Source organism: Variovorax sucrosi (assembly GCF_051216635.1).
Taxonomy (GTDB): Bacteria; Pseudomonadota; Gammaproteobacteria; order Burkholderiales; family Burkholderiaceae_C; genus Variovorax.
On sequence record NZ_JBPJZU010000006.1, the window covers coordinates 1 to 55233 of the forward strand.

General features: G+C 67.8%; 56 protein-coding genes, 2 tRNA genes and 1 pseudogene (1 of these 59 only partly in view). 30 read left to right on the forward strand and 29 right to left on the reverse strand.

The genetic code is table 11. The features are described 5' to 3' along the window. From ACSFBE_RS12630 to fliF, 14 genes and pseudogenes are all read right to left on the reverse strand, one after another. A pseudogene (locus tag ACSFBE_RS12630) lies at positions 1-793 on the reverse strand (hypothetical protein); the annotation flags it as partial. Positions 794-1184: 391 nt separating this feature from the next. Beyond that, positions 1185-1979 carry a flagellar biosynthetic protein FliR gene (fliR, locus tag ACSFBE_RS12635; protein WP_435490745.1) on the reverse strand — a complete coding sequence of 265 codons (795 nt, stop codon included), beginning with the start codon at positions 1977-1979 and terminating at the stop codon, positions 1185-1187. Continuing rightward, positions 1979-2248 carry a flagellar biosynthesis protein FliQ gene (gene fliQ / locus ACSFBE_RS12640; protein WP_435490746.1) on the reverse strand — a complete coding sequence of 90 codons (270 nt, stop codon included), beginning with the start codon at positions 2246-2248 and terminating at the stop codon, positions 1979-1981. The genes fliR and fliQ overlap by 1 nt, the downstream gene beginning before the upstream one ends. A 22-nt stretch (positions 2249-2270) precedes the next feature. Next, entirely contained in the window at positions 2271-3029 is a 759-nt protein-coding gene (gene fliP, locus ACSFBE_RS12645) for a flagellar type III secretion system pore protein FliP (protein ID WP_435490747.1), read from the reverse strand. After that, the gene (fliO, locus tag ACSFBE_RS12650; protein WP_435490748.1) at positions 3026-3535 is read right to left on the reverse strand and encodes a flagellar biosynthetic protein FliO; all 510 of its coding nucleotides are present in this window, start codon (positions 3533-3535) and stop codon (positions 3026-3028) included. Before fliO ends, fliP begins: the two co-directional genes overlap by 4 nt. Further along, the gene (fliN, locus tag ACSFBE_RS12655; protein WP_435490749.1) at positions 3532-3969 is read right to left on the reverse strand and encodes a flagellar motor switch protein FliN; all 438 of its coding nucleotides are present in this window, start codon (positions 3967-3969) and stop codon (positions 3532-3534) included. Before fliN ends, fliO begins: the two co-directional genes overlap by 4 nt. Beyond that, positions 3962-4966, reverse strand: a complete 1005-nt coding sequence (gene fliM, locus ACSFBE_RS12660) for a flagellar motor switch protein FliM (protein WP_435490750.1) — start codon at positions 4964-4966, stop codon at positions 3962-3964. Before fliM ends, fliN begins: the two co-directional genes overlap by 8 nt. A gap of 21 nt (positions 4967-4987) precedes the next feature. Further along, positions 4988-5473, reverse strand: a complete 486-nt coding sequence (gene fliL / locus ACSFBE_RS12665; RefSeq protein ID WP_435490751.1) for a flagellar basal body-associated protein FliL — start codon at positions 5471-5473, stop codon at positions 4988-4990. 113 nt (positions 5474-5586) lie between these two features. Then, entirely contained in the window at positions 5587-7002 is a 1416-nt protein-coding gene (locus ACSFBE_RS12670) for a flagellar hook-length control protein FliK (RefSeq protein WP_435490752.1), read from the reverse strand. Between the two features lie 14 nt (positions 7003-7016). Continuing rightward, entirely contained in the window at positions 7017-7475 is a 459-nt protein-coding gene (gene fliJ, locus ACSFBE_RS12675; protein ID WP_435490753.1) for a flagellar export protein FliJ, read from the reverse strand. 29 nt (positions 7476-7504) lie between these two features. Then, on the reverse strand, positions 7505-8920 hold the full coding sequence (gene fliI, locus ACSFBE_RS12680; protein ID WP_435490754.1) for a flagellar protein export ATPase FliI: 1416 nt from the start codon (positions 8918-8920) through the stop codon (positions 7505-7507). 5 nt (positions 8921-8925) lie between these two features. Beyond that, positions 8926-9738 (reverse strand): flagellar assembly protein FliH, encoded by an 813-nt coding sequence (gene fliH / locus ACSFBE_RS12685; protein WP_435490755.1) that lies wholly within the window; start codon positions 9736-9738, stop codon positions 8926-8928. Then, positions 9725-10723, reverse strand: a complete 999-nt coding sequence (gene fliG / locus ACSFBE_RS12690; RefSeq protein WP_435490756.1) for a flagellar motor switch protein FliG — start codon at positions 10721-10723, stop codon at positions 9725-9727. The genes fliH and fliG overlap by 14 nt, the downstream gene beginning before the upstream one ends. Next, positions 10713-12473, reverse strand: coding sequence for a flagellar basal-body MS-ring/collar protein FliF (gene fliF, locus ACSFBE_RS12695; protein ID WP_435490757.1), 1761 nt, complete (start codon positions 12471-12473; stop codon positions 10713-10715). The genes fliG and fliF overlap by 11 nt, the downstream gene beginning before the upstream one ends. A 292-nt stretch (positions 12474-12765) precedes the next feature. Between fliF and fliE the strand changes: the two genes are divergently transcribed. From fliE to ACSFBE_RS12815, 24 genes are all read left to right on the forward strand, one after another. Then, positions 12766-13083, forward strand: coding sequence for a flagellar hook-basal body complex protein FliE (gene fliE, locus ACSFBE_RS12700; protein ID WP_435490758.1), 318 nt, complete (start codon positions 12766-12768; stop codon positions 13081-13083). A gap of 159 nt (positions 13084-13242) precedes the next feature. Then, positions 13243-14904 (forward strand): FliC/FljB family flagellin, encoded by a 1662-nt coding sequence (locus ACSFBE_RS12705; RefSeq protein ID WP_435490759.1) that lies wholly within the window; start codon positions 13243-13245, stop codon positions 14902-14904. A 166-nt stretch (positions 14905-15070) separates the two neighbouring features. Further along, entirely contained in the window at positions 15071-15418 is a 348-nt protein-coding gene (locus ACSFBE_RS12710) for a flagellar protein FlaG (RefSeq protein ID WP_435490760.1), read from the forward strand. 40 nt (positions 15419-15458) lie between these two features. Beyond that, on the forward strand, positions 15459-16916 hold the full coding sequence (fliD, locus tag ACSFBE_RS12715) for a flagellar filament capping protein FliD (protein WP_435490761.1): 1458 nt from the start codon (positions 15459-15461) through the stop codon (positions 16914-16916). 23 nt (positions 16917-16939) lie between these two features. After that, positions 16940-17362 carry a flagellar export chaperone FliS gene (gene fliS / locus ACSFBE_RS12720; protein WP_435490762.1) on the forward strand — a complete coding sequence of 141 codons (423 nt, stop codon included), beginning with the start codon at positions 16940-16942 and terminating at the stop codon, positions 17360-17362. Between the two features lie 10 nt (positions 17363-17372). Beyond that, positions 17373-17726: a flagellar protein FliT gene (locus tag ACSFBE_RS12725; protein WP_435490763.1), complete on the forward strand. Its 354-nt coding sequence runs from the start codon at positions 17373-17375 to the stop codon at positions 17724-17726. A gap of 19 nt (positions 17727-17745) precedes the next feature. After that, positions 17746-19107, forward strand: a complete 1362-nt coding sequence (gene fliK, locus ACSFBE_RS12730) for a flagellar hook-length control protein FliK (RefSeq protein ID WP_435490764.1) — start codon at positions 17746-17748, stop codon at positions 19105-19107. Further along, a complete protein-coding gene (locus ACSFBE_RS12735) occupies positions 19104-19391 on the forward strand; it encodes an EscU/YscU/HrcU family type III secretion system export apparatus switch protein (protein WP_435490765.1) in 288 nt (95 codons plus the stop codon). The genes fliK and ACSFBE_RS12735 overlap by 4 nt, the downstream gene beginning before the upstream one ends. A gap of 322 nt (positions 19392-19713) precedes the next feature. Beyond that, positions 19714-20064 (forward strand): flagellar transcriptional regulator FlhD, encoded by a 351-nt coding sequence (flhD, locus tag ACSFBE_RS12740; protein ID WP_435491063.1) that lies wholly within the window; start codon positions 19714-19716, stop codon positions 20062-20064. Continuing rightward, the gene (gene flhC, locus ACSFBE_RS12745) at positions 20061-20672 is read left to right on the forward strand and encodes a flagellar transcriptional regulator FlhC (RefSeq protein ID WP_435490766.1); all 612 of its coding nucleotides are present in this window, start codon (positions 20061-20063) and stop codon (positions 20670-20672) included. The genes flhD and flhC overlap by 4 nt, the downstream gene beginning before the upstream one ends. A gap of 63 nt (positions 20673-20735) precedes the next feature. Continuing rightward, complete coding sequence (gene motA, locus ACSFBE_RS12750; protein WP_435490767.1) at positions 20736-21596, forward strand: flagellar motor stator protein MotA; 861 nt, start codon at positions 20736-20738, stop codon at positions 21594-21596. A 24-nt stretch (positions 21597-21620) separates the two neighbouring features. Continuing rightward, positions 21621-22568 (forward strand): flagellar motor protein MotB, encoded by a 948-nt coding sequence (gene motB / locus ACSFBE_RS12755; RefSeq protein ID WP_435490768.1) that lies wholly within the window; start codon positions 21621-21623, stop codon positions 22566-22568. Positions 22569-22618: 50 nt separating this feature from the next. Continuing rightward, complete coding sequence (cheA, locus tag ACSFBE_RS12760; protein WP_435490769.1) at positions 22619-24661, forward strand: chemotaxis protein CheA; 2043 nt, start codon at positions 22619-22621, stop codon at positions 24659-24661. A gap of 58 nt (positions 24662-24719) precedes the next feature. Then, complete coding sequence (locus tag ACSFBE_RS12765) at positions 24720-26054, forward strand: EAL and HDOD domain-containing protein (protein ID WP_435490770.1); 1335 nt, start codon at positions 24720-24722, stop codon at positions 26052-26054. Positions 26055-26150: 96 nt separating this feature from the next. Then, positions 26151-26987 carry a CheR family methyltransferase gene (locus tag ACSFBE_RS12770; RefSeq protein WP_435490771.1) on the forward strand — a complete coding sequence of 279 codons (837 nt, stop codon included), beginning with the start codon at positions 26151-26153 and terminating at the stop codon, positions 26985-26987. 61 nt (positions 26988-27048) lie between these two features. Next, positions 27049-27702, forward strand: coding sequence for a chemoreceptor glutamine deamidase CheD (gene cheD, locus ACSFBE_RS12775; RefSeq protein WP_435490772.1), 654 nt, complete (start codon positions 27049-27051; stop codon positions 27700-27702). Positions 27703-27758: 56 nt separating this feature from the next. Continuing rightward, positions 27759-28778: a protein-glutamate methylesterase/protein-glutamine glutaminase gene (locus tag ACSFBE_RS12780; protein WP_435491064.1), complete on the forward strand. Its 1020-nt coding sequence runs from the start codon at positions 27759-27761 to the stop codon at positions 28776-28778. 27 nt (positions 28779-28805) lie between these two features. Continuing rightward, on the forward strand, positions 28806-29201 hold the full coding sequence (cheY, locus tag ACSFBE_RS12785) for a chemotaxis response regulator CheY (RefSeq protein ID WP_435490773.1): 396 nt from the start codon (positions 28806-28808) through the stop codon (positions 29199-29201). A 2-nt stretch (positions 29202-29203) separates the two neighbouring features. Then, complete coding sequence (gene cheZ, locus ACSFBE_RS12790; RefSeq protein ID WP_435490774.1) at positions 29204-29851, forward strand: protein phosphatase CheZ; 648 nt, start codon at positions 29204-29206, stop codon at positions 29849-29851. A 132-nt stretch (positions 29852-29983) separates the two neighbouring features. Further along, positions 29984-31126 carry a flagellar biosynthesis protein FlhB gene (gene flhB / locus ACSFBE_RS12795; protein WP_435490775.1) on the forward strand — a complete coding sequence of 381 codons (1143 nt, stop codon included), beginning with the start codon at positions 29984-29986 and terminating at the stop codon, positions 31124-31126. Next, positions 31123-33225, forward strand: a complete 2103-nt coding sequence (flhA, locus tag ACSFBE_RS12800; protein ID WP_435490776.1) for a flagellar biosynthesis protein FlhA — start codon at positions 31123-31125, stop codon at positions 33223-33225. The genes flhB and flhA overlap by 4 nt, the downstream gene beginning before the upstream one ends. A 2-nt stretch (positions 33226-33227) precedes the next feature. After that, entirely contained in the window at positions 33228-35753 is a 2526-nt protein-coding gene (flhF, locus tag ACSFBE_RS12805; protein WP_435490777.1) for a flagellar biosynthesis GTPase FlhF, read from the forward strand. Between the two features lie 10 nt (positions 35754-35763). Next, complete coding sequence (locus tag ACSFBE_RS12810; protein ID WP_435490778.1) at positions 35764-36648, forward strand: MinD/ParA family ATP-binding protein; 885 nt, start codon at positions 35764-35766, stop codon at positions 36646-36648. A gap of 21 nt (positions 36649-36669) precedes the next feature. After that, positions 36670-37413, forward strand: a complete 744-nt coding sequence (locus ACSFBE_RS12815) for an RNA polymerase sigma factor FliA (protein WP_435490779.1) — start codon at positions 36670-36672, stop codon at positions 37411-37413. Positions 37414-37467: 54 nt separating this feature from the next. Here the strand turns inward: ACSFBE_RS12815 and ACSFBE_RS12820 are convergent, their stop codons facing one another. From ACSFBE_RS12820 to ACSFBE_RS12860, 9 genes are all read right to left on the reverse strand, one after another. Continuing rightward, positions 37468-38229 carry an EAL domain-containing protein gene (locus ACSFBE_RS12820; protein ID WP_435490780.1) on the reverse strand — a complete coding sequence of 254 codons (762 nt, stop codon included), beginning with the start codon at positions 38227-38229 and terminating at the stop codon, positions 37468-37470. Positions 38230-38355: 126 nt separating this feature from the next. After that, positions 38356-39192 carry a LytR/AlgR family response regulator transcription factor gene (locus tag ACSFBE_RS12825; protein WP_435490781.1) on the reverse strand — a complete coding sequence of 279 codons (837 nt, stop codon included), beginning with the start codon at positions 39190-39192 and terminating at the stop codon, positions 38356-38358. Next, complete coding sequence (locus tag ACSFBE_RS12830; RefSeq protein ID WP_435490782.1) at positions 39189-40238, reverse strand: sensor histidine kinase; 1050 nt, start codon at positions 40236-40238, stop codon at positions 39189-39191. Before ACSFBE_RS12830 ends, ACSFBE_RS12825 begins: the two co-directional genes overlap by 4 nt. 63 nt (positions 40239-40301) lie before the next feature. Continuing rightward, positions 40302-41342, reverse strand: a complete 1041-nt coding sequence (locus ACSFBE_RS12835; protein ID WP_435490783.1) for an alpha/beta hydrolase family protein — start codon at positions 41340-41342, stop codon at positions 40302-40304. Further along, positions 41336-41629 carry a 2TM domain-containing protein gene (locus ACSFBE_RS12840; RefSeq protein WP_435490784.1) on the reverse strand — a complete coding sequence of 98 codons (294 nt, stop codon included), beginning with the start codon at positions 41627-41629 and terminating at the stop codon, positions 41336-41338. The genes ACSFBE_RS12835 and ACSFBE_RS12840 overlap by 7 nt, the downstream gene beginning before the upstream one ends. A 37-nt stretch (positions 41630-41666) precedes the next feature. Beyond that, positions 41667-42191 carry a DUF6622 family protein gene (locus ACSFBE_RS12845; RefSeq protein WP_435490785.1) on the reverse strand — a complete coding sequence of 175 codons (525 nt, stop codon included), beginning with the start codon at positions 42189-42191 and terminating at the stop codon, positions 41667-41669. A 178-nt stretch (positions 42192-42369) separates the two neighbouring features. Next, positions 42370-44403, reverse strand: coding sequence for a putative bifunctional diguanylate cyclase/phosphodiesterase (locus tag ACSFBE_RS12850; RefSeq protein WP_435490786.1), 2034 nt, complete (start codon positions 44401-44403; stop codon positions 42370-42372). A gap of 123 nt (positions 44404-44526) precedes the next feature. After that, positions 44527-44763, reverse strand: coding sequence for a hypothetical protein (locus ACSFBE_RS12855; protein WP_435490787.1), 237 nt, complete (start codon positions 44761-44763; stop codon positions 44527-44529). Positions 44764-44850: 87 nt separating this feature from the next. After that, a complete protein-coding gene (locus ACSFBE_RS12860; RefSeq protein ID WP_435490788.1) occupies positions 44851-45177 on the reverse strand; it encodes a hypothetical protein in 327 nt (108 codons plus the stop codon). Between the two features lie 269 nt (positions 45178-45446). Between ACSFBE_RS12860 and ACSFBE_RS12865 the strand changes: the two genes are divergently transcribed. Further along, a complete protein-coding gene (locus ACSFBE_RS12865; protein ID WP_435490789.1) occupies positions 45447-46004 on the forward strand; it encodes a chemotaxis protein CheB in 558 nt (185 codons plus the stop codon). A 51-nt stretch (positions 46005-46055) separates the two neighbouring features. Here ACSFBE_RS12865 and ACSFBE_RS12870 read toward each other — a convergent pair whose 3' ends face one another. Continuing rightward, positions 46056-47063: a LacI family DNA-binding transcriptional regulator gene (locus ACSFBE_RS12870; RefSeq protein ID WP_435490790.1), complete on the reverse strand. Its 1008-nt coding sequence runs from the start codon at positions 47061-47063 to the stop codon at positions 46056-46058. Positions 47064-47328: 265 nt separating this feature from the next. Between ACSFBE_RS12870 and ACSFBE_RS12875 the strand changes: the two genes are divergently transcribed. The 5 genes from ACSFBE_RS12875 to ACSFBE_RS12895 all read left to right on the forward strand — a co-directional run bounded on the left by ACSFBE_RS12875 (position 47329) and on the right by ACSFBE_RS12895 (position 51506). Next, the gene (locus ACSFBE_RS12875; RefSeq protein ID WP_435490791.1) at positions 47329-48288 is read left to right on the forward strand and encodes a Bug family tripartite tricarboxylate transporter substrate binding protein; all 960 of its coding nucleotides are present in this window, start codon (positions 47329-47331) and stop codon (positions 48286-48288) included. A 54-nt stretch (positions 48289-48342) separates the two neighbouring features. Continuing rightward, a complete protein-coding gene (locus ACSFBE_RS12880) occupies positions 48343-49491 on the forward strand; it encodes an L-talarate/galactarate dehydratase (protein WP_435490792.1) in 1149 nt (382 codons plus the stop codon). Between the two features lie 130 nt (positions 49492-49621). Then, positions 49622-49864 (forward strand): hypothetical protein, encoded by a 243-nt coding sequence (locus ACSFBE_RS12885; RefSeq protein ID WP_435490793.1) that lies wholly within the window; start codon positions 49622-49624, stop codon positions 49862-49864. Between the two features lie 3 nt (positions 49865-49867). Further along, positions 49868-51262, forward strand: coding sequence for a glycosyltransferase family 87 protein (locus ACSFBE_RS12890; protein ID WP_435490794.1), 1395 nt, complete (start codon positions 49868-49870; stop codon positions 51260-51262). Positions 51263-51266: 4 nt separating this feature from the next. After that, on the forward strand, positions 51267-51506 hold the full coding sequence (locus tag ACSFBE_RS12895) for a hypothetical protein (RefSeq protein WP_435490795.1): 240 nt from the start codon (positions 51267-51269) through the stop codon (positions 51504-51506). A gap of 82 nt (positions 51507-51588) precedes the next feature. Here the strand turns inward: ACSFBE_RS12895 and ACSFBE_RS12900 are convergent, their stop codons facing one another. The 5 genes from ACSFBE_RS12900 to ACSFBE_RS12920 form a co-directional block, all read right to left on the reverse strand. Further along, a complete protein-coding gene (locus tag ACSFBE_RS12900) occupies positions 51589-52845 on the reverse strand; it encodes a CynX/NimT family MFS transporter (RefSeq protein ID WP_435490796.1) in 1257 nt (418 codons plus the stop codon). A gap of 36 nt (positions 52846-52881) precedes the next feature. Continuing rightward, positions 52882-52958, reverse strand: a tRNA-Arg gene (locus ACSFBE_RS12905). 129 nt (positions 52959-53087) lie between these two features. Continuing rightward, positions 53088-53164: transfer RNA gene (locus ACSFBE_RS12910), tRNA-Pro, on the reverse strand. 54 nt (positions 53165-53218) lie between these two features. Next, positions 53219-53923, reverse strand: a complete 705-nt coding sequence (locus tag ACSFBE_RS12915) for a glutathione binding-like protein (RefSeq protein WP_435490797.1) — start codon at positions 53921-53923, stop codon at positions 53219-53221. Between the two features lie 95 nt (positions 53924-54018). Beyond that, a protein-coding gene (locus ACSFBE_RS12920) for an FAD-dependent oxidoreductase (protein ID WP_435490798.1) crosses the window boundary here: on the reverse strand, positions 54019-55233 show its 3' portion. The gene runs 477 nt beyond the window's last position; the window shows 1215 of its 1692 coding nt (coding positions 478-1692); its start codon lies off the right edge, out of view — the gene reads right to left on this strand; it ends in the stop codon at positions 54019-54021.

Genomic DNA, 55233 nt, shown 5'->3' on the forward strand with positions numbered 1-55233 from the left:
TCGGCAGGCCGCCTTGGGTGGCGGTGCCGTATTCCGCCGAGGACGGGCCGTAGCGGTACGCAATGGCAGCGTCCGTGCCCATCTTCTGCGCCATGGCCTGGTATTCCGCATTCGACACGGCGCCGTTGACCATCACATCGCCGGAAATGCCCAGCACGTTGGAGTTGCCCGGTGCGGGTGCGGGTGCGGGTGCGGGGGCTGGAGTCGGCGCCTGAGCCGGGGCAGGGGCCGGTGCCGGGGCTGGCGCCGGCGCGGGTGCCGGCGCGCTGGGGGCGGACGCGATGGCCGTGTAGCAGGATTTGTTCATGCCCGGTGCAGGGTCGCCGAACAGCTGGTCGCCGCAGGTGTAGGTGCCTGCTGCCAACACCTTGGTCACCGTCTGGGTGCCCCGGCCGTACACGACGCTTGTCGTCGTCGCCAGCGTGAAGCTGCCGCCTTGACCGACCAGTTCCCTCATCTGCGAGGTGGAGGTGGAGGTGGTCGGGGCCGCGACCGGAGCCGGAGCCGGAGCCGGTGCCGGTGCCGGTGCCGGTGCGGTGCCACCGGCATAGCAGGACTTGGGAATGCCGGGCGCCGGATCTCCGAACAGCTGATCACCGCAGACATAGGAGCCCGCGGTCAAGGTCTTGGCGTTGAAAGCGTTGTTCGCGCCGTAACGAACCACCGTCGTGCTCGCGAGCGAGAAGGTGCCGCTTTGCCCGGTCAGATATTGGGTCTGTGCGAGAACGGCGCTGTGATGGCCGACCGTCATGGCGGCGAAGGCCCCCAGACAGGAAATGAATACTTTTGACACGATGAACTAATTACCTTGTTGGCGGGACCGTCGAAACAACGCGCATGGCAAAGCCAGGCCTCTTTCAGACCACTCCTGACAGAGCGCTGTTCGAATACCGGCGGTGGGAAAACAGGCTTGCGAGCCTCGTAAAGAGGGTGCAAACGGGCGACAGAGCTGCGACACACGTCGGGAATCTCCCGACACCTGCATGAGGCGCACTCCTACTCTTCCTTGCGGAATGGCGCGTTTTTACGTGAGGGTAAAAAGTTCCGCAATCTTTAGCACAGACAGTTGCAGCTCTCACAGTTGTGAGAACGGGCGCCTTTCAGAGGCGCAACCGCACTTTGCAGAGCGACTCGTGTGGTGCTCGCACCACGCGAAGACTGACGGAATCTGCGTGGCGTTTCGCTCAGCCGCGCAATGCCTGCGTGAACCGAAGCACCCCGGCCAGCCCCTCGGCCAGCCGCGGTTCCAGGAACGCGCCGAGGTTCGGGATCAGCAGCAGCAGCATCGCGATGCCGGCCAGCAGCGTGAGCGGGAAGCCGACGGCGAAGATGCTGAACTGCGGCGATGCGCGGTTGAGAATGCCCATCGCCAGATTCAGGATCAGCAGCGCCGTCACCAGCGGCAGCGACAGCATCAGGCCGCTGGTGAAGACCTGGGCGCCGCCCTGCGCCAGGAACAGCCAGCCGCCACCGGACCAGGGGGCATCGGCGATCGGCAGGGTCTGAAAGCTCTCGGCCAGCACGCTGATCAGCATCAGGTGCCCGTCGACGGCCAGGAAGATCAGCATGGCGAGCAGGTTGAGCAGCCGCCCCACCACCATCGTCGTGCCACCGGCCATCGGATCGAAGAAGGACGCGAAGGACAGGCCCATCTGCAGGCTGATGTACTCGCCCGCCGCCTGCACGGCCGCGAAGATCAGGCGCATGGTGAAGCCCATGGCGCCGCCGATGAGTACCTGCTGCACGATGATCCAGAGCCCGCCGGGCGAGACGATCGGCACGTTGGGCACGGCGCCGAGGGTCGGGCCGAGCACCACCGCCAGGATGGCGGCGATGCCGACCTTCACCTGGCGCGGCACCGACTTCTCGCTGAACACCGGCGCGGTGCTCATCAGCGCGAGCATGCGCACGAAGGGGTAGAAGAAGGCGGTGAGCCAGGCGGTCATCTCCGCCGAGCCGACCGAGAAAACGGCCGGCATCAGCCCACGAGCGTGGGGATGCTGCCGAACAGCTGGCGCATGTAGTCGACCATCTGGCCGAGCATCCACGGGCCGGCGATCACGATGGTCGCGAAGACCGCCAGCAGCTTCGGGATGAAGGACAGCGTCGCCTCGTTGATCTGCGTGGCGGCCTGGAAGATGCTGATCACCAGGCCGATGACGAGCGCGACCAGCAGCAACGGGGCACCGAGCAGCAGCGCCACTTTGATGGCCTGGTTGCCCATGGACATGATGGTTTCGGGGGTCATGGCTCGCGGTCCGCCGTGAAGGCTAGGTGAAGAAGCTTTGCGCCAGGGCGCCGATGAGCAGTTGCCAGCCGTCGGCCAGCACGAAGAGCATCAGCTTGAAGGGCAGCGCGATGCTTGCGGGCGGCACCATCATCATGCCCATCGACATGAGCACGCTCGCCACCACCATGTCGATGATGAGGAAGGGCACGAAGATGGTGAAGCCGATCTGGAAAGCGGTCTTCAGTTCGCTGATGACGAAGGAGGGCAGGAGGATGCGCAGCGGCACGTCCTCGGGGCCCTGCATCTCGGGCACCTTGGCCAGCTTGGCGAACAGGGCCAGGTCGTTCTCGCGTGTCTGGCGCAGCATGAAGGTCTTGAAGGGCTCGATGCCGCGCGCCAGGGCCGTCTCGACGGTGATCTTGTTCTCGGAGAAGGGCTTGTAAGCGTCGGCGTAGACCTTGTCGAACACCGGCGACATGACGAAGAAGGTGAGGAACAGCGACAGGCCGACCAGCACCTGGTTGGGCGGCGAGGACTGCGTGCCGATGGCGGTGCGCAGCAGGCCCAGCACGATCAGGATGCGGGTGAAGCTGGTCATGCTCAGCATCAGTGCCGGCAGGAAAGTCAGCGAGGTGAGCATCACCAGCGTCTGGACGCTGAGCGACCAGGTCTGGCTGCCGGCGGGGCCGGGGGTGCTGGTCACGCCTGGCAGGCCCTGGGTCCATGCGGCCAGCGGCAGCGTGGCGGCCAGCAGCGCCAGCGCGATGCGCAGGCTGCGAAGAACGGTGCGCGGGTTCATGCGGTCGGTCGGCTCTTGACGCCCAGCGATTCGCGGAGCTTCTGCGCGAACAGGTCGAGCGGGCGCTGCAGGGAGGCCGGTGCCGCAAAGCCATCGGCCGCGTGCGCCGTCGTGGGCTTGGCCGGCAGCGTGTGAAGGGTCTGGATCTGGCTGGTGGTCACGCCGAGCACCAGCCAGGTGCCGTCGACCTCGACGACGACCACGCGCTCGCGCTGGCCGAGCGACGCGCTCGAGACCACCTTGACGAGGTTGCCGCCGTGCAAGCGCTGCAGGCCGAAGCGGCGGGCCGCCCAGGCGCACAGAAAGATCAGGCCGAGCACCAGCGCCATGCCGAAGGCTGCCTGCAGCACGCCGCCGGCACCGACGGCCGAAGGCGCCGCTTCGGCAACCGGCGAGGGCACGGTCGGCAGCGCGGCGCGTGCGGACTGCACCGCCAAGGCGGCCAGACCGGCGCACGACGAGGCGGCGCGCGAGAGCCTGCGCAAGAGCCAGCGCGAGAGGCTCATGAGCGTGCGAGCTTCTGCATGCGCTCGGACGGCGTGATGATGTCCGTCAGGCGAATGCCGTACTTCTCGTTGACCACCACCACTTCGCCCTGGGCGATGAGGTAGCCGTTGATCAGCACGTCCAGCGGCTGGCCGGCCAGACCGTCGAGCTCGACCACCGAGCCCTGTGACAGCTGCAGCAGACTCTTGATGGTGATGCGGGTGCGGCCGATCTCGGCGGTGAGTTGCACCGGCACATCGAGCACGCGCGCCAGGTCGAGCCCGGCGACGCCGCTGGCCGCCGTGGGCGCGTCCATTGGCTGGAAGACCTGTGCGGTGGCGGGCGTTGCAGCGGGTGCCGGTGCCGGCGCGGGTGCCGGTGTGGCGGCGGTCTGTTCGGCCATTGCAGCCGCCCAGTCGTCCGTGTCGTCGGAAGCAGGGGTGTTGTCAGTCATGGTCGGTCTTGAGCTCGGTGTCTTGGTGGGTGATCATGTGCTGCACGCGCAGCGCGTAACGGTCGTTCGAGGTGCCGAAGGTGCAGTCCATCACCGGGATGCCGTCGACATTGGCGGTGACGGTGGTGGGCAGCTCGATCGGCAGCACGTCGCCGACTTCCAGCGCGAGCACCTTGCCGATGGTCGAGGTCATCTGCACGAAGTTGGCGACCAGTTCGACATCGGCCGACTGCATCTGGCGCGACATCTGCGTCACCCAGCGCTTGTCGACCTCGACCTCGTCCTGAATCGGGTTGGACAGCTGGTTGCGGATCGGCTCGATCATCGAGTAGGGGATGCAGATGTGCAGGAAGCCGCCCACCGGGCCGAACTCGATCTGCAGCGTGGTGTTCACCACCACCTCGTTGGCCGCCACGATGTTGGCCAGCTTGCCGTGCATCTCGGCACGCACGTAGTCGAAGTCGAGCGGGAACACCGGCTTCCAGGCGTCCCCATAGCACTGCAGCGACAGGTCGAGCAGGCGCTTGATGATGCGTTGCTCGGTGCGGGTGAAGTCGCGGCCTTCCACGCGGACGTGGTAGCGGCCATCGCTTCCGAACAGGTTGTCGACCACCAGGAAGACCAGCTTCGGGTCGAACACGAACAGCGCAGTGCCGCGCAGCGGCTTCATGTGCAGCATGTTGATGTTCGCCGGCACCGGCAGGTGGCGCACGAATTCGCCGTACTGCTGGATCTGGATCGGCCCGACCGAGATGTCCGGGCTGCGTCGCATGAAGTTCAGCAGGGCGCCGCGCAGGCCGCGTGCAAAGCGCTCGTTGATGACCTCCAGCGTGTGCATCCGGCTGCGGACCACGCGGTCGGGCGCGCCGAGGTCGTAGGTCGGCAGTCCGTCCTTCGGCTTGATCTCGGGCGTGCTGGTCTGGTCGACCGTGCCACCGGTGACACCTCGCAGCAGGTCGTCGACCTCGTCCTGCGAGAGGACTTGTTCATAGGCCATGGGTCGGTCGCCTGAAAGTAATCACTGCACCACGAAGGTGTTGAAGGAGACGCTCGACACGCGCTGCGGGGGCAGGTCGCCCGACAGCGGCGCGTTGAGCGTGGTGCGGATCTCCTCGGCCAGCTTGGACTTGTCCTCGGTGCTCAGCAGCGATTCGGGCAGCCGGTTCGACAGCAGCAGCAGCACACGGCTGCGCAGCTCGGGCATGAACTCGACCACCTGCGCCTTGGCCTTCTCGTCCTGCACCTTGAGCGCAATGCCGATGTGCAGAAAGCGGCCGCGGCCCTCCGACTGCAGGTTCACCGTCAGCGGCTCGAGGGCGATGAAGATCGGCTTCTCCGGGGGCTTCACGGCCGGCGCGGCATCGGCCTGCTTGCCGGTGGCGAGATAGAAGTAGCCGCCGCCGGCGAGCGCGCAGACGGTGACCGCGCTCAGGACGACGATCAACAGTTTCGACGAACGCGAAGAAGACGGTGCGGCAGAGGCGGGTGCGGTGCTGGTGGCCATGGATGGAACTGGTTGCGGTATGGGTCTGATTCTTGGCGAACTCGTCGCCGGAGCAACGAAGGATCAAGCGGGCAAAAGCGCGTCAGATCCCGTCATTGAGTTCGGTGCGAGGTTCAGGCGAAGGTGTCCACAGTGCCCTCGGTGCGCACGCTGCGCAGCGGGGCGGCCGGCACCGCGTCGGACGAGGCCACGGTGGCGCGGGCGCTGCCCGGGTAGCTGCTGCCGCCCTGGCCGTTCGAGCGGCCCGAGGGCTGGTCGCCGGCGAAGCCGCCCTGGCCGGCCGGCTGCCGCGTGTCGCCACCGACGGCGGTCTGGCCGAGGCTGATGCCGTGTTCGGCCAGCGTGGTGCGCAGCTGCGGCAGTGCCGATTCGACCGCCTTGCGCACCCCTTCGTGGGCCGAGACGAACATGGCTTGCGCCTGGTCGTCGCCGAGCTTGAGCGTGATCTGCAGCGGGCCCAGGTTGGCCGGGTTGAGGTTCAGGTGGGCGGTGTGCATGCCGCTCGCGCTCATGCGCAGCATCTGCTGGCCGAGTGCCGGGCCCCAGGCGTCGCTGTCGACCGGCGGCGCCAGCGAGAGCACCGGCACGCGGTTGTCGGTCGCCGCGCTGCGCTCGGTGCCGCCCGTGCTGCCGGCCTGTGCCGCCATCCAGGCTGCGGGTGCGGCATCGGGCTCGGCATCGGCCGCGCCGGCGTCGCTGCCGAAGCCGGCCTCGGCACCGGCGGCGGCGAGTGCCTGCAGCGGATCGGTCTTGGCCGCATCGGCTTGGCCGGCGGCCGCGCCGGTGGTCGTCGCGCCGGCGGCGCTGTCGCGCGTTGCGTCGGTCCGCGTGGTGCGCGCAGCGGCGGCTGGTGTGCCCGGTACGGCGGAAGCGAGTGCCGCCCCGAGCAAGGATGGGTCGACCGAGGCGGCCGGCGCTGCGGCGCTTTCGGCGCGCGCCACCGGTGCGGCCGTGGTGGCATCGGCCTGCGCGGCGGCCGAGGCGAGCGCCTTGCGCGCCGCCTGCAGGGCCCCGTCGTCCGAGGCGGCCGCCGGGCTGCTGCCGTCGGCCAGCGCCGCGGCTTGCGCTGCCTCGGCGCCGGGCGCGGAGGCGGGCAGGGTGGTGGTGGTGGCGGCGGCAGCGGTGCTGCCGTCGGCCGCTGCGCCGGCGCCTGCCAGTGCCGTCTGCGCGTCGGTGCGTTGCGTCGCCGCGGCGGCGTCGCGCACCGCGCCGGCGGTTTGGGCATGGGCACCGGCCCGCGCTGCCGCGATGGCGAGCTCAGCCGGCACGGCCGGCGTGAAGAAGGCGAGGTTCGGCATCTCGGCCGGTGCGTCGTCCTTCTGCGCCGCGGCGCCGCGGCGGGAGCCCGGGCGTGGCGCCACGCCGTCGACCTTGCTGTCGCCAGCGGCTTCGGCCTGGGCGGCGCGCGAACGGTCGAGCGTCGCATGGAAGCTGCGGCCCTGCGGCTCGTCGGCCGCGCGGCTGCGCGCGGGCGACGAGGTGGACGGGAGACCGGGCGAGACGAGCGAGGGAGAGACGAGGGCGGGCATGGGGGCTCCTGGGGTCAGAGGGTCGGGTTGGCGGCGCGGTCGAAGAACTTGCGCGTGGCGCGCTCGTCGCTTTCGCGCTGTTCGCGCTTGGCTTGCACGAGCATTTCCTGCTGGCGCACGCGCTCGGCCAGGGTGTCGAAGGAATTGAGGCGGCGCTTGTGGTGCTGCCAGTCGACGCGGCCGTGGTCGAGCCGGGTGTTGGCCTGCGCCACGATGGCGCGCTGCTGGTCGATGGCGCCGTCGAGCGTGATCAGGAAGCTCTGGTAGTTGCGCAGCTTCGCGGCGGGCATGCCGTTCTGCATCAACGCATTGAGCTGGTCCACATAATCCTGCCGGTACTGCATCAGCAGTTCGAGCTTCTGGGTGCTGGTGATGCGTGCGGTTTGCAGGGCGCCGAGTCGGATCGCAGCCTTGTCGGTCTGCGTGCGGGCGAGATCCGAGAGCATGTCGAGGGGAAGCTTGGCGTTGGCCATGAGACTCCTGGTGGTCTTTGCGAAAGGGTTCAGGCCACGCGGCCTGGCTCGAAGAGGCCACGCATGCGCGCGATGGAGGCTTCGTAGTCGGTGCGCTCGTCCATCGGCTGCTGCAGGAAGGCCTCGATCTTGGGGTACATCGCGATCGCCTGGTCGAGCTGTGCGTCGTGGCCCGGGGCGTAGGCGCCCACGCTGATCAGGTCGCGGTTGCGCTGGTAGCGAGACAGCATCTGCTTGAAGCGGCGCACGGTCTCGAACTGGGCCGGCTCGATCAGTGCCGTCATGGCGCGGCTGATCGAGGCCTCGATGTCGATGGCCGGGTAGTGGCCGGCCTCGGCCAGCGAGCGCGACAGCACGACGTGGCCGTCCAGGATGGCGCGCGCCGAGTCGGCGATCGGGTCCTGCTGGTCGTCGCCTTCGGACAGCACCGTGTAGAAGGCCGTGATGGAGCCGCCGTTGCCGTCGGCATCGCGCGCGCCGTTGCCGGCGCGTTCGACCAGCGCGGGCAGCTTGGCGAACACCGAGGGCGGGTAGCCCTTGGTGGCCGGCGGCTCGCCCACGGCCAGCGCGATCTCGCGCTGCGCCATCGCATAACGGGTGAGCGAATCCATGATCAGCAGCACGCTCTTGCCCATGTCGCGGAAGTACTCCGCCAGGCAGGTGGCATAGGCCGCGCCTTGCAGGCGCAGCAGCGGCGAGTTGTCGGCCGGGGCGGCCACCACGACCGCGCGGGCCAGGCCTTCCTCGCCGAGCGTGTTCTCGATGAAGTCCTTCACTTCGCGGCCGCGTTCGCCGATCAGGCCGACCACGATGACATCGGCGCTGGTGTAGCGGGCCATCATGCCCAGCAGCACGCTCTTGCCGACGCCCGAGCCGGCGAACAGGCCCATGCGCTGGCCGCGGCCGACGGTGAGCATGCCGTTGATGGCGCGCACACCGACGTCGAGCACCGAATCGATCGGCGCGCGCGACAGCGGGTTCACCGGCGGCGTCGAAAGCGGCACCCGCTTGGCGATGTCGAGTGGGCCCAGGCCGTCGAGCGGTCGGCCCGCAGCGTCGACCACGCGGCCGAGCATCCCTTCGCCGACCGGCAGGCGCTTGGTGTGGTTGTCGCCGCTCGCGCTGCCGCCGGCCAGGCGCGGAAAGACCCGTGCGCCGGGCAGCAGGCCCGCGACTTCGCTCTGCGGCATCAGGAAGATGCGGTCGCCGGCGAAGCCGACGACTTCGGCCTCGGCGTGGCGCATGGGGTAGCCGGGCGGCAGCTCGATCAGGCAGTCGCTGCCCACCGGCAGCTGCAGGCCGGTGGCTTCGAGCACCAGGCCCACGGCGCGGGTGAGGCGGCCCGAGGCGACGGTGGTGGTGCAGCGGGCGATGTCGCTGCGCGCCTGGGTCAGCGCATCGACCCAATGCTGGACATGGGGGTTGGGGGCGATCGTGCTGCTCATGGTGTTCAGTCCTGGGCGTCGGCGTCGCGGCGGAGCGCGGCGGTCACGCTCTTCCAGCGGGTCTCGAGCGTCGCGTCGATCTCGCCGGCGGGCGACTGCACGCGGCAGCCGCCGCGCTGGATGCTGTCGTCGGGGCGTACCTGCCAGCCGGCCTGCTGCAGTTCGTTGCCCAGGCTCTCCTTCACCAGCGCGACATCGGCCGGATTGAGCAGCAGCCGGGGTTCGCCCTGCAGCGCAGGTTCGGCATGGACCAGGTCCTGCACCAGCGGCAGCAGCCACTCGGGCTCGGCGCGGAAGGTGCGGTGCACCACCTGGCGGGCGATGTCCAGGGCCAGCGTCAGCAGCACGTCGGTGATCTCGCTTTCGGCGCCGCGCAAGGCGGCGGGCAGGGAAGTGCTCAGCGCGCGCAGCTGTTCGGCGTGCGCGGTGGCCGCGGCCAGCCCGGTGGCGAGCCCGGCGGTATGGCCTTCGGCGTGACCGGTGGCCCAGCCTTCGGCATGGCCAGTGGCCTGGCCTTCGGCGACGGCCTCCTGGCGGAGGCGACGCAGCTCGGCCTGCGCGACGCCGACGGGCACGGTCGGCGGGGGAGGTGGCGGCGGCAGGGTGGCCCGTGCGGCGGCCATCCGCCCGGCGGCGGTGGCACGGCTCGTATCGCTGCCGATGTTGCCCATCTCCCAGCGTTCCCACGCCGACAGCACCGGCCTGGCCGGCGTCGCGTCGGCTTTCGCCTCGGCGCTGGCACCGGTGCCGGTGCGCGTCGACGCGTACAGCGACGCCAGCCGCGCCGCCGTCGCGGGGGTGGGCTTAGACGAAGTCATCGGCACCCGGCGTGGAGATGATGATCTCGCCCGCTTCGGCCAACCGGCGAGCCGCCTGCAGGATGGTCTTCTGCTCGGCTTCGACCTGCGACACCCGCACCGGGCCGCGCAGCTCGATGTCTTCGCGCAGCGTTTCGGCGGCACGGTTGGACATGTTCTTGAGGAACTTGTCGCGCAGCTCGATCGGTGCACCCTTGAGGGCGATGATGAGCGAGTCGGATTCCACTTCCTTGAGCAGGCGCTGGATGCTGCGGTCTTCCAGACCCAGCAGGTTCTCGAACACGAACATCTCGTCGACGATGCGCTGGGCCAGCGTGTCGTCGATCTCCCGCACGTGGGCGATGGTCTCTTCCTCGTTGGTCGTGTTCATGAGGTTGACCATCTCGGCGGCGGTGCGCACGCCGCCCAGGCGGCTGCGCTTCAGGCCTTCGCCCGACAGCATCTCGGTCAGCACGTCGGTCAGCTCCTTGAGCGCCGCCGGCTGCACGCCGCCGAAGGTGGCCACCCGCACAACCACGTCGTGGCGCAGGCGGGTCGGCAGCTTCTCCAGCACCTCGGCGGCCTTGGCGCGGTCGAGGTGGACCAGCAGCGTCGCCAGGATCTGCGGATGCTCGTCGCGGATCAGCTCGGCGACTTCGCTGGCTTCCAGCTGGTTGAGGCGCGCAATGCCGCCGTCGGGCTCGCTCGCGTGCAGGATGTCCTCGAGCAGGTCGCTGGCGCGGTCTTCGCCCAGCGCCTTCTTGAGCACGGCGCGGATGTAGCTGCTCGAGCCCAGGTGCAGGGCCGACAGCTGCTCGGTCTCTTCGCGGAATTCGCGCAGCACCGCGGCCAGTTCGACGCGCGACACCTGGCTGAGCTTGGTCATCGCCGCGCCCAGCGACTGCACCACCGAGGTGGGCAGGATGTTCAGGGCCGCTGCGGCGCGGTCTTCACCGAGGGCCATCAACAGGATGGCGCTCTTTCGGGTTCCGGCTTCATTGCTCATCGGGAGTCATCCAGTGTTGGATCATGATCGCCACCAGCTTGGGGTCCTGGCTGGCCGCGTCGAGGGCGAAGTCGAGGTCGGCCTTGTGGCGATCGGCTTCGCGCTGGCGCAGTGCTTCGTCCTGGGTCGGGCCTTCGTCGTCGGCCTTCTTGGCGAAGACGTCGTTCTCGTCGGTCTCGGCCGCTGCCGGCGGCGCCGGCGGTGCCAGGTGCTTGCGCAGCAGCGGTCGGGCCACCGCGAACCAGGCGAACAGGGCGAGCAGAGCGATCAGCAGGTACAGGCCCAGCGTCTTGGCCAGCGGGATGTTCGCCGGGTCACGCCAGAACTCCTGTGCAGGCGCTTCCTTCTCGCGTTCGTCGGCGAAGGCGCTGTTGACCACGTTGAGCGAGTCGCCGCGGTCCTGGCTGAAGCCCATGGCTTCCTTCGCCAGGTTGCGGATCTGGTCGAGTTCCGCCGGCGTCAGGGCGCGGCTGGCACCCTTGTCGTCGCCCGTGCGGTTGTTCACCACCACCGCGACCGACAGGCGGCGGACGCCGCCGGCGCCCTGCTGCACGTGGCGGATCGAGCGATCGAGTTCGTAGTTGGTCGTCGTGTCCTTGCGGTTGCTCGACGGACCGGTGGCGGCAGCCGTGGTGGCGGTGGTCGCGGTGCCGGCACGCTGGGCGGCCTGTGTGGCTGCAATCTGCGCCGGGGTCTGCGGGGCACCCGGTGGCGCGTTCGGCGGCGTCGTGATCGGTGCGTTCGGTGCGGTGGGCGGCTGGTTCGACAGCGCGCCAGGAACGCCGCCGGGCGGGGTGCCGCCGTTCTGGTTCGATTCGCTGGACTGTTGGCTGCGCATCGCAGCGTTCGCCGGATCGGTGTTGGGACGGTACTTCTCGTCGGTGTGTTCCACCACCGAAAAGTCGATGTCGGCCGCCACCTGGGCGCGCACGTTGCCGCTGCCCAGGATCGGTTGCAGGATGGCTTCGATGCGTCGGATATAGCCTTGCTCGATCTCCTGTGTGTACTTCAATTGGCTGACATCGAGGCCGCGCGCGCCGGCATTCGCTGCCGACAGCAGGTTGCCGCGCTGGTCCACCACCGTCACGCTCTTGGGGTCGAGTTCGGGCACGCTGCTCGACACCATGTGCACGATGGCGCTCACGGCGCCTTCGTCGATGCTGCGGCCGCGGTGCAGGGTCAGAACGACCGATGCCGAAGGCTTCTTCTGTTCGCGCACGAACAGCGAAGGCTTCGGCATCGCCAGGTGCACCCGAGCCGACTCGATGGTGCCGATGGATTCGATGGAACGGGCCAGCTCGCCCTCGAGGGCGCGCTGGAAGTTCACCTGCTCGGCGAACTGGCTGGTGCCGAACTTCTGGTTGTCCATCAGTTCGAAGCCGACGCCGCCGGCCTTGGGCAGGCCTTGCGAAGCCAGCTTGAGGCGCACCTCCGGCACGCGGTCGGACGGCACCAGGATCGCGCCACCGCCCTCGGCGAACTTGTAGGGCACGTTCATCTGCTGCAGCGACGCGATGATCGCGCCGCCGTCGCGGTCCGACACATTGGTGTAGAGCACCTTGTACTCGGGCCCGCGGCTCCACAGCATGAAGGCCATGGCGACGGCCACCAGGGCGGCGCCGCCGATGATGAGCGGGAGCTTCGGCTGGGCGCGCAGCTTGTCGACCAGTGACGACGGCGCGTTGGCGGCGGAAGCGGCAGAGGCGGCGGCAGGCGTCGGCGCAGCGCCGAGGGTTGCTGCCGAACTCATGCGAAAGCCCTCATGGCGCCCGCTGGATCCAGATGGTCCATGTTCATGTTCAAGAGGATGAATCGTCGATGTTCAGTGGCCATGCCGAGCGCCGGAGACAGGGCCGGCAGGCTTGGGGTACGGCGTTCATTGTCTGGATCGGCGTCGATTTCGATTGGCCGAACAGCCGGGGGTTTCGCCATCAGTTGGCCCCATGTGAATCGGGGCTTCGCAGGTACGCTGAATAGGCGAGGAGGCACCTGGGTGCTTCTGTAGTCAACCCAAAGTTCACTTACCTGAGGAAGACGACACCATGTCGATTTCAGCCATCGAATCCGTCCTGCACCAGATGCGGGCCACCGCCGTGCAGTCCGGCATCACCGCTCCCGCCGGCCCTGCGGTGGAGCACGGCGGCTTCGCTGCCGAGCTCAAGCGCTCCATCGACAACATCAGCGGCGCCCAGAGCAAGGCCTACGGCCAGGCCGAGGACTTCGAACTGGGCAAACCGGGCGTGGCGCTCAACGACGTGATGGTCGACCTGCAGAAGGCCAACGTGGCCTTCCAGACCGGGGTACAGGTGCGAAACAAACTGGTCTCGGCCTACCAGGAAATCATGAGCATGCAGGCCTGACGCCGGGTGATGCGTTGTGAACCCGACCCACGGAAGTTTTTGGTGCATGCCCCTAAATGTTTCCGGGGGGCTGCCGATAACTACTCCAACGATGGCTTGAGTCCAGCGTTACGGCCCCCGGGTCGGAGTCCACAACCTTTAGTCAACCAGGAGTCTTAAATGGCGCAAGTCATCAATACGAACAGCCTCTCGCTGCTCACGCAAAACAACCTGAACAAGTCGCAATCGGCCCTCAACACCGCTATCGAGCGCCTGTCTTCGGGCATGCGCATCAACAGCGCCAAGGACGACGCTGCTGGTCAGGCCATCGCCAACCGCTTCACGGCCAACATCAAGGGCCTGACGCAAGCCACCCGCAACGCCAACGACGGCATCTCGATCGCTCAAACGACCGAAGGCGCGCTGACGGAAGTCAACAACAACCTGCAACGCGTCCGTGAACTGTCGGTGCAAGCCGCCAACGGCACGAACTCGGCCAGCGACCTGGACTCGATCCAGTCGGAAATCACCCAACGCCTGGACGAAATCAACCGCGTGTCGGAACAGACCCAGTTCAACGGCGTGAAGGTTCTGTCGGCTGACGCTGGCAAGCTGACCGTGCAAGTTGGCGCGAACGATGGCGAAACCATCGACATCGACCTGCAAGAAATCAGCGCCAAGACGCTCGGTCTCGACAACTTCAACGTGAACGGCAAGGGCGCCGCCAACAAGGCCGCCACCGCGACCGACCTGCTGGTTGCCGGCTTCACCGCAGGTGTGACGGCTGCTGGCGTGACGCCTTACAGCCGCACGCTGACCGCTGCTGCGAACGGTGCCAAGGCCGACGACGTCCTGGCCAAGATGCAGAACGGCGGCACGGTGGGCATCACGGGTGCTGCCACCTACACCTACAGCGCTGCGACCAAGAGCTACACCGCGACGGAAACGGGACGCAGCGCCACGAACACGCTCGCATCGCTGACCCCGCCGGCTGGCACCAGCGTGACGGCCACCGTCAAGCTCGGTACCAACTCGATGGACGTCAAGATCGACAGCAACGGTGTCATCACCGATGCAGCCGACGGCGCCTCGCTGTACCTCGACGCCAGCAACAACCTGACCAAGACCGGTTCGGGCGTCACGGTGGCTGCAACGTTGGCGAACCTCGTCGACAACACGAACGGCATGTCGGCCGCTGGCGACTTCATCAAGATCGGTGCGACGGGCGCGACCTACACCGTGAACACCCCGGGTGCAGCCGTTGCCGCGACGTTCGACGTCACCGGCGAGCAGGCGACGGCTGGTGCCGTGCAAGCCAAGATCAACGCCGGTGCCGGCAGCATCGACATCGACGGCGCTGGCGGTACCGCTGCCTACGCAGTTGCTGCTGCTGGTGGCGCGGTGACGGGTGCCTTCATGGGCGTCGCCGGTCTCACCACCACGGCTGCCGAAGTGATCAACTTGAACGACAACGGCAACGTGACGACCGCCAATGGCAGCCTGGTTTACGCCGATGCCACCAAGCCCGGCCAAGTGACGACCAAGGCTGTCAGCGACTCCAAGGCAACGGTCGACCCGCTCGCCGCTCTGGATGCCGCTCTGTCGAAGGTCGACAAGCTGCGCTCCTCGCTGGGTGCGGTGCAGAACCGTTTCGACTCGACCATCGCCAACCTCGGCACCACGGTGACCAACCTGTCCTCGTCGCGTTCGCGCATCGAAGACGCCGACTACGCAGTGGAAGTGTCGAACATGACGCGCGCTCAGATCCTGCAACAAGCCGGTACCTCGGTGCTGTCGCAGGCCAACCAGACCACGCAAGGCGTGCTGTCCCTCCTGCGTTAAGTCGAACCGACGAAAAGCAGAGCCATGCCAGGTTCCGCCCCGCAAGGGGCGGGCCTGGCCACCGCAGGCGCCGGGTCCCGACCCGGTTCCCCTGCGCTTTCCTCTGCGGCCCCGCCTTCGGGCGAGGCCGCAGAGGAAAGTGAAACCCGCAAACCAGGTGAACACCATGTCCCATCCCGTGCCAGCCAGCGCCGCCCCGGAAAGCCCGTGGACGCAACTGCTCGTCGGCCGTGCCGCGGCAGGCGCGGGTGCCCCGGCGCGGGTGGTCGAGGACACCGAGGAAGAGGCAACGCCGGTGCAGATCGAAAGCGCGGTTCGCGCGGTGAACGCGGCGCTCGAAATCCGCTCGATCGGGATCCAGTTCGAGATCGACAAGGACACCGACAAGGTCATCGTCAAGGTCATCGACCGCAACACCGGCGAGGTGATCCGCCAGGTGCCGAACGAGGAAGTGGTGCGCATCGCCAAGGTCATGGGCGAGATGTCCGGCCTGCTGGTCGACAGCGCGGCCTGAGCTTCCCTTCATTCTTCCAACGCATTCAGGAAACCCTCACATGGCAACCATCAGCAGTATTGGCGTCGGCTCGAACCTCGACCTGGCAGGCTTGCTCACCAATCTCGAAAAGGCCGAAAGCCAGCCCTTGGTGGCCCTGGAGGCCAAGGCCAAGAGCTACACCAGCAAGCTGTCGGCGTACGGCTCGGTGCAGAGCGCCCTGAGCACCCTGCAGGCCGCGGCACTGAGGCTGTCGGACCCCGCAATGTTCCAGAGCGTGACCGGCACCCCGACCGTCAGCGGCATATTGGCGGCCTCGGCCACGGACACCAGCGCGGCCGGCAACTACAACATCACGGTGTCGCAGCTGGCCCGGGCGCAATCGTTGATCACGACCGGGCAGGCGAACACCACCACCGCGATCGGCAACGGAAAATTCACCATCGACTTCGGCACCGTCACCGGTGGCACGCTCGACCCGGCGACCGGCAAGTACACCGGCGCAGGCTTCACGGTGGACGGCACGCGTGCCGCGAAGACGATCACGATCGATCCGACCAACAACACGCTGGGCGGTATCCGCGATGCGATCAACGCGGCCGGTGCCGGCGTCACCGCGACCATCGTCAATGATGGCAGCGGCACGCCCAACCGTCTGGTGCTGACCTCGACGCAGACCGGCGAGGCATCGAGCATGCGGATCAGCGTCGACGGGGCGGCCGACGCGACCCTCAAGAACCTGCTGAACAACGACCCGGCCGGTGCGCAGAACCTGCAGCAGACCGTGGCCGCGCAGAGCGCGAAGCTCACTGTCAACGGCATCGCCATCACGAGCCAGACCAACACCGTCAAGGAAGCCATCCAGGGCGCGACCCTGACGCTGGTGCAGACCGGCACGACGGACCTGTCGATGAAGTCGAACACGGCCTCGGCGAAGACGGCGATCAACGATTTCGTCAAGGCCTACAACGCGCTGCAAAGCACTGCCAAGTCGCTCACCAGCTACGACGCAGACACCAAGACGGCGGCCCCGCTGGTCGGTGATTCGACCCTGCGCAACCTGCAGACCCGCATTCGCCAGGCGCTGACCACACCGCAGAGCGGTGGTGCCGACGACATGAAGGTACTCAACGAGATCGGCGTGACCTTCCAGAAGGACGGCACGCTGGCTGTGGATTCGACCAAGCTCGACAAGGCACTGGACACCAACCTCGCCGGTGTCTCAAAGCTCTTCGCCAGCGCGAGCGGCAGCACCACGGGCTACGGCAAGCAGATCGATGCCCTGGTGACGGACTTGAACAAGACGGGTGGCTCGCTGAAGGTGGCGCAGGACGGCGTGACCTCGACCATCAAGCTGCTCGACGAGCAGTACGACCAGGTGCAGGCGCGCGTGGACGCCACCGTCGCGCGTTATCGCACGCAGTTCACGGCCCTCGACGTGGCGATCAACAGCATGAACAACACCAAGGCCTACCTCACGCAGCAGTTCGACGCGATGAACGCGAGCGCCGGCAAGTAAGCCAGTCGCACCGAAAGCAACCGATGTACACCCCCCACAACTTCCGCAGCGGCGCCAGCGCCTATGCGCGCGTCGGCGTCGAGTCGCAGGCCATGAGCGCCTCGCCGCACCAGCTGATCGCGATGCTTTTCGACGGCGCCAAGACGGCCATCGGCATGGCGCGTCACCACATGTCGGCCGGCGACATCGCCGCCAAGGGCAATGCCATCTCGAAGGCGATGGGCATCGTCGAGAACGGCCTGAAAGCCAGCCTGGACGCCAAGGCGGCCGGCACCGAAGGCACGACGCTGGTGAGCAACCTGTCGGCCCTGTACGACTACGTCATTCGCCGCCTGCTCTACGCAAACCTGCACAACGACGTGGCCGCCCTGGACGAGGTCGACGATTTGCTCGAGAGCCTGGCTTCGGCCTGGCGCGAGATCGAGCCGGCCTGGAGCGCGCATTGAGCCGCCCATCATGAAAAACCAGCAATCAACGATCGTCGCCACGAGCGAGGTGGTGCACTGCTACGTGCAGCTCGCCGCCAAGGTCGCGCAGATGGTCCAGTTCGCGCAAGCCAGGAACTGGGGTGAACTGCCCGCGGCCGAGGCGCAATGCACCGCCATCGTCGAGCGGCTGCGCGTGATCGAGCCCGGCGCGATGCTGGACCGGGCGCAGTCCGACCAGGCGCAGCGTCTGATCCGCCGCATCCAGGCCGACCAGACCATCGTGAGCGAAATCGTCAAGCCCCAGCTGGTGCAACTGGTGGAAAACATGAGCGCCTTGCAGCATCGCAAGAGCCTCGACAAGGCCTACGGCCAAGCGCACTGAGCGCCACCGGCACAGCACCATGACCGGCCTCGTACGCCTCCTCGACACCCTGCTGACGGCGAAGGTCTCGCCGCCGCTGGATGCCGGCGTCGTGGACGCCAACGCCTCGGTCAAGGCGCCGGGCGCCGCAGCGGGCGTGCAGAAGGTCGTCAACGATGTGCGGCTGCAATCCAACGCCGGGCTCGAGCGCGAGCTGGGCGGCGTCGACTCGGCCTCGGCCCGCGGCGTCGGGCCTGGGGGCGTCGCGGCGGGGGGCGGGCTGCCGGCCTCGGCGGTGGCGCGGCTTTCGTTCGCGGCACGCATCATCAGCGCCGTGCTGGCCGACCTGGAGGTCGATGTCGGCCCGGTGCGCGGGCAGCGCCCGGTGTGGGCGCCCGGCCAGCAGCCGGCCGGGCCCGCGCTGGCGGGCGCGCTGGCGCAGACGGTGTCGGCCAGCGGCGTCTTCTACGAATCGCATCTGATCCAGTTCGCACAAGGTCAGCGCAGCTTGGCGCAGATGGCCCAGGAGCCGCAGGCCGAATGGCCGGCACCGGGCGCGACCGTGAGCGCGCGCAGCGCCGTGGCCGCTGCGGTGGCTGCGGCGCCCGATGGCACCGCAGCGGCCGCCACGTCGGCCGACCCGGTCTTCTCGTCCAACCCCGCTCCCACGGCCGCTTCCGCAGCCGCAGCGACAGCCGCGGTGAATGCGGCGCAGGCCGCGTCCGGCCTGGCAGCACCGTCAACCGGGGCGACGCCGCAAGGCCCTCAAGCGGGCCTGTCGTCCACGCCCGCGGACGGCGCCTCCCCGGGCGCCGCCGCGGTGGAGGCACCCTCGGTCGCCGAGGCGACGCCCGACGCCCTCAAGGTGCAGGCGGCCTACCGCCGGAACGATGCCGCGGCGTCGACCACCACAGCCGCCGCTGCCGAACGCGCCGCGCTGCGCAGTGCCGAGGTGACAGGCGGCGACCGCCCCGCAGCCGGCAACGCCGGGGCCAGCGCGCCCACCGGCGCGGACGTGGTCCATCCGCAGTTGGTGACGCTGGTTCATCAGCAGTTCGACGTGCTGGCGACCGCGGCCTTCCGCTGGAGCGGACAGGCCTGGCCCGGCGTGCCGATGGACTGGCACATTCATGAGGAAGACGCCGGGCGGCAGGCCGCTGGCGAGGCGAGCGTGGAGGCGGAGCGCCGCTGGTCGACCCGCCTGTCGCTGCATCTGCCCACGCTCGGGCTGGTCGATGTCCGCCTCAGTGTGGCCGGCGCCGATGTGCGGGCGAGCGTGGTCGCACCCAGCGAGAGCAGCCGCGCCCGGCTGGCCGCGGACGGGCGCACCCTGGCCGCGCGCTTCGACGCGGCTGACCTGCGGCTCGAGCAGTTCCAGGTGGCGCAGGGGGTGGTGGCATGAGCGCCGCCCGGCCGCTCGACGATCGCCAGAGCGCGGTCGCGCTCTCGTACGACGACAAGACGCGTGCACCAGTCGTGGTCGCCAAGGGCTACGGCGTGGTCGCCGAATCGATCATGCGCGAGGCGCGCGAGAACGGCCTCTACGTGCACGCCTCCGGCGACCTGGTCAAGCTGCTCATGCAGGTCGACCTCGACCAGCAGATCCCGCCGCAGCTCTATGTGGCGGTGGCCGAGATCATGGCCTGGCTGCATGGCCTGGAAGACGCGGCCGGAGCCGCGCAATGAATACTTTGTATTTCCTTTCTGCCGAAGTCGCATTGTCGATGCACTCGAATGAGAACGACATTCAATTTCAGCAGGGTGTTTTCAGTCAATTTAAATGCTGTGAATACTTTTTTCTAGGTATTCCATTTTCGCTGCTGCGGGGATGGTGGATGGCATTACTTTCCCGCTGCGAATTGCGCAGCGCATCCACCCAAACTGTAGGAGAAGTCCCACACCGCGTGCGAAAAGTCGCACTTCGAGCGGCGTGGCCCTGGTCTTCCGTAACACTTGTTAACAATGTGTTTTAAGATGCTACAAAGCTATCTATGGAGTCAGCGTGAATATTGAGAGCGACGGTCGTTCGGTGAACAGCGAGATTTTTCGAGAAATCGGGGATATCAATCTGGCCTATATGTTGTTGGCCCAAAAATTGGTCAAGCAGGACCGTGCGGCGGCCATGTTCCGTCTCGGGATCGGCGAAGAACTGGCCGATCTCCTGGCCAGCATGTCGCTCGCCCAGATCGTCAAGTTGGCGGCCTCGAACCTGCTCCTGTGCAGCTTCCGCCTCGACGACCACCCCATGTTCGCCGTGGTGGGCGAGGGCAAGGAGAGCGCCTTGCAGCAGGCCCACCTGTCGATCCTCATGGCCGCTCGGCAGCAGGTGCCGGCGCATTCGACGGGGGCCGCGGCATGAACGCAAAAACGGTTCTGGGCGACGTCAAGGAAGTCAAGCTCGCCATTGAATTGATTGCGCTGGGTGCGCGTCTTCAATTCCTCGAAGCCGAAGTCGGATTGAGCCGTGAACGGCTGATCAAGCTCTATAAAGAATTGAAGGGTGTTTCGCCGCCCAAAGGTCTTTTGCCATTTTCGACCGACTGGTATATGACCTGGCTGGCAAATATCCATTCTTCGATGTTTTATAACATTTACAGATTCATGCTGGTTCAAGCCAAAGAATCCAAACTCCAGGCGCTGATCAAAAGCTACCGCCTGTATTTGGAGCAGCACGAATATCAGGGCGGTGAAGTCGTGCTCGATTTCACCCGGGCCTACACGATGGTGCGATTTTTCGACAGCGACATGCTGCAACTGAATTCCTGCAGCCGTTGCGGCGGGCAATTCGTGGCGCATGCGCACGACACAAAGACAGGCTACGTGTGCGTGCTGTGCCGCCCGCCGTCGCGTGCCGGCAAGGCGCGCCCGCCCAAGCGCGCCGCAGCGGTGGTGGCGGTCGAGCCGGTGGCGCACGCCCTGGATCGTTCCGGTTTTGGTTTGCCTTTGAACAGCAGCGGCGTGCATTGAGCCATGGCACGCGCTGTCGTTCCCGTTATTTGATTTGATGCCTCAGGGCGAAAGGGGGCGCGTGTGCTCGTTCTTCTCGGTTATCTCGTCGTGCTGGGCACCGTATTCGGTGGCTATGCGCTCATGGGCGGCAGTTTCGGCGTGCTGTTCCAGCCCATCGAAGTGCTGATGATCGGCGGCTCCGCCCTGGGCGCCTTCATCGCCGGAAACAACGGCAAGACCATCAAGGCCACGATGCGCGAATTGCCCCGGCTGCTGCGCTCGTCGAAGCACAACCGCCAGCTCTATATGGACCTGTTGGCCCTCATGTACGAATTGCTCGCCAAGGCGCGCAAGGAAGGCATGATGAAACTGGAATCGGACGTGGAAGACCCGAAGGGCAGCGACATCTTCGGGCGCTATCCCAAAATCCTGGCGGACGCCGAGCTGATGGAATTCATCTGCGACTACCTGCGCCTGGCCATCAGCGGCAACACCGACCCCTTCGAGATCGAGGCCCTGATGGACCACGAGATCGAGACCATCCGACACGAGGCCGAAGTGCCTTCGCACAGCCTGTCCCGCGTGGGTGACGCACTGCCCGCACTCGGCATCGTGGCCGCCGTGCTGGGCGTGGTGCATGCGCTGGCCTCGGCCGACCTGCCGCCGGCCGAAATGGGGGCGCTCATCGCACACGCCATGGTGGGGACTTTCCTGGGCGTGTTGCTGGCCTACGGCTTCGTCTCGCCGCTGGCATCGCTCATCGACCAGCAGGTCGAGGAGAACATGAAGACCTACCAGTGCGCCAAGGTCACGCTGCTCGCGAGCATGCATGGCTACACGCCGCAGCTGGCGGTGGAGTTCGGCCGCAAGGTGCTGTTCTCGACCGAGCGCCCGTCTTTCACCGAACTCGACTCGCATGTTCGCGACGTCAAGGCGCGCTGACCGGAAAGGGCACGGAGTTTCACCATGAGCGCCGCCAAGGAAAGCCGCATCGTCGTCAAGAAGGTCATCAATGTGACCGCGGGGCACCATGGTGGCGGCTGGAAGATCGCCTATGCCGACTTCATGACGGCGATGTTCGCGTTCTTCCTGGTGATGTGGCTGCTCTCGGTGGCGACGCCCAAGCAGCGCGAAGGCATCGCCGAGCATTTCAAGATGCCGCTGAAGGTCGCCCTGGCCGGCGGCGAGCGCAGCAGCCTGAGCGACAGCGTCATTCCCGGCGGCGGTGCCGACCCGATGCGGGTGCAGGGCGAAGTGAACAACGCCGAGACGCCGAGCGAGGACGAGATCGATGCCCAGCGCCTGGCCAGCATGAAGGAGCGGCTGGACAAGATGCTCGAGAGCAGCCCGGTCTTCAAGCAGTTCCGCTCGCAGATCCTGATCGACATCACGAACGAAGGCCTGCGCCTGCAGATCGTCGACAACGAGCGCAGCCCGATGTTCGACCTGGCCAGTGCGAAGGTGGTGCCGCACATGCGCGCCATCCTGCGCGAGGTCGGCCCGATGCTCAATGAGCTGCCCAACAAGATCACGCTGTCGGGCCATACCGACGCCTTCAGCTACACCAACGGTGACCGCGCCTACGGCAACTGGGAACTCTCGGCCGACCGCGCCAATGCCTCGCGCCGCGAGCTCATGACCGGCGGCATGAGCGACGGCAAGGTGATGCGGGTGGTCGGCCTGTCTGACACCATGCACCTGGACAAGGCCGACCCGCGCAACCCGATCAATCGCCGCATCAGCATCATCCTGCTGAACCACCGCACGCAGGCGCAGATCGAGCGTGAGAACACCAGCAGCCTGGGCTCGATGAATCTCAGGCAGAAGGCGATGCCGACGCCGGCGTCGCCCTCCGAATCGGCGCCAGCGAACCTCAAGACCGTGGCATTGCAACCCGCCTCTCCAACGAAATAGACCACAGCGAGCCCAATGTCGTCGGCGGGGTGCCGGTGACGGGGAAAAAAATGGACCTCAGTCAATTCACGCAAGCATTTTTCGTCGAAGCCATCGAGCTCCTCGCGCAGATGGAGCAGTTGCTGCTCGAGCTGGATGTCGAGCAGCCCGACAGCGAACACCTCAATGCGATCTTCCGCGCGGCGCATTCCATCAAGGGTGGGGCGGCCACCTTCGGCTTCACCGCGCTGACGGAAACCACCCATCTTCTGGAAACCCTGTTGGACCGGGCGCGACACGGGCAGTTGCGCCTAAGCGGTCCCATGATCGATGCCTTTCTCGAAACGAAGGACGCCTTGCAAGACCAACTCACCGCCTATCAGGCCAATCGGGAACCCGAGGCCGACCGGGTCGCACACATCTGCGGCGTTCTTCAACAACTGGCTCGCGAGAGCGCCGAGGGCGCCGCGTCGGCGCCTGCGGTCGCGGTCGCTGCCCCGGTGGCAGCGCCGGCACCCGCAGCGGCCGAGCCCGTCGCGGTCGGCGATGGCGTCCTGAAAGTTCGCTTCTCGGGGCTGTCCGAAGGCGAAGGCGAACTGCTCGCCGGCGAGCTGACCAATCTCGGCACGGTGCTGTCGCAGACCCGCAGCGGAACGGATCTCACCGTCATGCTCGAGACCACCTGCGAGCCCGACGCGATCGTCGCGGTGTGCTGCTTCGTCATCGACGATTCGCAGATCGCGATCGAGCGCGCCAGTGCCGAAGCCGCACCCGCCCAGGTGCCTGCGAGCGCTCCGGCACCGGTGGCTGCACCAGCGCCCGCGCCGGTGGCCGCTGCACCGGCACCGGCCGCGCCGGCCGCAAGCCCCGCCGCTGCGGCGGCCGGCGGCAAGGAGTCCAGCTCGATCCGCGTCGACGTGGAGAAGGTCGACCAGCTCATCAATCTGGTGGGCGAACTGGTCATCACGCAGTCGATGCTCACGCAGGCCGCGACCATGCTCGACCCGGTGGCCTACGAGCGCTTCCTCAGCGGCCTCGGCCACCTGGAGCGCAATGCGCGCGACCTGCAGGAATCCGTGATGTCCATCCGCATGATGCCGATGGACTATGTGTTCAGCCGCTTCCCGCGGGTGATCCGCGACGTCAGCGCCAAGCTCGGCAAGCAGATTCGCCTGGACACCTTCGGCAAGGAAACCGAGCTCGACAAGGGCCTGATCGAGCGCATCGTCGATCCGCTGACGCACCTGGTGCGCAACAGCCTGGACCACGGCATCGAGACGCCCGAGGTGCGCGTGCGCAACGGCAAGGACGCGACCGGCCAGCTGCTGCTGTCCGCGCAGCATCACGGCGGCAACATCGTGATCGAGGTGAGCGACGACGGCGCCGGCCTGAACCGCGAGCGGATCCTGGCCAAGGCCCTGCAGCAGGGCATGCCGGTGAGCGAGGCGATGTCGGACGACGAGGTGTGGCAGCTGATCTTCGCGCCGGGCTTCTCCACCGCCGAGCAGATCACCGACATCTCCGGCCGCGGCGTCGGCATGGACGTGGTCAAGCGCAACATCCAGGAGATGGGCGGCCATGTGGAGATCCAGTCGCGCGGCGGCAAGGGCACCACCACCCGCATCGTGCTGCCGCTGACGCTGGCCATCCTCAACGGCATGTCGGTCAAGGTGGGCAGCGAGGCCTACATCCTGCCGCTGAGCTACGTCATCGAATCGCTGCAGCCGCTCGAGGAGCATCTGCATTCGATCACCGCCGACGGCCATGTGATCAAGGTCCGCGGCGAGTACCTGCCGCTGATCGAGCTGCACCGCGTGTTCGACGTGGCCGGCGCCCAGACCAAGCCGACCCAGGGCATCCTGGTGATCGTGCAGGCCGACGACACGCGCTTCGCGCTGATGGTCGACGAACTGCTCGGCCAGCACCAGGTCGTGGTGAAGAACCTCGAGACCAACTACCGCAAGGTGCCGGGCATCTCGGCCGCGACCATCCTGGGCGACGGCAGCGTGGCTTTCATCATCGACGTGGCCGCGATGCCGCGCATCCAGCGCGCACAGGCAGCGAGCCTGTCGGCCCTGGCGACGGCGTCGCGAACGGCATCGGCTGCGGCCTGAGGCCGCCCGAACGCATCGCCATCCGGCCACGGATCAACAGGACCAGCAGGGAACCGCCATGCGTTTCGATTTCTTCCGGCGTTCCGAGCCGCAGCACGAGGCCGTCGACAAACGGCCCCACGACGGGGCCACGGCCTCCGTCGCGGCTGCGCAGCGCAGCACCGACCCGGCCGAGGCGCCCGGACACATCGTGCACGCGATGCTGCTGGACGGCCGCAAGCGCGTGGCGGGCTATCGCCTGGGCTGGCGGCCGTCCACGGCGGCGGCCGGGCAGGGCGGTTCGGTCGGCTTCAAGGTGCTGCTGCGCGCGATCGCGCAGCACCTCAATGGCGACGGCCGCCAGTGGGCGCTCGACGAGCTCGAGCTGTTCGTCGACGCCACCATCGAATCGCTCTTCGCGGGTGAACTCCAGGCGCTGCCGGCCGAGCACATGGTGCTGTGCATGTCGCTGGAAGACCTCTCGGACGTCGATGCCCGTCCGATGCTGATGTACCTGCGCGAGCAGGGCTTCGGCTTCATGCTCTGCGGCGCCTCGGGGTTTCCGGAAGACCCGGAACTGCGCCGCATCATCACCCACATGGACGTGGGTGCGATCAACCCGCTGCTGCTGGCGCGCCTGCGCGAAGGCCCCGACCCGGTGCGGGTGCAATGGATCGCGACGCGCATGCACGACCTTAGCGATCTGGACGCCAGCGCCGGCTTCCACATGAAGGCCTTCGTGGACGGCGGCTTCCCGCTGTTGCCGGTGCGCCAGGTGGTCGACGCGCTGCAGCCCGATGCACAGCTGATCGTGCAGCTCATGCGCATGATCCACCGCAACGAGGACGTGCGCGAGATCGAGGCCTCGCTCAAGCTCGACGCGCGCCTGACCTACCGGCTGCTGCGCCACATCAACTCGCCGGCGATCGGCGGGGCGGTGGAAGTCCACTCGCTGCGCCATGCGGTCTCGATGCTCGGCTATGCGCCGATGTTCCGCTGGCTGACGATCCTGCTGGCCAGCAGCCACACAACGGCGGGAACGCCCTACATGACGAAGAAGGCCATCATCCGCGGCCGCTTCGTCGAACTGCTCGGCCAGGGCCTGCTGCCGCCGGCCGAAGCGGACAACCTCTTCGTGGTGGGCATGCTGTCGCTGATCGACCAGCTGCTCGGGCTGCCGATCGCCGAGGTGCTCCAGCATGTGAACCTGCCGGAGCCGGTGCAGGACGCGATCCTGCGGCGCACCGGTGTCTACGGCCCGTTCCTGGCGCTGGCCGAGAGCTGCGAGTCGGACGGTGCCCTGGCGGCCGAACTGTCGGAAGAGCTGTTCCTGAGCCCGGAGCAGGTGAACAGCGCGCATCTGACGGCGCTGGCCTGGGCACAGGACGTGGGGACGGGAGCGGAGGCGGCTTAGGCCGCCATCGACGAAATGCGCGGCTTTGGCCTCTCTGATCGGACGCTCGAATCCAGTGAACGCTATGTACATTGACCCCCACACACCGAGGCAGCCTTGAGCACCGAATTCACCTTCACCGACAGCGATTTCACCAAGGTCCGCACGCTGATCCATCGCCGTGCCGGCATTGCCCTGGGCGACCAGAAGCGCCAGATGGTGTACAGCCGCCTGTCGCGCCGCCTGCGCGAACTCGGCATTCCGGAATTCGTGACCTACCTGGCGATGCTGGAGGCCGGCAACGACGAGGACGAGTGGCAGGCCTTCATCAATTCGCTCACCACCAACCTGACCTCCTTCTTCCGCGAGGCGCATCACTTCCCGGTGCTGGCCGAGCATGTGAAGAAGGCCAAGGAGCCGGTGACGATCTGGTGCGCGGCGGCGTCCACCGGCGAGGAGCCGTACTCGCTCGCGATCACCTTGATCGAGGCGCTGGGCGAGCAGAAGGCTGCGTCCGCGCGCATCGTCGCCACCGACATCGACACCGCCGTGCTGCAGAAGGCCGCGGCGGGCGTGTTCACGCTCGAACAGGTGGAGCGGTTGTCGACCGAGCGGCTGCGGCGCTTCTTCAACAAGGGCACCGGCGCGAACGCGGGCCGCGTGCGCATCCGCCCGGAAGTGGCGCAGCTGGTGAAGTTCTCGCGCCTCAACCTGCTCGACGCTTCCTGGTCCGTCAAGGAGCCGGTCGACGCGATCTTCTGCCGCAACGTCATGATCTATTTCGACAAGCCGACGCAGAGCAAGATCCTCGACCGCTTCCTGCCCTTGCTCAAGCAGGGCGGGCTGCTGTTCGCCGGGCATTCGGAGAATGCGTCGCTGGTGAACCAGAACTTCAAGCCGCTGGGGCACACGGTGTACTCGGTGGTGCGCACGAAAACTGCGGTGCCTGCATGAGCGCCGCGCCGGGCCGCCCCAAGCAAGCTCGCACCGCAGTGCGGAGCACGAAGGTATTCCGATGAATCCTTCAGCGTCGAGTGCGCTCGCCAGCCACCATTACTTCGACCGCGATCTGAACCAGATGGCGGTCAAGCTGCTGCCGGCGGAGTACTACGTCACGACCACCGGCACCGTGCTGAGCACCGTGCTCGGCTCCTGCGTGGCGGCCTGTCTGCACGACGCCGAGAGCGGAGTGGCCGGCATGAACCACTTCATGCTGCCGGACGACAGCGACCGCAGCGCACGCGACGGACGCGAGGCGATGCGCTACGGCACCTATGCCATGGACGTGCTGGTCGCCGAGATGGTGCGGGCCGGCGCGCGCCGCGAGCGCCTGCAGGCCAAGGTCTTCGGCGGCGGCGCGGTGCTGGCGAACATGACGACGCTGAACATCGGCGACCGCAATTCCGACTTCGTGCTGCGCTACCTGGCTGAGCAACGCATCGTGGTCGCGGCGCAGGACCTGCGCGGCCCGCACGCACGCCGCGTCTGTTTCCTGCCGTCGACGGGCAAGGCCAGCGTGCGCAAGCTGCGCGCACAGACGGACGTGCAGCTGGTCCAGCGCGAGGAGGGCGAGTTGCTGCGGCAGATCGTGGCACCGCGCGTGCTGGGCACCGAAAAAACCGCAGCCACGGCCATGCTGTCCGGGGCCAAGAACAAAGGAAGACCGTGAGTACGAACAAGATCAAGGTGCTGTGCGTCGACGACTCGGCGCTGATACGCAGCGTGATGACCGAGATCATCAACAGCCAGCCCGACATGACGGTGGTCGGCACCGCGGCCGACCCGCTGGTCGCGCGCGACCTCATCAAGGTCACCCACCCCGACGTGCTCACGCTCGATGTCGAAATGCCGCGCATGGACGGGCTCGAGTTCCTCGAGAAGCTGATGCGGCTTCGCCCGATGCCGGTCGTGATGGTGTCCTCGCTGACGGAACGCGGTTCGGAGATCGCGCTGCGGGCGCTCGAACTCGGCGCGATCGACTTCGTGACCAAGCCGCGGCTGGGCGTGCGAGACGGGCTGCTCAACTACACCGAGCTGATCGCCGGCAAGATCCGCACCGCCGCCAGCGCGCGCATCATCGCCGCGCGCCAGCCCTCCGCCAGGCCGGCCGATGTGCCGCAGGAGTCGCTCCTGCGCAGCCCGCTGCTGAGCACCGAGAAGCTGATCATCATTGGCGCCTCCACCGGCGGCACCGAGGCCATCCGCGAAGTGCTGCAGCCGCTGCCGCCCGATTCGCCGGCGGTGCTCATCGCCCAGCACATGCCCGGCGGCTTCACCAAATCCTTCGCGCAACGCCTCGATTCCCTGTGCCGCATCCACGTGAAGGAAGCCGAGCACGGCGAGCGCGTGCTGCCCGGCTATGCCTACATCGCGCCGGGGGGCTTTCACCTGTCGCTCGGGCGCAGCGGCGCCAACTACGTGGCGCACCTGGACCAGGAGCCGCCGGTGAACCGTCATCGCCCGTCGATCGACGTGCTGTTCGACTCGGCGGCCAAGCATGCCGGCAAGAACGCCATCGGAATGATCCTGACGGGCATGGGCAAGGACGGCGCCGAAGGGCTGCTGCGCATGCGCAAGGCCGGCGCCCACACCCTGGCGCAGGACGAGGCCAGCTGCGTGGTATTCGGCATGCCGCGCGAGGCGATCGCCATCGGCGCGGCGGACGAAGTGGCGCCCCTGGGAGAAATGTGCCGACGTGTGCTGACGCATCTGCGCACGTTCGGCGAACGGACGAACCGAGTTTGATGAACGACTTTGTGGAGTAGAAACATCGTGATTGACAAGAGCATCAAGATCCTGGTCGTGGATGACTTCCCGACCATGCGGCGCATCGTGCGCAACCTGCTGAAAGAGCTGGAGTTCCTCAACGTCGACGAGGCCGAGGACGGCGCAGCCGGCCTCGAGAAGCTCAGGGGCGGCGGCTTCGGCTTCGTCGTTTCCGACTGGAACATGCCCAACATGGACGGTCTGACGATGCTGCAGACCATTCGCGCCGATCCCGCGATGGCCAAGCTGCCGGTGCTGATGGTGACGGCCGAAGCCAAGAAGGAAAACATCGTCGCGGCGGCCCAGGCCGGCGCGAACGGCTACGTGGTCAAGCCCTTCACCGCGGCGACGCTGGAGGACAAGATCATCAAGATCTTCGAAAAGCTCGCCAAAGGGGCCTGACCATGTCCATCCAAGCGCTGGCAACAGCAGACCATCACGACACGGCCGAAGAACTCCTCGGCCGCATCGGCCACCTCACGCGTCAACTGCGCGACGGCATGCGCGAGCTGGGTCTCGACAAGCAGGTGGAAAAGGCCGCACAGGCCATTCCCGATGCACGCGACCGGCTCAACTACGTCGTCACCATGACCGAACGCGCCGCCCACCGCGCACTCAACGCGGTCGACGTGGCGCAGCCCTTGCAGGAAGACCTGGCCCGCTCGGCCAAGGGTCTGACCTCGCGCTGGGACGCCTGGTTCGCCAACCCGATCGAGCTCGACCAGGCCCGCGGTCTGGTCGAGGACACGCGCAGCTACCTCGGCGCGGTGCCCGAGAAGGCCAGCGCGATCAACTCGCAGCTCATGGAAATCCTGATGGCACAGGACTTCCAGGATCTGACCGGGCAGGTGATCAAGAAGATGATGGAAGTCGTCAACGAGATGGAGACGCAGCTGCTCCAGGTCTTGATCGACAACGTGCCGGCGGACCGCCGGCCGGTCGAGTCGGGGGCATCCAGCCTGCAGAACGGTCCGCAGGTCGTCGTCGGCAACCCGGATGCGGTGAGCGACCAGTCGCAGGTCGACGACCTGCTGGCAAGCCTGGGTTTCTAGGGCGCCCGGGGCGTCTCATTGTGCGAGAAGCGGGGGGTTCGGGGGCTTGATCGACCGATTGTTCTGAACGACTGAAACGAATAATTCAGTCATGTGCAAGGCGCGATTCGCGCATGCCGGTTCGGAGCAAGAATGTCTGAGGAAAGCGATCTCGAAAAGACGGAAGCCGCCTCCCCGCGGCGCCTGGAAAAGGCGCGTGAGGATGGCAATGTGGCCCGCTCCCGCGAGCTCGTCACCCTGGTGATCCTGGGGGCGGGCATCACCGGGATCTGGCTCACCTCCGGCTCCCTCGGCAGCACCTTCAACGGTACCCTGCAGCGCGGCCTGCAGTTCGATCGCCACGCCGCCTTCGATGCTTCCCACATGCTGACCCAGGCCGGGTCGATGGTGCTGGAATCGCTCCTGGCCATCGCCCCCTTCTTCGGCATGATGGTGCTGGCGGCCCTGGTCGGCCCCCTCATGCTGGGCGGCTGGCTGTTTTCGACCAAGGCCATCGGCCCGGACTTCGGCAAGCTCAATCCCCTGGCCGGCATCGGCCGCATGTTCTCGACGCAGTCGCTGGCCGAGCTGACCAAGGCACTGGCCAAGTCGCTGCTGGTCGGCACCGTGGCCTGGTGGGTCATCTCGGGCCACATCGGCGACATGGTGTCGCTGATGGGCGAGCCGGCGCACCGCGCGCTGCCGCACGCCATCCGCATGATCGTGGTCGACTGCGCCGTGATCGCCGCGACGCTGGTGCTGGTCGCGATGATCGACGTGCCCTACCAGCTCTGGAGCCACGCCAAGAAGCTGCGCATGTCGCGCGAGGACCTGCGCCAGGAGCACAAGGAAAGCGAGGGCGATCCGCACGTCAAGGCGAACATCCGCCGCATGCAGCAGCAGGTCGCCAAGCGCCGGATGATGGCCGAGGTGCCCAAGGCCGACATCGTGGTGACCAACCCGACGCACTTCGCGGTGGCCCTGAAGTACCGCGACGGCGACATGCGCGCACCGCGCGTGGTGGCCAAGGGCAGCGACCTGGTGGCGCAGCGCATCCGGGAGCTGGCCAAGGAGAACAACGTGGCCGTGCTCGAAGCGCCGCCGCTGACCCGGGCCCTGTTCAAGCACACCCGCCTGGGCGATGAGATTCCGGCCGGCCTCTACACGGCGGTGGCCGAAGTGCTGGCCTGGGTCTACCAGCTCAAGCGCTGGAAGGACGAGGGCGGCGAAGCGCCGCGCACGCCGGCCGACCTGCCTGTTCCCACCGAACTTCAATACAACGTGAGCGCCGCATGAATTCACTCGCCGGGCTGATGCGCCTGCCCAAGGGCATGCTCGATGGAAAGCAGTTCAAGGGGCTGACCGGCCCCATCCTGATCATCCTCATTCTGAGCATGATGGTGCTGCCGCTGCCGCCCTTCCTGCTGGACCTGCTGTTCACCTTCAACATCGCGGTTTCCATCATGGTGCTGCTGGTGAGCATGTACACCATGAAGGCGCTCGACTTCGCCGCCTTCCCGGCCGTGCTGCTGTTCTCGACCCTGCTGCGCCTGTCGCTGAACGTCGCCTCCACCCGCGTGGTGCTGATGCACGGCCACACCGGGCCCGATGCGGCCGGCAAGGTGATCGAGGCCTTCGGCCACTTCCTGGTCGGCGGCAACTTCGCCGTCGGCGTGATGGTCTTCATCATCCTGGTGCTGATCAACTTCATGGTGATCACCAAGGGTGCCGGCCGCATCGCGGAAGTCGGCGCGCGCTTCATGCTCGACGCGATGCCCGGCAAGCAGATGGCGATCGACGCCGACCTCAACGCCGGCCTGATCGGCGAAGACGTGGCCCGCAAGCGCCGCGCCGAGGTGGCGCAGGAAGCCGACTTCTACGGTTCCATGGACGGTGCCAGCAAGTTCGTGCGCGGCGACGCCATCGCCGGTTTGCTGATCATGATCATCAACATCATCGGCGGCCTGTTCGTCGGGATGCTGCAGCACGGCCTGGACTTTCAGACCGCCTCGACCACCTACACGCTGCTGGCCATCGGCGACGGCCTGGTGGCGCAGATTCCGGCGCTGGTGATCTCGACCGCCGCCGGTGTGATCGTCTCGCGCGTGACCACCGACCAGGACGTCGGCAGCCAGCTCACCGGCCAGCTGTTCGCCAACCCGAACGTCATGTTCCTGACCGCCGGCATCATCGGCCTGATGGGCCTGATTCCGGGCATGCCCAACCTGGCTTTCCTGCTGATCGCCGGCGGCCTGGTCTGGCTCGGCCGGCGCGGGCTTCAGCGCAAGGCGGCGCCGAGCGCCGAGCAGGCCGCTGCCGAAGCTGCCGCGCAGGCGGGGGTGCAGCCGACGCCGGAGGCGGCCGAGGCCACCTGGGACGACGTCGCGCTGGTCGACCCGCTGGGCATGGAAGTCGGCTACCGCCTCATTCCGCTGGTCGACCAGTCGCAGAAGGGCGAGCTGCTCGGCCGCATCAAGAGCATCCGCAAGAAGATCGCGCAGGACGTCGGTTTCCTGGTGCCGGTGGTGCACATCCGCGACAACCTCGAGATCAAGCCCAACACCTACATCGTGAGCCTGAAGGGCGTCGAGATCGGCCGCGGCGAAGCCTTCCCGAACCAGTGGATGGCGATCAACCCCGGCCAGGTGTCGGGCACGCTCGCCGGCACGCCGACGCAGGACCCGGCCTTCGGCCTGCCGGCGGTGTGGATCGACGGCGGCCTGCGCCAGCAGGCCCAGATCTTCGGCTACACGGTGGTCGATGCGTGCACCGTGATGGCCACGCACTTGAACCACCTGATCCAGACCCATGCGTCCGACCTGCTGGGCCGCCAGGAAGTCCAGCAGCTGCTCGACCAGATCGGCAAGACCGAACCCAAGCTCACCGAGGACCTGGTGCCCAAGGTGCTGTCGCTCAGCACGCTGCACAAGGTGCTGCAGAACCTGCTGGAAGAAGAGGTCTCGATCCGCGACATGCGCACCATCCTCGACGTGATGGCCGAACATGCACCGACGGTCAAGGACGCCACCGAACTCACGTCGCTGACGCGCCTCGCGCTCGGTCGCGCCATCGTGCAGCAGCTCTTCCCGGGCGACACCGAGATGCAGGTCATCGGCCTGGACGGCTCGCTCGACGGCGTGCTGCAGCAGGCCATGAGCAGCAACAGCGGCATCGAACCCGGCCTGGCCGACAACCTGCTGCGCCAGGCGCAGACGGCCATCGCCCGCCAGGAGCAGATGGGCCTGGCGCCGGTGCTGGTCGTCCAGCACAGCCTGCGCGTGCTGCTGTCCCGTTTCCTGCGGCGCAGCCTGCCGCAACTGAAGGTGCTCTCCCATGCGGAGATCCCTGACACCCGCAACATCAAGATCACCGCCACCCTTGGAGGAAGAGTTTGACCATGACCAACGACGTGCGTACCACTGCCCGCAAATTCGTCGCCGCGACCAGTCGCGAAGCCCTGCGCCTGGTGCGCGAGGCGCTCGGCGCCGAAGCCATCGTGCTGACCAACCGGGCCTCCGCCGAAGGGGTCGAGATCGTCGCCATGGCCGAGGGCGAAATCAGTGCCGCCGTGCAGCAGGTGTCGAACCCGGCGCCGGCGCCCGTCGAGACTTTCGCGCAGCGCGTGCTGGCGCAGTCGGCGCCGGCGGAGCCCCGCATGCCGATGGTCGCGCCGATGCCGGCGCCCGTCGCGGTGACAGCGCCTCGGGCCGAACCGGCGCTGGCCGTCGCGCAAGCGCCGGTCGCGGTCGCCGTCGCGGCGCCCGCGTTGGCGCCCGTGGCTGCGGCCGCGGACGAGACGGTGCTCAACGAACTGCATTCGATGCGCGGCATGCTCGAGGAGCAACTCGCCAGCGTGGTCTGGAACGACAAACAGCGCCGCGACCCGGTGCGCGGTCGGGTGCTGCGCACGCTGCTCGGCGCCGGCTTCTCGGCGCGCCTCTCGCGGGCGATGCTGGAGAAGATGCCCACCGGACAGACCTACGCCGAAGGCATGGCCTATGCGCGCAGCGAGCTGATCCGCGCGGTGCCGGTGCATGAGGACGAAGACGCGCTGTTCCGCCAGGGCGGCGTGTACGCGCTGATGGGCCCGACCGGCGTCGGCAAGACCACCACCACCGCCAAGCTGGCCTCGCGCTGCGTCATGCGCTTCGGCGCCGACAAGGTGGCGCTGGTGACCACCGACAGCTACCGGATCGGCGCCTACGAACAGCTGCGCATCTACGGCCAGATCCTCAACGTGCCGGTGTATGCCGTCAAGGACAGTGCCGACCTTCACCTGGTGCTGCAGGACCTGCGCGACAAGCACCTGGTGCTGATCGACACCGTCGGCATGAGCCAGCGCGACCGCGCGGTGTCCGACCAGATCGCGATGCTGTGCACCAGCCATCGGCCGGTCAAGCGCCTGCTGCTGCTGAACGCGACCAGCCACGGCGACACGCTCAACGAAGTGGTGCATGCCTACCGCAACGGCAACGGCGGCAACGAGCTGGCCGGCTGCATCTTCACCAAGGTCGACGAGGCCACGCACCCCGGTGCGCTGATCGACACCGTCATTCGCCACCGCCTGCCGGTGCATTACATCTCCTGCGGTCAGAAGGTGCCGGAGAACCTGATGCCCGCCGACCGCGCACAGTTGATCGACAGCGTGTTCCAGCCGCGCCGCCACAGCCCGCTGTTCGTGCCGCCGGAAGTCGAGAGCAGCGAAGAGACGAGCGGTGCGCCCTCGGCCCAGACGGTGCAGGCCCAGGCCGAGGCCGACCGCCTGCGTGCGCAATACCAGAACCTCATCCGCGCCATGGCGCACGACGCGCAGGAACTGGCGACCGCGGCCGGCGCACTCGCCGGCGCGCAGATCGGCTTCGAACGGGCGCGCGGCCTGTGGCGCCAGGCGGGCGACGAAGGTGCCGCCCAGCGCGTGGTGCTCGACGATCTGCTGGTGCACGCCCGCAGCGAAGTCGCAGCCGGCTGCCAGAGTCATGTGCTGGCGCTCAGCAGCCAGGTCGGCCTGCGCTCCGAGGGCGACGATGCCTACGAGTGCCACACCAGCCTGCTGCTGTCCGACCGCACCGGCCAGCCGCTGGCCGCGCCGAACGGCTGGCTGTCGACGGCCAGTGCCGAGGCGATGCGCCGGCCCGGCCTGCGCCAGGTGCAGTGGCTGCGCCAGCAGGACTTCGGCAAGTCGCTGGTGCATGTGCTGACCAAGTTGCCGTCGGCCGAGACGATGCTGCAGTGGCAGGCGCAGGGCCAGCGCTGGCTGGCGCGTGCGGTCGCCTCGACGGCGGTGACCGACACCGAAACCGGTGCCGGTCGCGCACTCGCGCGGCTCGACCATCGCTTCGACGAACCGCGCCCGGTGCAATTCGGCGGTCGCCCGGCGTTGCAGTCGGAAGCCGAGTGCGCCGTGCTGCTGCGCTTCAACGCCGCCGCTGCCGCCGCGGGGCTGACCCGCGCCGACATGCCGACGCTGCGCTGCGTGGTCACACGCATCGTCGACGCGCGCAGCGCCAAGGTGCTGCAGCAGAGCTATGCGCTGTCGAACATCGACGGCGCCGTGACCGGCGCGCAGCTGGCGCAGTGGCAGGCCTGGGCGAGCGAGAACGAGCCCTGCTTCCGCCTGATGCGCCAGGGTGTGCAACTGGTGGGTGGCCTGGGCGAACTGGGCGACCCGAACATGATGAAGCGGGTGCTGATCGCCGGCCAGATGACCACCACCGTGTGGCGCCTGCTGCGCGCGGACGGCGAATGGGCCGAGCGCACGCGCACGCTGCTCAACCAGCTGAGCGGCCGCCCCGCGCGGGCCAGCCGCCCGCTGACCGGCAACGCGTTGTACGCCGGCATGGGCAAGCTGTTCCTGCTGCTCGAGGCACTGGGAACCGAATCGACGGCGCCGACGCAGATGTCGAAGCTGGAACAGCTGGGATGAGGACGCGCGCATGAGCAAGTTGGTCCCAGACCAGGCCGATGGCTTGCGGCGCCTGCTGGCGCCGGCACCGACACGGGTGATCGCCGTGGCCGGCATGGGCCGGGGCGCCGGCGCGACGACTGCCGCGATGAACCTCGCTGCCGCCCTGGTGCTGCAAGGCAAGGACGTGCTGCTGCTCGACCAGCACGCGGCGCGCGCCGGCTCGGTCTGCGCGCAGTGGGCGATCGACGCGCTGGGCACCTGGACCGACGTGGCCCAGCATCGCCTGCGCTGCGCCGGTGCGGCGGTGGTCGCCGCCTGCGGCGTCCATGTGCTGCCGGCACCGCCGGAGCCGGAAGTCGCCACCTCCGACCCGCGCGAGTTCTACCAGGGCGGCGCGATCCTGATCGACGCCGCGCTCGACGACGAAGGCCGCCTGCTGCCGCTGGCGCAGATGGCCGACGAGCTGGTGCTGGTGCTGCAGCCGACGCCGAGCGCCGTCACCGCCGCCTACGCCGGCATCAAGCGGCTGCACTATGCGCACGCGTTGAAGCAGGCGCGGCTGATCGTCAACGGCGTGCAGGACGCCGACGCGGCGCAGCTGATGCTGACCAACCTCGTGAACACCGGGAGCCGGCACCTGGCGATGTCGCTGCAAGACGGCGGGCTGGTGCGCGCCGACCCGCACCAGGCCGACGCGCGGCGGCTGTACCAGACCGTCGTCGAGGCCTTCGGCACCAGCCCGGCGGCGGTGGATTTCCGGCGCATCGCCGACGAGCTGTGGCGTTCGCCATGGCGCTCCAAGGTGCTGCGATCGCGCGCCGCCGAACAGGGCCGTCGCATCGTCGACGGCGCCATGGACGCGGCGCATGCCGCTTCCCATCCTGCTGCTGCCTTCCAGGGCAGCAGCTTCTGAACCTCCACGGAAAGGGACCGCGTGTACACCGCACAGGGAACCATTGAAAAGTCCCACCTGCTGGCGCAGCATCAGCCGCTGGTGAGGCGCATCGCGCTCCAGATGCTGGCCAAGCTGCCGGCCAGCGTCGAGCTGGACGACCTGATCCAGGCCGGCATGCTGGGCCTGCTGGACGCCTCCAGCCGCTACGAGGACGGCAAGGGCGCGCAGTTCGAGACCTTCGTCAGCCAGCGCATCCGCGGCGCCATGCTCGATGAGCTGCGCGCCAGCGACTGGGGCTCGCGCGGGCTGCGGCAATCGGCGCGCGCGGTCGAGAAGGCGATCCACAAGCTGGAGCACAGCCTGGGGCGCTCGCCGACCGAGGGCGAAATCGCCAAGGAAATGAAGATGGAGCTGCACGACTACCAGTCGCTGCTGCAGGAGGTGCAGGGCTGCCAGCTGCTGTACGTGGAGGACTTCGCCAAGGGCGAGGCGGAGAACCCCTTCATCGACATGCACGCGCAGGCGGCAAGCCGCGAACGCGGCGGCAGCAACGACCCGCTGGCGCAACTGCTGGAAAGCGGCTTCCGCCATCAGCTGATCGATGCGATTTCCACGCTGCCCGAGCGCGACCAGTTGCTGCTGAACCTGTACTACGAGGAAGAACTGAACCTGCGCGAAATCGGCGCCATCCTCGAAGTGAGCCAGTCGCGCGTGTGCCAGTTGCACAGCCAGGCGATCAGCCGGCTGCGCGCGCGCCTCAAGGACGTGCTGGCGGAGGATTGAAGCGCGAGCGCGAGCGCGAGCGCGAGCGCAAGCGCGCGCTCGGGCGCGGTCGCCTCAGGCCGCGCGCCAGTTGATGACCGGCAGTGCTTCGACCTGCGGACGCGCGAAGAGATAGCCCTGGAACAGCTCGACGCCGAAGCCGCGCAGCACCTCGACCTCCTCGCGCGACTCCACGCCCTCGGCCACCACCCGGATGCCCAATTCGCGGCAGATGCCCACCAGGCCGCGCACGATGGTGCGGCGCACCCGGTCGGTGTGGATGTCGCGCACCAGGTGCATGTCGATCTTCACCACATCGGGCTGGAACATCGCGAGCAGTTCGATGCCCGCAAAGCCGGCGCCGAAGTCGTCGATGGCGGAGGTCAGGCCGCGCGGCTTGTACGCGCGCAGCACCTCGTTCAGATGCGGCACGTTGGCGATCTGCTCGCCCTCGGTCACCTCGAACATCAGGCGTTCGGTCGGAAAGTTGAAGCGCTCGGCGGTCATCACCGTTTGCGAGGCGTAGTCTTCCGGCCGCGCCAGCGCATTGGGCAGCATGTTCAGGCTCAGGCGCGACTCCATGCCGAGCGCGCCGGCCAGCGCGATCGCCTTGCCGCGGCAGGCCTGGTCGAAGGCATAGCGCTGCGACGCCGGCAATTCGCCGAACAACGCCGCCACGCTGGTGGCGCAGTTCGAACGCACCAGGGCCTCGTGGGCAAAGACCTCCTGGCGAACCACGTCCACGATCGGCTGGAAGGCCATCGTGAACGGGCGGAAGGCCGGAGCCCCGTCCGCACTGAACAACTTGTCTGTTTCTGTCACATCGATACCCTGCATGGCTGCATTGGAGGAGGCGCTCCGGCGACCCGACGGCCGGAGCTTGAGCACGGCGCATGCCGAAGGACCCAACAGGCTTATCGGCCGATGGCGGCGAAATTGAAGAGGGCGCGCGGCGCCCGCCGCTCACATGGCCCGGAACAGGTGGGCGTAGAGCCGGCTGACCGGAATGGCCTCGCGGCGACCGCGCAGCGACAGCGACAGCTTGCCGCTGTCGTCGCGGTGCACCGACTCGATCGCGTCGCTGCGCACCGCGACCGCGCGATGCACCTGCCAGAAGGCGTTGGCATCGAGCTGCGGCAGCAACTGCTTGAGCGGCGTGCGGATCAGGTATTCGCGGGTGGCGGTGAGCACCCGGACGTACTTGTCGGCGGCCTCGAAATACTCGACCTCGCCGATCGGCACCATGTGCACCGTGGCGCCCGAACTGCCCGCCTCGCTGGCGGCGATGAACTGCAGCAGCGGTGCGCCCGCGCCGACGGCATCGGCCTGGCCGCCGGCCACGCTGAGCAGCTTGCGCCATTGCGCGAGCGTGCTGGCCAGGATGTCTTCGTGGGGAACCGCCGCCGAGCGGCGCAGCGCCAAGGCTTTTTTCAGTCGCTGCACCGTGCGGCCCAGGCGGTCGGCTTCGACCGGCTTGAGCACATAGTCGATCGCCTGGGCGTCGAAGGCCTGGGCCGCGTATTCGTCATGGGCGGTCACGAAGACAAGCTGCGGCAAGGGCGCCACCTCGGCCGGCCAGGCATCGGCCAGCTCGGTGGCGGCGGCCAGGCCGTCGAGGCCGGGCATGCGGATGTCGAAGAACAGGACCTGCGGCAGCAGGCGCAGGGCTTCTCTCACGGCGGTGCGACCGTCGCCGACATTGGCGACCACCTCCAGCTCGGGCCAGGCATGGGTCAGTTCTGCTTGCAGGGCCTGGGCCAGCAAGGGCTCGTCTTCGGCGATGAGAGCGGTTGGCTTCATGGCGACACCGGAAAGGAAATGCTCGCGCAGGTGCCGCCGTCGTGCAAGGGGGTTAACCGTAGGACGCCCGTCGCACCGTGAATTGTCGCCAGCCGTTCTTTAACCTGCGTCAGGCCGAAGCCGCCACCTTCGGACGGCACGGCGTCTTCATCGTGACCCACGCCGGTGTCGCACACCGCGAGCACCAGGCGCCCGTCTTCACGGCTTGCCCGGACCGTGATCTGGCCGCCCTCGACCTTCGGCTCGAGCCCGTGGCGGATGGCGTTTTCCACCAGCGGCTGCAGCAAGAGGGGCGGCACCGGAACGTCGCGCAGTTCCTCCGGCAGCGTGAGCGTGTAGCGCAGGCGCGGCCCCATGCGAACGGCCATCAGCGCGAGGTAGTCGCCCAGCCGCTCGAACTCCGCCGACAGCGGGTGCGAGACCGCACGCGAGCCGGCGAGCGTGACGCGCAGGTAGCTGTTGAGCCGGTCGAGCATGGCGACCGCGCGCGGCGGATCGAGCGTGATCAGCGCCCGCAGGTTGGCCAGCGTGTTGAACAGCATGTGCGGCTCGAGCTGGGTTTCCAGGAGCTTGAGCTTGGCTTCGCTGGCGTCGCGTTCGGCAGCGCTGATCTTGGCAGCCATCGCTGCCGCCTTGCCGCGCGCATGGAAGTAGAAGCTGGCCACCGCGCCGGCCACGATGGTGATGGCCAGGCTGATCTTGTTGTCGCGCGGCGAGTTCACCAGGCCGGTGCCGAAGAAGATATCGCCCAGGCGGTCGCCGAAGATGAAGCCCAAGGCGATGCCGATGGCGGTCAGCAGCAGCCCGCGCCAGCCCTTGGGCCAGCCGTGGCCGCCGGTGTGGCTGGAATGGCAATTGCGCTCGTCGACGAAGTAGCGGCCGAACTCGATCACCGCCCAGGTGATCGTGCCCACCGAGGCGGCATAGCCCACCTGCACGAAGTAGGTCTTGGCCGGCCAGATCAGAGTGGTCAGCACCGCAACCACGCAGCAGAACGCGAGGACCTGCAGGTAGTGGCGGGCGGCCTCGGTCCACTGGATCTTCATGGCAGCGAGCTTAGCTCGGCGGTGTCGGCCGGGCGGCTCGAACCGGTCCATGCCGCCGCACATTCATGGCGCCAGATGCTTCATGAAGAAGGCGGTGATGGCCGCGTACACGCCGGGCAGGCTGCCGCGGTCGAAGCCGGGCGGGTCGTTCAGCAGCTTCGCGGCGCGCTCGGGCAGGTCCGGCGGCTGCGGCGACAGGATCGAGCCGTGGCCGCCCTCCGGCATGTCGGCCACCAGCGTGCAGCCTTGGCATGCGGCACGCACTGCGTCGATGTGCCGGGGCGGCGCCAGCCAGGCGTCCTGACCGGCGCGCACCAGGCCGAGCGGGATGCGGGGCTGCGCCAACGAGGCGGCGTCGACCGGCGCCGCCATCGGCACAGCCGCCACCGCCGCCTTGATGCGCGGCTCGTACCAGCCCTGCAGAGCGGTGTCGTTTGCAAACTTGAAGTGAATGATCCAGCGGGCGATGGTGCGCTTCAACGGGTCGAGCAAACCGCCGTCGAGTTCGGTGAGAAGCCCGACGCAGGTCGGGAAGTCCTCGCTCAGGTGCGCGTCGCAGTGCTTCGACAGCCGGGCCGGCGACCAGCGTGCGCCGGCCAGCGTCAACGCGGTGAGGCCGCCGGCCGACATGCCATAGACGCCGACGTGCTGCAAGTCGAGCAGCGGTGCAAAGCGCGCATCGGCGGCCATCGCGTCGATCGCCTGCGACACCTCCTTGGGCCGGTGCTTCCAGGTGACGGGGCCGACGTCGCGCATGTCGTGCCAGTTGTCGCCGGCGTGTTCGGGCATCGCGACGGTGAAGCCTGCTTTCACCAGTGCCTGTGCCAGGTCGGCCTGCGGCCAGGGCGAACCGCCCGAACCGTGCGACATCACCACCAGGCGGCCGTTGCCGCGCAGCGGCGCCGCGTCGAGCGAGGCATCGATCGAAAAGGGGCCGCGCTGGAGCTTGCCGGCGGCGACCGCGCTGGTGGGATAGAACACCGTCACTGGCCCGCTGTGCAGTGGCGCCGGCAGCACGGTGAGGCCGGTGGCGGCCGAGGCCAGGCCGGCGGCGGTGCCGAGGGCGACCAGCGCCAGCAGGCGCCTGCACCGGCCGTTCACCACGGCTCGCCGCGCGTTGCGGCCAGCTTGGCGCGCTCGCGCTGCACCATGCGCTCCAGCAGATTGCCGCCCGGTGCGAACAGCCAGACCGCCGCCCCGTGCAGCAGCAGGCCCACGCCCCAGCCGAGCAGCGGGAAGACGGCCCAGCCCCGGCCGTGTGCCAACGAGAGGGCGATCAGCCCGAGGTTGACCGCCAGGTACACGGTGGCATGGGCGAACCAGCCCAGCTTGGCCTTGGCGCGGCGGCGGGCGAGCTGGTCGAGTCGAAGTTCTGTGTTGTCGTTGTCCATCACGATCTCCTTGAAAAACTGCGAAGGGCGGGCCGTTTCAAAGGGCGGCCCGACGGCCGGCGATGGCGCTGTCCCGATGGGCCGCCAGCCGCCACAGCCGCAGGCCCCGGCCGGCGAAGACGCCGCTGAAGGCGCCGTACAGCACGCCCGCGCCGAGGGCGAAGCCCAGCTTGCCGGGCAGTGCGGGATGCAGCGCCACCTGCACGCCCACCGCGTACTTGGTAAAGAAGATGCCCATCATCAGCACCAGCGGGACCGCCGTGCCGCCCAGCTCGAAACGGCGCTGCGCCGCCAGGTAGCGGGTGCTGGCAGGCAGCCGGCGCTGCAGCACGAGGGCGCCCGCCGCGAGGGCGCCGACGGCCCAGCCGAGCAGGGCGACCGGTTGGTGGCTGAAGACCGACAGCACGCCATACACCGAGAGCGCGGTCATCGCGACGGGCATCAGCGTGGCGCGGGTCAGGCTGATGCGATGGGACAGCAATTGACGGCTGCCCAGCCAGAGCAGCAGGGCGAACAGGGCGAACACCCACTTGGGCGTGCCGGCGAGGATCTGGATCAGCATGGGAGGCTCCTTGGCGGCGAAGAGGGAAGGGCTGCGTTGAATGGCCGCCACTGTGCCCGCGCGCCGGCACGCGCCACAGCGCCATGCGACGAACTGCCGAGCGCGCGGCGCGAGATGCATTGCGTCGCGACAGGCCGGGACGAATCAGGGCGGGGCGCCCTGGACCCTGGCGGTACGGTCAGGCCGCGTCGGGCGACCGCTGTCGGCCCTGGCCGGCGCCAGCCAGCAGCTGCTGCAGCGGTGCCGGACGCGCGAGGTGGAAGCCCTGGACCAGCGGGCATCCGAGCTCACGCAGCGCTGCAAGCTCCTCGGCGGTCTCCACGCCTTCGGCCACGACCTCGATGTCGAGCGTGCGGCCGAGGCGCACGATCGATTCCACCAGGGCCAGGCGCCCGGCGGTGCCCGGCAGTCCGGCGATGAAGCTGCGGTCGACCTTGACCTGCCGCACGTAGTCGCCGCGCAGCGAGCTCAGCGACGAGTAGCCCACGCCGAAGTCGTCCACCACGATCGCCACGCCGGCGGCGGCCAGCGTCTGGAGTCGATCGCGGGCCGCCTGCGTGTCGAGAGCGAGCTCCTCGGTGATCTCGATCTGCAGCCGGTGGGCGGACACGCCGTGTGCCCGCAGCAGGTCGAGCACCAGGCGATCGACGGCCACCTGCGACATCTCGCGCGGCGACACGTTGATGGCAATCGGAATGCCGTGAAACGGCGGTCCCGCCTCATCGAGGGTGCGCACGGCGTCGAGCGCGAGCCGGACGAGCAGGCGCAGCAGGGCTTCGGCCAGCCCGGTGCGTGCCGCAGCGGCGATCACCTCCTCCGGCGCGATGTAACCGTGGCGCGGATGGTGCCAGCGCATCAGGGCCTCCAGGCTGTGGAGCCGGCCGTCCTCGCTGTGCACGATGGGCTGGTACCACACGGTGACGGCGCGCGATGCCATGGCATCTTCCAGTTCGGCCTCGATGTCCTTGCGCACGGCCAGCCGCAGGCCCAGCGCCGCGTCGAACACGCGCAGCCGGTTGCGGCCGGAGCGCTTCGCGGCCTGCATCGCCTCGTCGGCGAAGCTGACCAGGTCGGCAAATGGGGCCTCGTGCGAGACGGCAATGCCGATGCTCGCGCCCAGGTGGCTGCCCGCCTGCGGACTGGCCGCGTCGATGCCGGCGAGCAGGCGCTCGGCCGTCGTGCGGGCGGTGCCTTCGCCGTCGGCCGTGGCCAGAAAGACGGCGTACTCGTCGCCGCCCCAGCGGCCCAGGACGGCGCCTTGCGCCAGCAGTTCGCGCTCCAGCCAGCGCGCGACGTCCTGCAGCACGCGGTCGCCGGCCACATGCCCGAGGGCGTCGTTGATCGCCTTGAAACCGTCGAGGTTCACCAGCAAGACGGCCCAGGTGCCGCCCGGCGTGGTGGACATCTGCAGCATGGCGGCTTCCGCGATGCCCTCCCGATTGAACAACCCCGTGAGGCGGTCATGGGACAGGCGAAGGGCCAGCTGCTGCGTCGCGGCGGTCGACACGCGGTGTGCCTTCTGCAACTGGACCATGGTGGTGGTCGCCTCGTTCTTCAGCCGGCTGGCTTCGATGAAACCTTCCTGCCCCTGGAGCACGCTGCGCAGCAGCGTCGCGAGGTAGAGCAGCACGGCGCCGGCCAGGATCAGGTGCTCGAACCCTCTCGCGTAGACCAGAGCGCCGATGGCCGACAGAAGGGCCGGCGTGAAGAAGGCGATCGGCACCGGCGCGTACGCGATGCCGTAGGTGACCGAGCCGGCACACAGCCCGCACACCACCATCAGGTAGAAGACGGTTTCGCGCGAGGTGTAGCCTTCGCACAGCAACGGTATCAGCGCCCAGATGCCGCCGGCAACGAACGCGGTCGCGGTCGCGACCCGCAAGCGCCGCTGGGTCGTGCGGCCTTGCTCCGCCAGTGGCGCTGCCGCTTGCCCGCCGGCGAGGGCCACCGGCTGCACCGTCGGCCCGGTTCGCAGGCACAGACCGACGCGCATCCCGTTGACCAGGAGGGACGCAGCCAACCACCAGGCCCCCAGCGTGCCGTGCCCGGACTTCCAGGCCACCCATGCCACCAGCACGCTCAGCACGATGTTGACCGGAATGGCCGAAAGCATGCCGCGGCGGATGGCCGCCCACTGCTCGAGGCGGACCAGGCTCGAGATCTCGCCGGCGAGGGGCGACGTGCGCGAGGTGACGGGCGGGGTGGGTTTCAAGGTGGCGGCCGATAGGGGCACAAATGACTTTACAGGCAACGGGCCGCCCGCTGGCATTGACCGAGGGCCACGCCTGCGGCCGTGCACGAAGGCCGCAGGCGCGTGGCACGCGCCCAGCGGCGTTTATTCCGGCTCGACCGGGTCGCCGACGGGATCGGCATCCTCGTCTTCCTCTTGCATCGCAGCCGCCCAGCGCGCTGCACCGGCCGCAAACGCGGCCTGTGCATTCGGAAAGCTGGCCTCCGAAGCCGAGTGTTCCTCGACGCCAGCGCCTGCCACCGGCCGGAGCAGGAGCCAGTGGTAGGCACCTTCGCGCTCGGGATCCTCGATCACGGTCAGCGCAAGATGCGAAAGCTTCATGCAGCGAGAGCCTACGCGGGCGACGGGCGTTGCCGTGTAGGGCAAGGGCTCGGCCGCCCACGGGCAGTGCGTGGTCGACTCGCCGTGTCAGAAAAAAGGCTGTACGGAGGAGTTGAACCAGGGCGCGTAGTTGCGCTCCGGGTCGACCGTCATGAGGTCGCCGCCGGCCAGCGGATCGGCACTCGGGCGCGCCGTGCCGGCCTTCGCGCTCAGGTTCCGCCCGCGCGCCGTCACTTCGAGCACGGTCGCGCAACCGGTGTACTGCGGAAGATCCCCGTGATCGGTCAGTCCCGGAAGGCGGGCGCGCACCAGGCCCGCCTCGCTCAGCACCCGGACCATGTCGATTTCTTCGGCATCGGCAATCGTCCTCGGCAAGCTGCTGTGGGCCAGGCAGGTGAGCAGGTTGAAGGGCATGGCGGTTCGGCGGAATTCGGGAGGGGGCTGGAAGTTAGCACCGAGTCCTGCGGCTGCGAAGTACCGCGGTCGCATCATTGGTTGTAGTCCTACGCAGGGCCCATCTTCGGATCGGCCGGGTTGCCTAGGCCAGGCGTACGGCTTGCGCGCCGGCTCTCCCCCCAGGTGCAAAACAACTCAGCGTCGGCGGTGGCCGGACCTCCCTGCGCCTACATGGCGTCGCCTGCGGCCGTGCGATAAACATCAGCCCGACCACGAGTGAAATTCCGATGAGTATTCGATACGCCGCAGTCCTGATCGGCGGCTCCACCGGTGCGTTGCCAGCGCTCGAACGGCTGTTGAACGCGCTTCCCGCCGACTTTCCGATCGCCGTTGTCGTCTCGTTGCGTTGCCCCAAGACGGCCGCCGAGGCAACGCCCGAGAAGCTCGGGCGGCACACGCCGCTGGCGGTGCTGCCGGTGCAGGCCGGAACGCCACCGGCGCCCGGCACGGTGTACATCGCACCGGCAGGCCGGCACCCGGTGTTTCGACGCGGCGGCGTTCTGTCGCTGGACGAAACGGCGATCGACAAACCGATCGATGCACTGTTCACCAGCGCGGCCAAATTCCTGGTGCTTCCGGTCATTGCGGTCGTGCTGAGCGGCGAAGACGGCGATGGCGCCGAGGGCCTGATCGCGCTGCGGTCCACGCGCAGTGTCTGCATCGTGCAGAGCCCGACCGACGCGATCATGCCGAGCATGCCCACGCAGGCCCTGCTGAGAGACCACCCCGACCATCTGGTGCTGATCGAGCAGCTCGGTCCGCTGCTCATGCGCATGGTCCGCTAGCCGTCGACGGCGGCAGGGTCCCGGGAAGCGCTTGCGGAAGACGCGGGTCGCCTAGGTCGCGAGCGCTGTCGAGCGTCGTTCGACGATCCGGAAACCGACATCGACGACGGGCCGTGCAACGGCCACCCCGCGGCAGCGGTCCACGATCAATTGGGCGGCGATGACGCCGATGGCTGCGCCGTCCACGTGGACGGTGGTGAGCGATGGGTGCATGTGGGCCGCGAAGTCGGCGTTGCCGAAGCCGCAGACGGCCAGATCTTCCGGCACGCGCAGGCCGCGCCCCAGCGCCTCGGCGATGACGCCTTGCGCCAACTGGTCGGAACTGCAATACACCGCGCGCAGCGCGGGATCCTTGCGCAGCAACTCATCGAGTGCGCGGCGTCCCAGTTCCATGCTGCTCGGCGCCGGGACCACCGCCGTCGGGACGTCACGGCCGATGGTGGCGAGAAAGCCCTCCCGGCGCATGGCGCCGCGCTGGTCATCGCCCGTCGCGATCCCGACCCGCTGCCAGCCCTTGCCGAGGAAGTAGCCGGCGATGGCGCCGCCGACCTTCACGTGCGAGAAACCCACCAGCATGTCGATGGGGCGCTCGCTCAGGTCCCAGGTCTCGACCACCGGAATGCCCACCTTCGCCAGAAGGTCGCGGGCGCGAGGTGACTGCACGAGACCGGTCATCACGATCGCGTCCGGCCGGCGGCTCATCATTGTGGTGAGCAGGGCTTCCTCGCGTGAATGGTCGTAGCCGGTCTGGCCCAGGATGAGCTGGTACCCGGCATCGTCGAGCACGCTGGTCAGGCTCTGGACGGTGGGAAGAAACTGCGCCACGGAGATGGTGGGCACCAGGCACGCCACCATGAGGCTTCGCCTGGACTTCAGGCTGCCCGCGAGCAGGTTGGGGATGTAGCCCGTGGCCTGCACTGCCTGCCGAACCTTCTCGATGGTGCGCACCGACACGACGCCCGGGTTGCTCAGCGCGCGGGAGGCCGTGATCAGCGACACGCCGGCCTCGCGGGCAACGTCGTGGAGCGTGGCGGCTTTGAAGGGGCGGGGCGTGTTCATCTTCAGGGGGCGGCGATCGGGGCCGTATCGCGACGACGTGGCTCGGGAAAACCCCTGAACAACCGCATTGATCGCGCTAAATGACAACGATACCATCGACACACGGACCTGAGCGATTCGAATCGATCGCCCAGCCGTTCCAAGTCATGGGAGGCCTCGAAGACCAACGACAAGAGCCGCGGCCGAAAGTGACAACGTTATCAATCGGAAAAAGCAGGAGACAGACATGCGCCAGACCCCCGTTCATCGCCCACAGGGACACCCCATGAAGCGACTTCTCGCGGCCCTCTCGATCGGCGCCATGTCCCTGGTGTCGCACGCCCAGGGCTGGCCCGACAAGAGCGTGGCCATGGTCGTGCCCTTCCCACCGGGCGGGTCGACCGACCAGGTCGCCCGTGCCATCGCGCCGCGTCTGACGGACAAGTTCAAGCAGTCGTTCCTGGTCGACAACAAGGCCGGCGCCACCGGCACCATCGGCGCCACCTTCGTCAAGCGCGCCGCGCCCGACGGCTACACCTTCCTGGTGACCTCGCTCGGCCCGCTGGTCATCACGCCCCATCTGCTCAAGGGCATGCAGTACGACGCGCTCAAGGATTTCGATCTGATCACCGTGGCGGTGCAGTCGCCCAACGTGCTGGTCGTTCCGACCAACTCGCCGCACAAGTCGGTGGCCGACGTGATCGCCTATGAGAAGGCCAACCCGAAGAAGATGACCTTCGCGTCGGCCGGCAACGGCTCGAGCGACCACCTGACGGCCGAACTCTTCTGGCAGCAGACCGGCACCACCGGCATCCACGTGCCGTACAAGGGCGGCGCACCGGCGCAGACCGACCTGATGGGCGGACAGGTCGACGCGTCCTTCCAGAACATCAACGCGGTGGTGCAGTACATCAAGGGCGGAAAGATGCGCGCGCTGGCCATCACCAGCGCGAAGCGTTCGCCCGTGCTGCCCGACGTGCCGACGCTGGCCGAAGCCGGCGTGAACAACGTCGAGGTCACGTCCTGGCAGGCCGTCGTGGCGCCCAAGGGGCTGCCGCCGGCCGTCCGCGAGAAGGCGCACGCCGCCATCGTCGAAGCGCTGAACGACCCGAAGGTGAAGGAGTCCTTCACGTCGATCGGTTTCGAGGTGGTCGCCAACACGCCGGCCCAGTTCGCCGACTTCCAGCTGAAGGAATACGCGCGCTGGCAGAAGGTGATCGAGACCGGAAAGATCTCCATCGACTGACGGCGGCTCGCGGCCGCGCCCCCTCTTTGTCCCCTCGATCCTCTTGAGAACCGCATGACCTCCGCTTCCTCCGCCGCCAGCGACAGCATCGCCTGGATCCGTCTTTCCTCGTGCTACCTGCCGCTCGCGAACCCCATCAGCGATGCGAAGGTGCTCACGGGCCGCCAGAAGCCGATGACCGAGATCGCGATGCTGTTCGCGGAGATCGAGACGACGGGCGGACACCGCGGGCTGGGCTTCAGCTATTCCAAGCGCGCGGGCGGCCCCGGCCAATTCGCGCACGCCAAGGAAATTGCGCCGGCGCTGATCGGCGAAGACCCGAGCGACATCTCCAGGCTCTGGACCCAGCTGTGCTGGGCCGGCGCATCGGTGGGCCGCAGCGGCATGGCGGTGCAGGCCATCGGTGCCTTCGACGTCGCGCTGTACGACCTGAAGGCGCGCCGCGCCGGTCTGTCGCTGTCGAAGCTGCTGGGCTCGCAACGCGACTCGGTGCGCTGCTACAACACCTCGGGCGGCTTCCTTCACACGCCGATCGAGCAGCTGGTGGTCAATGCCGGTGCCTCGATCGAGCGGGGCATCGGCGGCATCAAGCTCAAGGTCGGCCAGCCCGATCGCGCGCTCGACATCCGGCGCGTGGAGACGGTGCGCAAGCACCTGGGCGATCACGTGCCGATCATGGTCGACGCCAACCAGCAATGGGACCGCCCGACCGCGCAGCGCATGTGCCGCGTGTTCGAGGAATTCAACCTGGTGTGGATCGAGGAGCCGCTCGACGCCTACGACTTCGAGGGCCACGCCGCACTGGCGGCCACCTTCGACACGCCCATCGCCACCGGCGAGATGCTGACCAGCGCCGCCGAACACGGCGAGCTGATCCGCCATCGCGCTGCGGATTACCTCATGCCGGACGCGCCGCGGGTCGGCGGCATCACGCCCTTCCTCAAGATCGCTGCACAGGCCGAGCAGGCCGGGCTCAGCCTCGGCCCCCACTTCGCGATGGAGCTGCACGTGCACCTGGGGGCCGTGTACCAGACGGAACCGTGGGTGGAACACTTCGACTGGCTCGAGCCGCTGTTCAACGAGCGCCTCGAGATCAAGGACGGCCGCATGCTGGTTCCGACCCGACCCGGCTTGGGCCTGAGCCTGAGCGGTCAAGCCAGGCAGTGGACGCGGGAAGCGGTCGAGGTCGGCAAACGGGTGTGACCAGGGGTTGCTTTGAGCCGCAAAAGCCAAGCCCGCCACAAGTAGCGATTTCCTCTTACAAGGTTCGGACCGCCTGCCCTGAAAAATGCGTTGATGTGAAGTTGTCACATCAACCAGAACGGGCACGTGGATGAATGAGGAGCTTTCTCTCCTTCAATGGGGCTTGCGCTTCTTCGGCAGCGAAGGCGGCAGCTTGCTTACTGCGGAGGTGACTTATCGAAACAAGGTGGTCTGTCGCCTCTCGCATCTGGCCGGGGAGATGACCCCGGCGGAGAGCCGTGAGGTGCTCCTGGCCAAGGTCCTGGAATGGATCGCGGATTACCAAGGGCGCGAGCATTCCGGCGACACCGTCTTCGGCGAGATGGCGGTCTAGACGATGCCCTCCACCGACATCGGGCCGCAGCCCAACGACGGGCCGCAGCGGCCGGTCCCCAGGCCCGCCATGCAACGGGCGCTGCTGCGCTACTGGTTTCTCCTGATCGGGGCCGGCGTCGTTGTCGACGCAGTGCTCGCGCTCACCGCCGGCCATTTCACGGAAAGCGTCCTCGCGTACGGCGCCCGATTCTTCTCGATGGAGGTCGGCATGGACTCCTGGGGCCCGATGCTGCGTGCGCTCGCGCATCTCGATGGGCCGGCGCCCGCCGATGTTTACGGCCAGCTGTTTTTCAGGGAACACATCAAGTTCCAGTATCCCCTGACCTCACTGCTGGGCCTCGACCTCCTGGCATCGAATCCGTGCAACTGCGTCAGTCCCGTTCGGGTGATGTGGTTGCTCTCCAAGCTGTCGGTGGTCGGGACCGGCGTGGTTGCGGTGCTTCTGCTGTATGGGGCACATCCGACCCGTCCGGCTGTCGAAGCCGGGTCGCCGTGGGCGCTGCGGCCTTCTCGTGGCGTTCTCTTGCTGGGTGGCATGGCTGCGCTGTTCTTCTATCCCCTGAGCCGGGGCGACCAGCTGGGGCAGATCCAGACGCTGATGACTTTCATGGCGGCCTCGGCATTGCTTGCGCAGCAACGGGGGCGCCCGGTCGCCGCGGGGCTGCTCATCGGCTTTTGTTGCACCATCAAGCCGCAATGGGCCTTCGCCATCCTCTGGGCACTCATGACGCGCCAATGGCGCTTTGCTGCAGCAGCTGCCGCCGTCGTCGCTGCTTTGAGTGCGTGGGCCATGGTGCTGTACGGATGGGAGAACTTTTTCGGGTACCTCCCCGTGCTGAAGTACGTCGCGCTGCACGGCGAGAGCTTCTATGCCAATCAGTCCATCAACGGGCTGCTGAACCGGCTCCTGTCCAACGGGAGCAACCTCCAATGGCTTGGCGATGCCTTCGCGCCTTTCCACCCGGCCGTTTATCTGGCCACCATCCTGACTTCGGTCGCGTTGCTGGCTTCGGTTTTCTTCACCGCCGGCACGACCGTCGGGCGCGCGGAGCCACTGGCACTGGTGGTTGCGACGCTGACCCTTGCTTCCCCGATCGTCTGGGACCATCACTATGGGGTGATGTTGCCCATGCTGGCACTTGTTTTGCCGCGATGGATGGCGCTTGACCGACGACATCGGGGACAGACCGCGGTGCTGACGCTGTCCTATCTGCTGATCGCGGTGAATCTCTCGCCCGTCGTCAACGCCACGGCTGACACTGCCGCGAATTTCTTGCAGTCGTACCAGCTGTTCGGAGGCGTGATGTTGCTGACGCTGTTGCATCGCACCTGCTGGCTCGATCAGGCATCGTCTCGGACCGAGCTGGGCGGGCTCCCCTGTGCGGTTCGCGTCTGATGTCATGAGTGCGCCCATCTCGCCCCGCAGCCGGCCGGACATGGCGGGAAAGGCGGCGGCATTTCGGCTTCATGTCGAGCGGGCCGAGGATGGAAGCTATCACTGGGTGATCAGCAGAGTGGACGGCGTGCGCGTCACGATCGAACTTGCCACTTCATTTGAGGCATACCGAACTTCCAGGGAGGCGCTGCTGCAGGGGGCGGCAGTGCTGGAGGAGCGCACCTCGGCGCAGGGGATCTGGTGAAGACGAGCGCGAAGGCGAAGGCGAGGGATTGAACCGGCATGGCCCGACGTTCGGCGTGCCGTGACGTGGGCGCCGAGGCGCTTCAACGCGGGACGGGAACTCGGACCGCGTTCACCCACTGGGCGCGGCCGGCCCCCATGCCTGCCAGCACCAGCGCCGAGCCGATCGCGCCGAAGAGCCATGCCGATGACTGGAAGCCGCCCGTCCACGCGCGCAACAGACCCACCAGCAACGGCCCGCCCGCGGCGATCAGATAACCCACCCCTTGCGCCATGCCCGACAGGCGTGCCGCGACGTCGGCGTCCGGCGAGCGCATCACGATGAGCGTGAGCGCCAGGGCGAAGGTGCCTCCCTGCGCGACGCCCAGCAGCACCGCCCAGGCCCAGATGCCGGTCGTCGGCGCGAACATGCAAGCCAGCATCGCCGCGACGGTCAGGACCGCCGAGCCGACGGCCAGGCCGACCTGGCTGTGTCGGCGCATTGCAATCCCCGGCACGACCAGACAGGTCGCCACTTGCGTCATGACCGACACCGAGACCACGAACCCGGCCGTCTCGGCCGTCAGCCCGCGCTCGCGCAGGATCGGCGCCAGCCAGCCCATCACGGAGTAGGCCAGGGCGGATTGCAATCCCATGTAGAGCGTTACCTGCCAGGCGAGCGGATCGCGCCACAGGCCCCGAACGACGAAGGCGGATTCGCTCGCGAGCGGCCGGACCGACCAGGCTTGCGGCGCCCACAGCAACGCGCCGAAGATAGCGGGCAAGGCCCACACGGCCAAGGCACCGGCCCACCCCGTGCCCAGGGCGTGCTGCAGCGGCACGGTCAAGCCGGCGCCCGCCGCGGCGCCGCCGCACACCGCCATCGTGTAGCCACCCATCATCGTGGCGGCCCGACCTGCGAATTCGCGCTTGATCAGTGCCGACAGCAAGACATTGCTGACCGCGATACCGATGCCGGCCAGGGCCGAGGCCACGAAGAGAAGCGGGACGTTTCCCAGGCCGCGAAGGGCGGTGCCCAGGGTGATCAGGAACATGCAGGCCGACAGGGCACGCTCCGTTCCCACGCGGCGGCCCAGCCAGGGCGCGAGCATCGCAAAGAGCCCGAGGCAGACGATGGGCAAGGTCGTCAAGGCGCTGGCCGCGGCCGCCGACATCCGGGTCGCGGCGACGATGTCCGGCAGCACCACGGAAAGGCTGGAGAACACCGGCCGCAGGTTGAAGGCGATCAGGATGACGGACAGGCCCAGAAGAAGCCGTCGGTTCCGCGATGGTGCACAGGCGAGGGGAAGGGCCGGGGAAGTGAGACCTGTGGGTTGTCCGAGCGCGCGTTCTGTGTTCAAGGGAAGGTCAGTCTCTGAAACCAGCACCTCGTCTGATGGCCTGCCCGGAGGGGATCGAACCCCCGACAACCTGCTTAGAAGGCAGGTGCTCTATCCAACTGAGCTACGGGCAGCAGGTGCAGGTCGAAGGGCGCGGAGCGCGCCGTCGTTGCGGCGCGGATTTTGCCACGCATGCCGTGGCGGAGCATCAAAGCGAAAAGCCGGTGACGACCTCGCAGTCGTCACCGGCTTTTACTTTTCCATGGTCGGGGCGGTGGGATTCGAACTCACGACCCTCTGCTCCCAAAGCAGATGCGCTACCAGGCTGCGCTACGCCCCGACAAGCCTTCGATTCTAGCCTGTCCGCGGAGGCGATTCCCGGCTTTCGGCAGCTTCAGCGTTTCGCGTACTGCGATTTTCCGAAAAGGATGTCGCGCTCCTTGGCGCCGGTGAGCGGTTTGCGCAGGTCCGCCAGCACCTTCACGCCGCGCTGAACGGCCGGCCTTTCGGCGATGCCGTCGAACCATTTCTGGAGGTGCGGGAAGTCGGTCAGGACGATGCCCTGGTTCTCCCAGCTGCGCAGCCAGGGGAAGATCGCGATGTCGGCGATCGAATAGTCCGGCCCGGCGATGAAGGGGCTCTGCGACAGGCGCTTGTCGATCACGCCGTAGAGGCGCCGCGCCTCGTTGGTGTAGCGCTCGATCGCATACGGCAGTTTCTCCGGCGCGTACAGGCGGAAGTGGTGGGCCTGGCCGAGCATCGGGCCGACGCCGCCCATCTGGAACATCAGCCACTGCAGCACCTCGTAGCGCGCGCGATCGCCCTCGGGCAGAAAGCGACCGGTCTTGCCGGCGAGGTAGACCAGGATGGCACCCGATTCGAAGAGCGAGATCGGCTGGCCGTCCGGCCCGGCCGGGTCGACGATGGCAGGGATCTTGTTGTTGGGGCTGATGGCCAGGAAGTCGGGCGCGAACTGGTTGCCCTTGCCGATGTCGACCGGATGCGCCACGTAAGGGAGGCCGCATTCCTCCAGCAGGATGTGAACCTTGTGGCCATTGGGCGTGGGCCACGAATAGACGTCGATCGGGGCTTGGGGCATCTGGGCAATCCGGCGAAGAGAAAGGGGCCGCCAGCATATACGCGGCGCGCTTTCTTCGCAGGCCGCGACTGGCTTCCAGCCTTCGAACGACCGCCTCAGGCCCTGGCGGTCTTCGCTGCGCCGGCGGCGGCCAGGTGCTGGTGGATCTGGGCCACCACCGCCGCGCCTTCGCCGATGGCGCCGCCCACCCGCTTCACCGAGCCCGAACGCACGTCGCCGACGGCGAAGACGCCCGGCACGCTCGACTCGAGCGGTGCCGCAGGCCGCGCCGGAAAGCCGCCGCTGGCGGCTGCGCCGGTGAGCACGAAGCCGTTGCGGTCGACCGCCACCTCGCAGCCGGCCAGCCACCCGGTCTCGGGCTCGGCGCCCACGAACAGGAAGATGTTGCGTGCCGGGCACTCGTATTGCGCCTGGGTCCGGCGGTGCCGCCAGGTGGCACCCTCCAGGCCGTTGGTAGCGGGGTCGCCATGCAGTTCCACCAGTTCGGTGTACGGATGCAGTTCGATGTTCGGCGTGGCTTCGATGCGGTCGATCAGGTAGCGCGACATGCTGGCCGCCAGCGAGGGCCCGCGCACCAGCACGTTGACCTTCGCGGCCTGCTGCGACAGGAACACCGCCGCCTGGCCGGCCGAGTTGCCGCCGCCGACCAGCGCGACTTCCTGCTTGGCGCAGGTGCGCGCCTCCAACGCCGAGGCCCAGTACCAGATGCCGCGGCCTTCGAATTCGCGCAGTCGCGGCACGTCGGGGCGGCGGTAGCGCGCACCGCTGGCGATCACGATGGTGCGGCCGCGCAGCCGCCGGCCATCGGCCAGCAGCACCGACATCTCGCCGGCCGCCGAGCCGCTGCAATCGAGCGATGAAACTTCCGAAGGGATCAGCATCTCGACACCGAACTTCTGCGCCTGCACATAGGCCCGCCCGGCGAGCGCGCCGCCGGAGATGCCGGTCGGGAAGCCGAGGTAGTTCTCGATGCGCGCGCTGGCGCCGGCCTGCCCGCCATAGGAGCGGCAGTCGAGCACGATGACGCGCAGCCCTTCCGACGCGGCATACACCGCCGTTGCCAGGCCGGCCGGCCCGGCGCCGACCACGACCACGTCGAAGAGGTCGTCGTGCGCGATGCTGTCGATCATGCCGAGGCAGCGGGCCAGCGCGTCTTCGCTGGGGTTCATCAGGACCGAGCCGTTGGGGCAGGCCACCAGCAGCGTCGCTTCGCCGTATTGCTCGAGCAGCGCGGCCGCGTCCGCGTCCTGCGTCGAGTCGACCACCTGGAACGGATGGCCGTTGCGGGTCAGGAAGTTTTGCAGGCGCCG

What these genes read in the sequence shown, in the direction of transcription:
- fliR (WP_435490745.1), bottom strand. Translation starts at nt 1,979, where the DNA reads ATGCCGGCCGTTTTCTCGGTCGGCTCGGCGGAGATGACCGCCTGGCTC.
- ACSFBE_RS12765 (WP_435490770.1), top strand. Translation starts at nt 24,720, where the DNA reads ATGCGTTTCGATTTCTTCCGGCGTTCCGAGCCGCAGCACGAGGCCGTC.
- fliJ (WP_435490753.1), bottom strand. Translation starts at nt 7,475, where the DNA reads ATGGCCAACGCCAAGCTTCCCCTCGACATGCTCTCGGATCTCGCCCGC.
- fliE (WP_435490758.1), top strand. Translation starts at nt 12,766, where the DNA reads ATGTCGATTTCAGCCATCGAATCCGTCCTGCACCAGATGCGGGCCACC.
- flhC (WP_435490766.1), top strand. Translation starts at nt 20,061, where the DNA reads ATGAACGCAAAAACGGTTCTGGGCGACGTCAAGGAAGTCAAGCTCGCC.
- ACSFBE_RS12710 (WP_435490760.1), top strand. Translation starts at nt 15,071, where the DNA reads ATGTCCCATCCCGTGCCAGCCAGCGCCGCCCCGGAAAGCCCGTGGACG.
- fliF (WP_435490757.1), bottom strand. Translation starts at nt 12,473, where the DNA reads ATGAGTTCGGCAGCAACCCTCGGCGCTGCGCCGACGCCTGCCGCCGCC.
- fliG (WP_435490756.1), bottom strand. Translation starts at nt 10,723, where the DNA reads ATGAGCAATGAAGCCGGAACCCGAAAGAGCGCCATCCTGTTGATGGCC.
- flhF (WP_435490777.1), top strand. Translation starts at nt 33,228, where the DNA reads ATGACCAACGACGTGCGTACCACTGCCCGCAAATTCGTCGCCGCGACC.
- fliN (WP_435490749.1), bottom strand. Translation starts at nt 3,969, where the DNA reads ATGACTGACAACACCCCTGCTTCCGACGACACGGACGACTGGGCGGCT.
- ACSFBE_RS12705 (WP_435490759.1), top strand. Translation starts at nt 13,243, where the DNA reads ATGGCGCAAGTCATCAATACGAACAGCCTCTCGCTGCTCACGCAAAAC.
- ACSFBE_RS12880 (WP_435490792.1), top strand. Translation starts at nt 48,343, where the DNA reads ATGACCTCCGCTTCCTCCGCCGCCAGCGACAGCATCGCCTGGATCCGT.
- ACSFBE_RS12860 (WP_435490788.1), bottom strand. Translation starts at nt 45,177, where the DNA reads ATGCCCTTCAACCTGCTCACCTGCCTGGCCCACAGCAGCTTGCCGAGG.
- fliI (WP_435490754.1), bottom strand. Translation starts at nt 8,920, where the DNA reads ATGAGCAGCACGATCGCCCCCAACCCCCATGTCCAGCATTGGGTCGAT.
- ACSFBE_RS12845 (WP_435490785.1), bottom strand. Translation starts at nt 42,191, where the DNA reads ATGCTGATCCAGATCCTCGCCGGCACGCCCAAGTGGGTGTTCGCCCTG.
- ACSFBE_RS12890 (WP_435490794.1), top strand. Translation starts at nt 49,868, where the DNA reads ATGCCCTCCACCGACATCGGGCCGCAGCCCAACGACGGGCCGCAGCGG.
- cheZ (WP_435490774.1), top strand. Translation starts at nt 29,204, where the DNA reads ATGTCCATCCAAGCGCTGGCAACAGCAGACCATCACGACACGGCCGAA.
- fliQ (WP_435490746.1), bottom strand. Translation starts at nt 2,248, where the DNA reads ATGACCCCCGAAACCATCATGTCCATGGGCAACCAGGCCATCAAAGTG.
- ACSFBE_RS12885 (WP_435490793.1), top strand. Translation starts at nt 49,622, where the DNA reads ATGAATGAGGAGCTTTCTCTCCTTCAATGGGGCTTGCGCTTCTTCGGC.
- cheA (WP_435490769.1), top strand. Translation starts at nt 22,619, where the DNA reads ATGGACCTCAGTCAATTCACGCAAGCATTTTTCGTCGAAGCCATCGAG.
- flhB (WP_435490775.1), top strand. Translation starts at nt 29,984, where the DNA reads ATGTCTGAGGAAAGCGATCTCGAAAAGACGGAAGCCGCCTCCCCGCGG.
- ACSFBE_RS12855 (WP_435490787.1), bottom strand. Translation starts at nt 44,763, where the DNA reads ATGAAGCTTTCGCATCTTGCGCTGACCGTGATCGAGGATCCCGAGCGC.
- fliH (WP_435490755.1), bottom strand. Translation starts at nt 9,738, where the DNA reads ATGACTTCGTCTAAGCCCACCCCCGCGACGGCGGCGCGGCTGGCGTCG.
- ACSFBE_RS12810 (WP_435490778.1), top strand. Translation starts at nt 35,764, where the DNA reads ATGAGCAAGTTGGTCCCAGACCAGGCCGATGGCTTGCGGCGCCTGCTG.
- ACSFBE_RS12670 (WP_435490752.1), bottom strand. Translation starts at nt 7,002, where the DNA reads ATGCCCGCCCTCGTCTCTCCCTCGCTCGTCTCGCCCGGTCTCCCGTCC.
- fliM (WP_435490750.1), bottom strand. Translation starts at nt 4,966, where the DNA reads ATGGCCTATGAACAAGTCCTCTCGCAGGACGAGGTCGACGACCTGCTG.
- fliK (WP_435490764.1), top strand. Translation starts at nt 17,746, where the DNA reads ATGACCGGCCTCGTACGCCTCCTCGACACCCTGCTGACGGCGAAGGTC.
- cheD (WP_435490772.1), top strand. Translation starts at nt 27,049, where the DNA reads ATGAATCCTTCAGCGTCGAGTGCGCTCGCCAGCCACCATTACTTCGAC.
- fliS (WP_435490762.1), top strand. Translation starts at nt 16,940, where the DNA reads ATGTACACCCCCCACAACTTCCGCAGCGGCGCCAGCGCCTATGCGCGC.
- fliO (WP_435490748.1), bottom strand. Translation starts at nt 3,535, where the DNA reads ATGAGCCTCTCGCGCTGGCTCTTGCGCAGGCTCTCGCGCGCCGCCTCG.
- ACSFBE_RS12915 (WP_435490797.1), bottom strand. Translation starts at nt 53,923, where the DNA reads ATGCCCCAAGCCCCGATCGACGTCTATTCGTGGCCCACGCCCAATGGC.
- ACSFBE_RS12780 (WP_435491064.1), top strand. Translation starts at nt 27,759, where the DNA reads ATGACCGAGATCATCAACAGCCAGCCCGACATGACGGTGGTCGGCACC.
- flhA (WP_435490776.1), top strand. Translation starts at nt 31,123, where the DNA reads ATGAATTCACTCGCCGGGCTGATGCGCCTGCCCAAGGGCATGCTCGAT.
- ACSFBE_RS12895 (WP_435490795.1), top strand. Translation starts at nt 51,267, where the DNA reads ATGAGTGCGCCCATCTCGCCCCGCAGCCGGCCGGACATGGCGGGAAAG.
- fliP (WP_435490747.1), bottom strand. Translation starts at nt 3,029, where the DNA reads ATGAACCCGCGCACCGTTCTTCGCAGCCTGCGCATCGCGCTGGCGCTG.
- ACSFBE_RS12820 (WP_435490780.1), bottom strand. Translation starts at nt 38,229, where the DNA reads ATGCAGGGTATCGATGTGACAGAAACAGACAAGTTGTTCAGTGCGGAC.
- ACSFBE_RS12830 (WP_435490782.1), bottom strand. Translation starts at nt 40,238, where the DNA reads ATGAAGATCCAGTGGACCGAGGCCGCCCGCCACTACCTGCAGGTCCTC.
- ACSFBE_RS12870 (WP_435490790.1), bottom strand. Translation starts at nt 47,063, where the DNA reads ATGAACACGCCCCGCCCCTTCAAAGCCGCCACGCTCCACGACGTTGCC.
- fliL (WP_435490751.1), bottom strand. Translation starts at nt 5,473, where the DNA reads ATGGCCACCAGCACCGCACCCGCCTCTGCCGCACCGTCTTCTTCGCGT.
- ACSFBE_RS12865 (WP_435490789.1), top strand. Translation starts at nt 45,447, where the DNA reads ATGAGTATTCGATACGCCGCAGTCCTGATCGGCGGCTCCACCGGTGCG.
- ACSFBE_RS12875 (WP_435490791.1), top strand. Translation starts at nt 47,329, where the DNA reads ATGAAGCGACTTCTCGCGGCCCTCTCGATCGGCGCCATGTCCCTGGTG.
- ACSFBE_RS12725 (WP_435490763.1), top strand. Translation starts at nt 17,373, where the DNA reads ATGAAAAACCAGCAATCAACGATCGTCGCCACGAGCGAGGTGGTGCAC.
- ACSFBE_RS12840 (WP_435490784.1), bottom strand. Translation starts at nt 41,629, where the DNA reads ATGGACAACGACAACACAGAACTTCGACTCGACCAGCTCGCCCGCCGC.
- ACSFBE_RS12825 (WP_435490781.1), bottom strand. Translation starts at nt 39,192, where the DNA reads ATGAAGCCAACCGCTCTCATCGCCGAAGACGAGCCCTTGCTGGCCCAG.
- ACSFBE_RS12735 (WP_435490765.1), top strand. Translation starts at nt 19,104, where the DNA reads ATGAGCGCCGCCCGGCCGCTCGACGATCGCCAGAGCGCGGTCGCGCTC.
- motB (WP_435490768.1), top strand. Translation starts at nt 21,621, where the DNA reads ATGAGCGCCGCCAAGGAAAGCCGCATCGTCGTCAAGAAGGTCATCAAT.
- fliD (WP_435490761.1), top strand. Translation starts at nt 15,459, where the DNA reads ATGGCAACCATCAGCAGTATTGGCGTCGGCTCGAACCTCGACCTGGCA.